Annotated in this window: 52 protein-coding genes and 1 pseudogene (1 of these 53 cut by a window edge); 27 read left to right on the forward strand and 26 right to left on the reverse strand. The window is 72.5% G+C overall.

Translation table 11 applies throughout. From position 1 onward, the window contains the following. Nucleotides 1-323: transposase (locus GA0070560_RS07495; RefSeq protein WP_139131454.1), on the forward strand; the 323-nt coding region annotated here is incomplete at its 5' end. Nucleotides 324-331: 8 nt separating this feature from the next. Here the strand turns inward: GA0070560_RS07495 and GA0070560_RS07500 are convergent. Together GA0070560_RS07500 and GA0070560_RS07505 are read right to left on the reverse strand one after the other, a co-directional pair. After that, complete coding sequence (locus tag GA0070560_RS07500) at nucleotides 332-547, reverse strand: hypothetical protein (protein WP_091293070.1); 216 nt, start codon at nucleotides 545-547, stop codon at nucleotides 332-334. A 59-nt stretch (nucleotides 548-606) separates the two neighbouring features. Continuing rightward, complete coding sequence (locus tag GA0070560_RS07505; protein ID WP_091293072.1) at nucleotides 607-1761, reverse strand: alkaline phosphatase PhoX; 1155 nt, start codon at nucleotides 1759-1761, stop codon at nucleotides 607-609. Between the two features lie 301 nt (nucleotides 1762-2062). Here GA0070560_RS07505 and GA0070560_RS07510 point away from each other — a divergent pair, with 301 nt between their 5' ends. From GA0070560_RS07510 to GA0070560_RS07520, 3 genes are all read left to right on the forward strand, one after another. Next, nucleotides 2063-3163: a 3-deoxy-7-phosphoheptulonate synthase gene (locus tag GA0070560_RS07510; RefSeq protein WP_091293074.1), complete on the forward strand. Its 1101-nt coding sequence runs from the start codon at nucleotides 2063-2065 to the stop codon at nucleotides 3161-3163. A 140-nt stretch (nucleotides 3164-3303) separates the two neighbouring features. Next, complete coding sequence (locus GA0070560_RS07515; protein WP_091293077.1) at nucleotides 3304-3555, forward strand: hypothetical protein; 252 nt, start codon at nucleotides 3304-3306, stop codon at nucleotides 3553-3555. Between the two features lie 32 nt (nucleotides 3556-3587). Beyond that, entirely contained in the window at nucleotides 3588-3791 is a 204-nt protein-coding gene (locus GA0070560_RS07520; protein ID WP_091293079.1) for a hypothetical protein, read from the forward strand. 60 nt (nucleotides 3792-3851) lie between these two features. On the opposite strand, the gene GA0070560_RS07525 is transcribed toward GA0070560_RS07520, so the two are convergent. From GA0070560_RS07525 to GA0070560_RS07535, 3 genes are read right to left on the reverse strand one after another with little or no spacing between them, the layout of a single operon-like run. Beyond that, nucleotides 3852-4394 (reverse strand): DUF1360 domain-containing protein, encoded by a 543-nt coding sequence (locus GA0070560_RS07525; RefSeq protein WP_091293081.1) that lies wholly within the window; start codon nucleotides 4392-4394, stop codon nucleotides 3852-3854. 30 nt (nucleotides 4395-4424) lie between these two features. Continuing rightward, complete coding sequence (locus GA0070560_RS07530; RefSeq protein WP_091293083.1) at nucleotides 4425-4751, reverse strand: SRPBCC family protein; 327 nt, start codon at nucleotides 4749-4751, stop codon at nucleotides 4425-4427. Further along, entirely contained in the window at nucleotides 4751-5062 is a 312-nt protein-coding gene (locus tag GA0070560_RS07535) for a DUF6158 family protein (RefSeq protein ID WP_091293085.1), read from the reverse strand. The genes GA0070560_RS07530 and GA0070560_RS07535 overlap by 1 nt, the downstream gene beginning before the upstream one ends. A gap of 118 nt (nucleotides 5063-5180) precedes the next feature. Between GA0070560_RS07535 and GA0070560_RS07540 the strand changes: the two genes are divergently transcribed. Both GA0070560_RS07540 and GA0070560_RS07545 read left to right on the forward strand, forming a co-directional pair. Further along, the gene (locus GA0070560_RS07540; RefSeq protein ID WP_211565786.1) at nucleotides 5181-5612 is read left to right on the forward strand and encodes a hypothetical protein; all 432 of its coding nucleotides are present in this window, start codon (nucleotides 5181-5183) and stop codon (nucleotides 5610-5612) included. Nucleotides 5613-5637: 25 nt separating this feature from the next. Continuing rightward, nucleotides 5638-5970, forward strand: a complete 333-nt coding sequence (locus tag GA0070560_RS07545; protein WP_091293088.1) for a DUF3817 domain-containing protein — start codon at nucleotides 5638-5640, stop codon at nucleotides 5968-5970. A 7-nt stretch (nucleotides 5971-5977) separates the two neighbouring features. Here GA0070560_RS07545 and GA0070560_RS07550 read toward each other — a convergent pair whose 3' ends face one another. Next, nucleotides 5978-6490, reverse strand: coding sequence for a DUF6232 family protein (locus tag GA0070560_RS07550; protein ID WP_091293093.1), 513 nt, complete (start codon nucleotides 6488-6490; stop codon nucleotides 5978-5980). A gap of 495 nt (nucleotides 6491-6985) precedes the next feature. Between GA0070560_RS07550 and GA0070560_RS07555 the strand changes: the two genes are divergently transcribed. Further along, nucleotides 6986-7963, forward strand: a complete 978-nt coding sequence (locus GA0070560_RS07555; protein WP_091293095.1) for a C40 family peptidase — start codon at nucleotides 6986-6988, stop codon at nucleotides 7961-7963. Nucleotides 7964-8036: 73 nt separating this feature from the next. Here the strand turns inward: GA0070560_RS07555 and GA0070560_RS07560 are convergent, their stop codons facing one another. The 3 genes from GA0070560_RS07560 to GA0070560_RS07570 all read right to left on the reverse strand — a co-directional run bounded on the left by GA0070560_RS07560 (nucleotide 8037) and on the right by GA0070560_RS07570 (nucleotide 11317). Next, a complete protein-coding gene (locus GA0070560_RS07560; protein WP_170839322.1) occupies nucleotides 8037-9026 on the reverse strand; it encodes a sigma-70 family RNA polymerase sigma factor in 990 nt (329 codons plus the stop codon). 432 nt (nucleotides 9027-9458) lie between these two features. Further along, complete coding sequence (murQ, locus tag GA0070560_RS07565) at nucleotides 9459-10406, reverse strand: N-acetylmuramic acid 6-phosphate etherase (protein WP_091293099.1); 948 nt, start codon at nucleotides 10404-10406, stop codon at nucleotides 9459-9461. Next, nucleotides 10403-11317: a MurR/RpiR family transcriptional regulator gene (locus GA0070560_RS07570; protein ID WP_091293101.1), complete on the reverse strand. Its 915-nt coding sequence runs from the start codon at nucleotides 11315-11317 to the stop codon at nucleotides 10403-10405. The genes murQ and GA0070560_RS07570 overlap by 4 nt, the downstream gene beginning before the upstream one ends. A gap of 157 nt (nucleotides 11318-11474) precedes the next feature. Between GA0070560_RS07570 and GA0070560_RS07575 the strand changes: the two genes are divergently transcribed. Continuing rightward, nucleotides 11475-12167: an SDR family NAD(P)-dependent oxidoreductase gene (locus GA0070560_RS07575; RefSeq protein ID WP_091293103.1), complete on the forward strand. Its 693-nt coding sequence runs from the start codon at nucleotides 11475-11477 to the stop codon at nucleotides 12165-12167. Here GA0070560_RS07575 and GA0070560_RS07580 read toward each other — a convergent pair. Next, complete coding sequence (locus tag GA0070560_RS07580) at nucleotides 12152-12883, reverse strand: dTMP kinase (RefSeq protein ID WP_091293105.1); 732 nt, start codon at nucleotides 12881-12883, stop codon at nucleotides 12152-12154. The genes GA0070560_RS07575 and GA0070560_RS07580 overlap by 16 nt on opposite strands. 115 nt (nucleotides 12884-12998) lie before the next feature. Here GA0070560_RS07580 and GA0070560_RS07585 point away from each other — a divergent pair, with 115 nt between their 5' ends. From GA0070560_RS07585 to GA0070560_RS07600, 5 genes and pseudogenes are all read left to right on the forward strand, one after another. Beyond that, entirely contained in the window at nucleotides 12999-13655 is a 657-nt protein-coding gene (locus tag GA0070560_RS07585) for a nucleotidyltransferase (protein ID WP_281183817.1), read from the forward strand. A gap of 53 nt (nucleotides 13656-13708) precedes the next feature. Then, complete coding sequence (locus GA0070560_RS07590; RefSeq protein ID WP_245675435.1) at nucleotides 13709-13918, forward strand: hypothetical protein; 210 nt, start codon at nucleotides 13709-13711, stop codon at nucleotides 13916-13918. A 13-nt stretch (nucleotides 13919-13931) separates the two neighbouring features. Then, nucleotides 13932-14706: pseudogene (locus tag GA0070560_RS07595) on the forward strand (metallophosphoesterase family protein). Further along, nucleotides 14697-14840 carry a GPGG-motif small membrane protein gene (locus tag GA0070560_RS28625; protein ID WP_167179460.1) on the forward strand — a complete coding sequence of 48 codons (144 nt, stop codon included), beginning with the start codon at nucleotides 14697-14699 and terminating at the stop codon, nucleotides 14838-14840. Before GA0070560_RS07595 ends, GA0070560_RS28625 begins: the two are co-directional and overlap by 10 nt. Before the next feature lie 142 nt (nucleotides 14841-14982). Beyond that, nucleotides 14983-15477, forward strand: a complete 495-nt coding sequence (locus GA0070560_RS07600) for a TspO/MBR family protein (protein WP_091293116.1) — start codon at nucleotides 14983-14985, stop codon at nucleotides 15475-15477. Nucleotides 15478-15523: 46 nt separating this feature from the next. On the opposite strand, the gene GA0070560_RS07605 is transcribed toward GA0070560_RS07600, so the two are convergent. After that, on the reverse strand, nucleotides 15524-16303 hold the full coding sequence (locus GA0070560_RS07605; protein ID WP_091293118.1) for a M23 family metallopeptidase: 780 nt from the start codon (nucleotides 16301-16303) through the stop codon (nucleotides 15524-15526). A gap of 280 nt (nucleotides 16304-16583) precedes the next feature. Here GA0070560_RS07605 and GA0070560_RS07610 point away from each other — a divergent pair, with 280 nt between their 5' ends. From GA0070560_RS07610 to GA0070560_RS07630, 5 genes are all read left to right on the forward strand, one after another. Further along, nucleotides 16584-17924, forward strand: a complete 1341-nt coding sequence (locus tag GA0070560_RS07610; protein ID WP_091293121.1) for an ABC transporter substrate-binding protein — start codon at nucleotides 16584-16586, stop codon at nucleotides 17922-17924. Nucleotides 17925-17994: 70 nt separating this feature from the next. Further along, the gene (locus GA0070560_RS07615; RefSeq protein ID WP_091293123.1) at nucleotides 17995-19044 is read left to right on the forward strand and encodes a carbohydrate ABC transporter permease; all 1050 of its coding nucleotides are present in this window, start codon (nucleotides 17995-17997) and stop codon (nucleotides 19042-19044) included. A gap of 1 nt (nucleotide 19045) precedes the next feature. Further along, nucleotides 19046-20008, forward strand: coding sequence for a carbohydrate ABC transporter permease (locus tag GA0070560_RS07620; protein WP_091293126.1), 963 nt, complete (start codon nucleotides 19046-19048; stop codon nucleotides 20006-20008). 63 nt (nucleotides 20009-20071) lie between these two features. Then, nucleotides 20072-21148: a LacI family DNA-binding transcriptional regulator gene (locus GA0070560_RS07625; protein WP_091293676.1), complete on the forward strand. Its 1077-nt coding sequence runs from the start codon at nucleotides 20072-20074 to the stop codon at nucleotides 21146-21148. A 41-nt stretch (nucleotides 21149-21189) separates the two neighbouring features. After that, nucleotides 21190-22860, forward strand: coding sequence for a glycoside hydrolase family 13 protein (locus GA0070560_RS07630; protein ID WP_091293128.1), 1671 nt, complete (start codon nucleotides 21190-21192; stop codon nucleotides 22858-22860). A gap of 183 nt (nucleotides 22861-23043) precedes the next feature. Here the strand turns inward: GA0070560_RS07630 and GA0070560_RS07635 are convergent, their stop codons facing one another. The 4 genes from GA0070560_RS07635 to xylA form a co-directional block, all read right to left on the reverse strand. Next, on the reverse strand, nucleotides 23044-24456 hold the full coding sequence (locus tag GA0070560_RS07635; protein ID WP_091293130.1) for an MFS transporter: 1413 nt from the start codon (nucleotides 24454-24456) through the stop codon (nucleotides 23044-23046). A 62-nt stretch (nucleotides 24457-24518) separates the two neighbouring features. Next, complete coding sequence (locus tag GA0070560_RS07640; RefSeq protein WP_091293132.1) at nucleotides 24519-25628, reverse strand: DUF5925 domain-containing protein; 1110 nt, start codon at nucleotides 25626-25628, stop codon at nucleotides 24519-24521. Between the two features lie 40 nt (nucleotides 25629-25668). Then, nucleotides 25669-27177: a xylulokinase gene (xylB, locus tag GA0070560_RS07645; protein ID WP_091293135.1), complete on the reverse strand. Its 1509-nt coding sequence runs from the start codon at nucleotides 27175-27177 to the stop codon at nucleotides 25669-25671. 11 nt (nucleotides 27178-27188) lie between these two features. Beyond that, the gene (xylA, locus tag GA0070560_RS07650; RefSeq protein WP_091293137.1) at nucleotides 27189-28376 is read right to left on the reverse strand and encodes a xylose isomerase; all 1188 of its coding nucleotides are present in this window, start codon (nucleotides 28374-28376) and stop codon (nucleotides 27189-27191) included. A 52-nt stretch (nucleotides 28377-28428) separates the two neighbouring features. On the opposite strand from xylA, the gene GA0070560_RS07655 reads away from it, so the two are divergent. Further along, nucleotides 28429-29688: an ROK family protein gene (locus tag GA0070560_RS07655; protein ID WP_091293140.1), complete on the forward strand. Its 1260-nt coding sequence runs from the start codon at nucleotides 28429-28431 to the stop codon at nucleotides 29686-29688. Nucleotides 29689-29816: 128 nt separating this feature from the next. Then, complete coding sequence (locus GA0070560_RS07660; RefSeq protein ID WP_170839323.1) at nucleotides 29817-31493, forward strand: PP2C family protein-serine/threonine phosphatase; 1677 nt, start codon at nucleotides 29817-29819, stop codon at nucleotides 31491-31493. A gap of 123 nt (nucleotides 31494-31616) precedes the next feature. Here GA0070560_RS07660 and GA0070560_RS07665 read toward each other — a convergent pair whose 3' ends face one another. Then, nucleotides 31617-32120 (reverse strand): MarR family winged helix-turn-helix transcriptional regulator, encoded by a 504-nt coding sequence (locus GA0070560_RS07665; protein ID WP_091293142.1) that lies wholly within the window; start codon nucleotides 32118-32120, stop codon nucleotides 31617-31619. A 97-nt stretch (nucleotides 32121-32217) separates the two neighbouring features. Here GA0070560_RS07665 and GA0070560_RS07670 point away from each other — a divergent pair, with 97 nt between their 5' ends. Continuing rightward, nucleotides 32218-33348, forward strand: a complete 1131-nt coding sequence (locus GA0070560_RS07670) for a PP2C family protein-serine/threonine phosphatase (RefSeq protein ID WP_091293144.1) — start codon at nucleotides 32218-32220, stop codon at nucleotides 33346-33348. A gap of 12 nt (nucleotides 33349-33360) precedes the next feature. On the opposite strand, the gene GA0070560_RS07675 is transcribed toward GA0070560_RS07670, so the two are convergent. The 8 genes from GA0070560_RS07675 to GA0070560_RS07710 all read right to left on the reverse strand — a co-directional run bounded on the left by GA0070560_RS07675 (nucleotide 33361) and on the right by GA0070560_RS07710 (nucleotide 43506). Then, on the reverse strand, nucleotides 33361-34845 hold the full coding sequence (locus tag GA0070560_RS07675) for a sugar transferase (protein WP_170839324.1): 1485 nt from the start codon (nucleotides 34843-34845) through the stop codon (nucleotides 33361-33363). Nucleotides 34846-35050: 205 nt separating this feature from the next. After that, nucleotides 35051-36790, reverse strand: a complete 1740-nt coding sequence (locus GA0070560_RS07680; RefSeq protein WP_091293146.1) for a substrate-binding domain-containing protein — start codon at nucleotides 36788-36790, stop codon at nucleotides 35051-35053. 165 nt (nucleotides 36791-36955) lie between these two features. Further along, nucleotides 36956-37987, reverse strand: coding sequence for a lactonase family protein (locus GA0070560_RS07685; RefSeq protein ID WP_091293148.1), 1032 nt, complete (start codon nucleotides 37985-37987; stop codon nucleotides 36956-36958). Between the two features lie 125 nt (nucleotides 37988-38112). Next, nucleotides 38113-38715, reverse strand: coding sequence for a GTP-binding protein (locus tag GA0070560_RS07690; RefSeq protein WP_091293150.1), 603 nt, complete (start codon nucleotides 38713-38715; stop codon nucleotides 38113-38115). After that, entirely contained in the window at nucleotides 38696-39082 is a 387-nt protein-coding gene (locus tag GA0070560_RS07695; protein WP_091293152.1) for a DUF742 domain-containing protein, read from the reverse strand. The genes GA0070560_RS07690 and GA0070560_RS07695 overlap by 20 nt, the downstream gene beginning before the upstream one ends. Beyond that, nucleotides 39072-39494 (reverse strand): roadblock/LC7 domain-containing protein, encoded by a 423-nt coding sequence (locus GA0070560_RS07700; RefSeq protein WP_091293154.1) that lies wholly within the window; start codon nucleotides 39492-39494, stop codon nucleotides 39072-39074. The genes GA0070560_RS07695 and GA0070560_RS07700 overlap by 11 nt, the downstream gene beginning before the upstream one ends. After that, a complete protein-coding gene (locus tag GA0070560_RS07705) occupies nucleotides 39494-41839 on the reverse strand; it encodes a sensor histidine kinase (RefSeq protein ID WP_091293156.1) in 2346 nt (781 codons plus the stop codon). The genes GA0070560_RS07700 and GA0070560_RS07705 overlap by 1 nt, the downstream gene beginning before the upstream one ends. A 179-nt stretch (nucleotides 41840-42018) precedes the next feature. Further along, complete coding sequence (locus tag GA0070560_RS07710; RefSeq protein WP_091293158.1) at nucleotides 42019-43506, reverse strand: catalase; 1488 nt, start codon at nucleotides 43504-43506, stop codon at nucleotides 42019-42021. A 239-nt stretch (nucleotides 43507-43745) separates the two neighbouring features. Here GA0070560_RS07710 and GA0070560_RS07715 point away from each other — a divergent pair, with 239 nt between their 5' ends. The 3 genes from GA0070560_RS07715 to GA0070560_RS07725 all read left to right on the forward strand — a co-directional run bounded on the left by GA0070560_RS07715 (nucleotide 43746) and on the right by GA0070560_RS07725 (nucleotide 45811). Further along, nucleotides 43746-44339, forward strand: a complete 594-nt coding sequence (locus tag GA0070560_RS07715; protein WP_091293160.1) for a hypothetical protein — start codon at nucleotides 43746-43748, stop codon at nucleotides 44337-44339. Between the two features lie 11 nt (nucleotides 44340-44350). Beyond that, a complete protein-coding gene (locus tag GA0070560_RS07720) occupies nucleotides 44351-45310 on the forward strand; it encodes a hypothetical protein (RefSeq protein WP_091293162.1) in 960 nt (319 codons plus the stop codon). A gap of 117 nt (nucleotides 45311-45427) precedes the next feature. Then, complete coding sequence (locus GA0070560_RS07725; protein WP_091293164.1) at nucleotides 45428-45811, forward strand: hypothetical protein; 384 nt, start codon at nucleotides 45428-45430, stop codon at nucleotides 45809-45811. 132 nt (nucleotides 45812-45943) lie between these two features. Here the strand turns inward: GA0070560_RS07725 and GA0070560_RS07730 are convergent, their stop codons facing one another. After that, entirely contained in the window at nucleotides 45944-47743 is a 1800-nt protein-coding gene (locus tag GA0070560_RS07730) for a glycoside hydrolase family 6 protein (protein ID WP_091293166.1), read from the reverse strand. A 552-nt stretch (nucleotides 47744-48295) separates the two neighbouring features. On the opposite strand from GA0070560_RS07730, the gene GA0070560_RS07735 reads away from it, so the two are divergent. Beyond that, nucleotides 48296-49285: a hypothetical protein gene (locus GA0070560_RS07735; RefSeq protein ID WP_091293682.1), complete on the forward strand. Its 990-nt coding sequence runs from the start codon at nucleotides 48296-48298 to the stop codon at nucleotides 49283-49285. Further along, entirely contained in the window at nucleotides 49272-49997 is a 726-nt protein-coding gene (locus GA0070560_RS07740) for a class F sortase (RefSeq protein ID WP_091293168.1), read from the forward strand. Before GA0070560_RS07735 ends, GA0070560_RS07740 begins: the two co-directional genes overlap by 14 nt. A gap of 66 nt (nucleotides 49998-50063) precedes the next feature. On the opposite strand, the gene GA0070560_RS07745 is transcribed toward GA0070560_RS07740, so the two are convergent. Then, entirely contained in the window at nucleotides 50064-55112 is a 5049-nt protein-coding gene (locus GA0070560_RS07745) for an NAD-glutamate dehydrogenase (RefSeq protein WP_091293169.1), read from the reverse strand. Nucleotides 55113-55404: 292 nt separating this feature from the next. On the opposite strand from GA0070560_RS07745, the gene GA0070560_RS07750 reads away from it, so the two are divergent. Then, nucleotides 55405-56251 carry the beginning of a penicillin-binding transpeptidase domain-containing protein gene (locus tag GA0070560_RS07750; RefSeq protein WP_091293171.1) on the forward strand. The gene runs 1112 nt beyond the window's last position, so the window shows 847 of its 1959 coding nt (coding positions 1-847); its start codon is at nucleotides 55405-55407; its stop codon lies off the right edge, out of view.

A 56251-nucleotide genomic window follows, 5' to 3' on the forward strand; every position in this document is an offset into this window, starting at 1 on the left:
GGCCCCGCACCCGACCCGATCGGGTCCTGGCTGACAAGGCGTACAGCTCGAAGGCCAACCGTGACCACGTGCGTCGGCGCGGTATCAAGGCCACCATCCCGATCAAGGCCGACCAGGCCGCCAACCGGCGCAAGAAGGGGTCGAAGGGCGGCCGACCACCCACGTTCGACCCCGTCGCCTACAAGCAGCGTCACGCCGTGGAATGCGGCATCAACCGGCTCAAACGCAACCGCGCCCTGGCGACCCGCTACGACAAACTCGCTGTCCGCTATGAAGCCACCGTGCACATCTCCATGATCAACGAGTGGCTACCCCGCTTATGAAACGCGGCCTAGTCGGGGGGTTCGACCGGGGTCGCGGTCTCGTCGGAGGTGCGGTGCTCCAGCACCGTGTCCGGGGCGGCGTTGCGGTCCTCCTCCCGGATGTCCGACTCGGTGAGGATCGCCTCGGCCTGGGACTGCGGGTCGTCGCTGCCGACCGCCGCCTCCTCGGGCAGCAGGTGGGCACGGGACTCGACCCGCTCCTGGTCGCTCTGCTCGTGGGTCATGCGGGTGTGTTACCCCGCCCGCCCCGCCGGCACTCCGCAAGATCCCGGCCGCCCACCGGTCAGCGGAACGGGCCGCGCACCTCGTAGGTGATCCCGCCGGACGACGAGCCGGAGGTGCCGCGCTGCGACGAGAAGTAGAACCGGCTGCCGTCCGGGGCGAACGCCGGGCCGCAGATCTCGGACGACGACTGGCCGTTGATCCGCAGGAACGGCGTCACGACCCCGTCCGGCGTGATCATGTTGATTTCCATGTTGCCGCCGTCCTCGGCGACGTACAGGTCACCCCGGGCCGAGCCGGTGATGTTGTCCACGCCGGTGAGCGGGGCGTTGCCGCCGGTCACCAGCGAATCGTCGTACGCCAGGTCGATGCGCTGGGTGACCGCGTCGTACGCCCACACCCGGTTGTCGCCCTTGGTGGTGAACCAGCAGGTGCCGTCGGCGTACCAGCAGCCCTCGCCGCCGTTGAACCTCTTCGCCCCGGAGACCTGCTGCCGGGTCAGGGTGGGGTAGCCGTCCGGGTCGGGGACCCGGGCCCAGGTCACCGGGCCGCTGGTCGCGGTGCCGGCGACCAGCACCTCCAGGGTGCCGCTGGACAGGTCGCCCCAGACGGTCGGCCGGAACCGGTAGAAGCAGCCGTTGCTCTCGTCCTCGGTCAGGTAGATCACCTTGCGGTCCGGGTCGGCCGCCGCCGCCTCGTGGTTGAAGCGTCCCATCGCCGGGCGACGCACGGCGGTCGTCCCGCCCTGCGGGTACGTCTCGTAGACGTAGCCCCGGCTCACCTCCTCGCAGGAGAGCCAGGTCCCCCACGGGGTGGCGCCGCCGGCACAGTTGCGGTTGGTGTTCGACAGGATCCGGTACGCCGAGGCGATCGTCCCGTCGGCGTGGAAGCGGACCGCCGAGGCCCCGCCGGTGCGGGAGATCTCCGAGTTGGAGACGTAGATCCAGCCGGTGCCGGCGGTGAAGCAGGCGCCCCCGTCGGGCGCGTCGTGCCAGGCGTACGAGGTGCCGGGCACGACCTGCCGGGAGCGGGCGATCACCCGGCTGGCGAAGCCGGCGGGAAGCTGGATCCCGTTGGCGTCGGCGGCGCCGAGCGGCCCGTACGGGCCGACCCCGGGCTGGGCCGGGGCGGCCGACGCCGCGCCGGACCAGAGGCTGCCGGCGAACGCGGCGGCACCACCGGCGACGGTGGCGCGCAGGACGGTACGACGGTCCATCGAGACCTCCCGGAATGCTGTAGGTGTCGAGGAGGTTACCGCCAGTGGCATCGATATGGGTGAACTTAAGGCGAGACTTGGCGGGCGACCCGGTGAGCCTTACCCGACCGGTCGGGTACGCTGTCGGCGTGACGCGCTCGTATCGATGGTTTAGGCAGCCGGCTCCGACGCCGGTGACCTCACCATGAGCTGACGTCACCTGAGTTCGAGCCGGCCGGGCAGGAGCTGAAGTTCCTGCCCTTTTGCGTACGAGCAGCCGGCTCGACCCGGGTACCGGCCCCGGGGCACGGTCGGCGGAAGGATGCCCACCGTGACGACCCCGGAGACCGAGACCGGCGCGGTCATCGACCAGCGGATCGACCGTGTCGTGCCGTTGACCACCCCCGCCCTGCTCCTGCACGAGCTGCCCCTGGGCGCCCCGCTCACCTCGGCCGTGCTGGCCGGCCGACGCGCGGTGGGCCGGGTGCTGGACCATGCCGACGACCGCCTGCTGGTGGTGGTCGGCCCCTGCTCGGTGCACGACCCGGCTGCCGCCCTGGACTACGCCCGCCGGCTGCGGGTGGCCGCCGACCGGCACGCCGAGGACCTGCTGGTGGTGATGCGGGTCTACTTCGAGAAGCCGCGCTCGACGGTGGGCTGGAAGGGCCTGATCAACGACCCGGCGCTGGACGGCTCCGGCGACGTCAACCGGGGGCTGCGCACCGCCCGGGCGCTTCTGCTCGACGTGCTGCGCCTCGGCCTGCCGGTCGGCTGCGAGTTCCTCGACCCGATCACCCCGCAGTACATCGCCGACACGGTGGCCTGGGGCGCGATCGGCGCCCGGACGGTGGAGAGCCAGGTGCACCGCCAGCTCGCCTCCGGCCTGTCGATGCCGATCGGCATGAAGAACCGCCCGGACGGGAGCATCTCGACGGCGGTGGACGCGATCCGGGCGGCCGGCGTGCCGCACGTCTTCCCGGGCATCGACGTCTCCGGCACCCCGGCGATCATGCACACCCGCGGCAACGCCGACGGTCACCTGGTGCTGCGCGGCGGCGGTGGTCGACCCAACTACGACGCCGAGTCGGTGTCCGGCGCGCTGGACCTGCTGCGCAAGGCCGGTCTGCCGGAGCGGGTGGTGGTGGACGCCAGCCACGCCAACAGCGGCAAGGACCACCGCAACCAGCCGAAGGTGGCCGCGGACGTGGCGGCGCAGCTCGCCGCCGGCCAGCGCGGCATCGTCGGCATCATGCTGGAGAGCTTCCTGCTCGACGGCCGCCAGGACCTGGACCCGACCCGCGAACTGACCTACGGCCGCTCGGTCACCGACGCCTGCATCGGCTGGGACACCACCGCCGAGGTCCTCGACCACCTGGCCTCCGCCGTGCGCACCCGCCGCGCCGCCCTCCCCACCCCCGCCTGACTTCCCCACCCTGTCGATCATGAGGTTGGTGGCAGCGACGGAGATCGACACCGCCGCCAACTTCATGATCGACGCGGGGAACAGCAGGGTGGGCGGGTGGGGTGGGTTTGGGGGGTTTGGGGGCGGGTAGGTGTGCCGGCGTGACCGACGACGTTCCCGTGACCGACGCGCCCACCACCGACGCGGCCGTCGACGAGCCCGACATCCGACGCCTCGACGACCTGTTGGAGGACCTCTACCACGGCCAGGAGCGGATCAGCCAGGTGGACATCTACCGCCGGGCCGTCGCGGCGGAACTGCCCGCGCAACTGCTCACCCGGATCGCCGCGCTGCCGCAGGGTGAGTACGCGGTGGACGAGGTGGCGGACCTGCTCGGCGGATCGGTCAGCTGATCCCCCGGCAGTCCCCGGCGAGAGGAGACCACATGTCCGACCACGAGGAGCGCCACGAGAAGAGGCCGGCGCTCGGCCAGCCGCCGGAGGGGACGGACACCCTTCCCGAGCCGGACTTCGCCAACGAGCACGACCGCACGGCGGTCGACCGCGACATCATCACCGGCGAGGACGAGCCGGAGCCGGAGACGTCGCGCGGCTGGGCCGGCGAGAACGGCGGCAGCATGCCGACCTGACGAGGAGCCACCGCGAGGGGGCCGGCAGCGCTGCCGGCCCCCTCGCTCGTCCCGTACGGGTCACTTCTGGTCGTGGTGCCCACCCTCGGCGGCCTGATGGGCGACCGCGTACCCCATCTGGAGGAAGTCGGACGCGGCCACCGCGGTCAGCGCGGTGGCGACCAGACGGGTGAGCCGGGGCGCCAGCACCAGGCCGGCGGTCATGCCGGTGGCGACCCAGACCGCGAGGCAGAACGGGCAGCTCAGCAGCTCGCCGATGGCGTGCCTGGTCGGGCTGCCGGAGTCGCGGACCTGCTCCATCACCTCGCCGCTGCCGATCGGGTGGTCGTAGCGGGTGAACGGCGCTCGTAGCGGGCTGGTCACCGCGTCCTTGGCGAGCAGCCGGCTCAGCTTGTGCGTGGCGATGCCGAGCAGCACCACGTCGGTGGGGGCGGGCCGCTCCGGCACCGGTCGACCGGTCACCTTCACCAGACCGGCCAGGGACGCGGCGACGGTCGCGTAGGTGCCCATCGCCTTGAGGTAGCCGTCCAGCGGTCGGTACTCGTTCGGCGCGTACGCGCGGCGCAGCCGCGCCACCCTCTGCTTCAAGCCAGTCCCGGTCAAGCCTGCCTCCTCGTGCTGGTCAGGGTCCGCTCATCCGGCGGTCAGGTTGTCGGCCACCTCGCGGGCGAGGTTGGCCAGGGTCTCGTCGGCCAGGCCGTCGGCCCCGTCCCCGGTCAGGTCGAGCCGGACCCGGGAACCGCCGGCGTCGGCGGGCTCCACCTGGATCTCGGCGGACCAGCCGGGCGCGGAGTCGCTGCTCCACCGGGCCCGGAGCTGCTCGGCGCTGGTCTGCGGGCGTTCCCCGCCGTCGGCCCGCAGCGGCTCCGGCAACCAGGCGGACACCCGGTCGGGGTCGGTCGCCGTGCTGAAGACCACCTCGGGTGGGGCGGACATGCCCCGCTCGGCGTGCGTGTCCATCAGGCGTCCCGCAACCGGCTCGGGTCGATCTCGCGGCCCGGGTTGCGGGCCAGGTACTCGGTCTCCAACTCGGCGGTGCGGCGCAGGTGGTTGGCGAGCGCGGAGTCCGAGGCGTGCCGCAGGGTGTCCAGCCGGGTGCGGTGCAGGCTCTGCAGCTCCCGGATCAGGTCCTCGTCGCCCAGCTCCGCCGGGTCCACCCCGAGCAGCTCGCCGTCGAGGTCACCGGCCGCGCCGGAGGCGACGTGGTCGCCTTCCCACTCGGTCATCCGCTGTTCCGGGCTGGCTCCGGTCTGGCGTACTGATTCGGTCATGTCGCCCCCCCTGGGCTCGTTTGGGCTGGCGACTAGACGGATGCCCACACCGGTTGTCACCAAACCCACCTACGACACCGCGTCGGAGACGGCGGGTCGTCCCGGTACGCTCGACGCCATGAAGCGGCTCTGGACACCGGCGTGGATCGTCCGCCACGTGGCCATGGTCGTGCTGGTCGTCGGGTTCCTGGCGCTGGGCTGGTGGCAGATCAGCCGCGCCGCCTCGGGAAACACGCTCAGCTGGGCGTACGCGGTCCAGTGGCCGATCTTCGCCGGCTTCGTGGTCTTCGTCTGGTGGCGTGAGCTCCGGCACACGCTGCGCGGCCGGTCCACCCTCGCGTCGGGGGCGGCCGCCGCGCCGGGCGAGCCGGTCACGCCCGGTGACGCCGCGTCGCCCAGGTCCACCCCGGCGGTACGCCGCCCGGTGCGGGTGACCCGGGTGCCGGCGACGGGTGGCGGGCCGGAGGACGCCGACCTGGCCGAGTACAACCGCTACCTGACATGGTTGAACGCCAACCCGGGCGCGAAGCCCGGTGACTATCCCGGCTGAGGCCGGTGCGGAAGGACGGACGACGGTGGGCGGAGCCCTTACCCGGTACCGCGTGATCGCCTGGATCGTGGGCGTGGCGCTGGTCGTGCTGGTGCTGATCGGCATGCCGTTGAAGTACGCGGCCGACGAGCCGATCGTGGTGGAGGTCGTCGGCACCGCGCACGGTTGGCTCTACATGCTCTACCTGGCCGCCACCTTCGACCTGGGCCGCCGGGTGAACTGGCCGCTGAAGCGGATGCTGCTGGTGATGCTCGCGGGCACGGTCCCGTTCGTGTCGTTCGTGGCCGAGCGCAAGGTCACCCGGGAGCTCGCGGCCCGGCTCGGCGAGCAGATCCCGGAGCCGGTCGCCGCCGGCTGAGCCCCGCTCAGCGCTCCGGCCGCCAGTGGCCCGTCGTGGGGGCCTGCTCGGCGTCGGCGTAGCGGTGTCCCGCGCGGGCCCTCCTCAGCGCCGCGACGACCTGGTCGAACTGCCCCTCGTCGTCGCTGCTGAACAGCAGCACCTCAACGCCCTGGCAGTGCCCCCACAGCTCGTACGCGGGCGGCCGCCAGCGGTCCCCGGCGAGCACCAGCAGCACCGGCAGCATCCAGACCAGCCCCAGGGTCAGGTACGCCCCGGCGGTGAGGCGCTGCAACCCGCCGGTGAAGCCGAGCAGGACGCCCACGGTGGTGATCAACGTGGTGGTGACCGCGACGGCGCGGACGGCGAGGCGGTCGTGCGGGCCCCGGCAGGTGCGCAGGTGGGTGAGGTCGGCGACCGCGAAGGTGTTCCGGCCGACGGTGAACCGCTCCGTGGTCACCACGATGCCGGGGCGGGCGTAGAGGAGTGTGGTCCGCCGCGACGAGCGGGGCGGGCGGGTGGCGGATCGGTGTGCCTGCACGGCGTCCTCCCACGGGCCGGCGGCGCCGGTGCTCCCACGCCACGCGCCTGCGTACGGCGGGATTCCCGGCCTCGAGGCTCCATTCTGTTGCCGCCCGGCAAGTGGCGCTCGGCGAAATCCACCCTGCCGGTCCGGTCCACGACCACAGCAGCGCCGGGATCTGCCGGCCATTTCGGTTTTGTCGGGTGGTTGGCACCGCGTCGAGGCACGTCATCCGCCCGGAAGGACGAATCACCGGCAACCCGCCTAAAGGTGTGAAAGCTCAGAAAACGCCAGGCCCGGTGGTCACAACGGCGTCACCTGATGTCACGCCCCACACTGCCTTTCCTGCCTCTTTGCCAACTTTCGCACCTGCTTCACCTGCGGGTGGCAACCGTCCCGGGTTAGGTTGAGCGGGCCGGCCCGGTCGGCCGCCATCCGTCCGGATGGCCCCAGGTCGGTGTCGCCGTCAGGCGTGGCACCCTGCGGTGACCGGTGGAGAGGAGCATTCCGCTCTTGTCGTCCTTACGGATGCTGGTGCGAACGCTCACGGTCGCCGGCTTCACGGCCGCGCTGATCGCCCCGTCGGCGGTGGCTCGGGCCGAGCCGTCCGTCGCCGAGCTGACCGCACGGATCGAGAGGTCCTCGACCGAGCTGGAACGGGTCGTCGAGTCGTACAACAGGCTCAACGAGGAGATCAAGGCCAACAAGGCGGCCGTGTCCCGGCTGCACGCCCGGATCGGCCCGCTGGAGGCGCAGACCGCGCAGAGCCGCTCCGAGGTCGGCGAGATGGCCGCGACCGCGTACAAGACCGGGGGCCTGCGTACCGCCCAGGCCCTGCTCGAGCCGGGCGGCTCCGGATCGCTGATGGACCGGCTGACCACGCTCGACCATCTCACCCGGCAGCGCCAGGAGCGGATCGCCGGCTTCACCGACAGCCAGCGCCGGCTGCTCGACCAGAAGGCCCGGCTGGACGCGACGCTGGCCCGGGAGGCCGCGCAGGCGAAGGCCATGGCGGGCACGAAGCGCACGATCGAGCGGGACCTGGCCAAGCTCTACGAGCTGCGCCGGCAGGCGTACGGCCGGGCCACCGAGGCGCCTGCGCCACGACCGGCCACCTCGGGCCGGGACGACGCGCCGGCCGTCTCCGGCAAGGCCGGCATCGCGGTGCGCTACGCGTACGGGGCGGTCGGCAAGCCGTACGTCTGGGGCGGCGACGGCCCCGACGGGTACGACTGCTCGGGCCTGACCTCCGCCGCCTGGCGGGCGGCGGGCAAGTCCCTGCCGCACAACACCCGGATGCAGTGGGGTGTGGTGGCGCACATCAGCCGCAGCGAACTTCGACCAGGTGACCTGGTCTTCTACAGCGGCCTCGGGCACATGGGCATGTACGTCGGCGGCGGGCAGATCATCGACGCGCCCAGCGCGGGTCGCAACGTGCTCAAGCGGGACATGGACATCATGCCCATCCAGGGCTACGGCCGCGTCCGGTAGCACCGACGAAAAACAGCGAACGGCCGGCGTCCCCCTATCGGACGCCGGCCGTTCGCCGTCAATTGTTACCAGGTCAGGCGGCCTGCAGCCCTTCCGCCCGGGCCAGCTCACGGAGCCGGCCGAGGGCCTGGATCTCCAGCTGGCGGATCCGCTCCCGGGAGAGCGAGAAGCGCGACGCGACCTCGGTCAGCGAATGCTCCCGCCCGTCCTCCAGGCCGTACCGGGCCCGCATGATGCCGGCGGACCGGTCGTCGAGGTGGTTGAGCAGGCCCTCGATGCGCTGCCGCTCCAGCCCGGTGAGGACGATCTCCTCCGGCGACGGGGCGTCACTGTCGGCGACCAGGTCACCGAGGTTGGTGTCGCCGTCGTCGCCCACCGGGGTGTCCAGCGACACGGTGTCCTGCGACCAGCGGACCAACTCCCTGACCCGCTCGACGGTGACGCCGAGGGCCGCCGCGATCTGCTCCGGCTCCGGGTCGCTGCCCAGCTCACGGGTGAGCTGCCGGGCCACGTTGCGCATCCGGTTGACGTCCTCGACCAGGTGCACGGGCAGGCGCACCGTACGCTCCTGCTGGGCGATCGCCCGGCTGATCGCCTGACGGATCCACCAGGTGGCGTAGGTGGAGAACTTGTAGCCGCGCTCGTAGTCGAACTTCTCGACCGCCCGGACCAGGCCGGTGTTGCCCTCCTGGATCAGGTCCAGCATGGGCATCCCGGACCGCACGTAGCGGCGGGCGATGGAGACGACCAGCCGCAGGTTGGCCCGGATGAAGAGGTCCTTGGCCCGCTCACCGTCGACGACGAGACGCTCCAGGTCCTCCCGGTCGACGCCGGCGGGAACGCGGTCCTCGCCGAGCAGGTGCTCGGCGTAGAGGCCGGCCTCGATGGCCTTGGAGAGATCGACCTCCCTGGCGGCGTCCAGCAGCGGCGTCCGGGAGATCTCGTGAAGGTAGACACCGACCAGGTCGCGCTCCTCGGCAACCTCGTCGGTACGCATGCCGATGTTCTTGTCCACGTTGCCCACGGTCCCCTCGCTCGCGCCGGTTGCCCGGTTCCTTGCCATCCCCACGTCCATCAGCCCTCCCCCGCAACCTCCGCCGTGCCCGTCGGTGCTGACACCTACACAACAGATGAGACGTGTCGGGGATTCCATGTCGTGAGTCGAAAGTGTCACGAATGCCTGAGTATCAGCTGAAAGCTCGGTCCACGTTTGCTGTCAGCGCCCGTTCGGGCTCACTGGCCCGCATCTCGAAAAGGTCGGCGGATCAGGAAAGATGGCCCTCCGCCAGCACACATCGCACCATTGCGACGCCTGATGACGCAGCGACCACCGTCACCGCCTGGCTGCGATCCTGGTCACTGCCAGATACGCGCCGGTGGACCGGTCGGTTCATCCACGAAAGATGGATTACCCCACGCCCTGGACAACAATCCGTCCGCTGGTGGACGTCCCGTCCACGGCGTGTTCCGCGTCACCCGCGGGTGCCGGGCCGGCTCAGGAGGCGAGCAGGGCGAGCGCGCCGCGTACCTGGTGCGCGCACCGGGCCAGCGCGGCCCGCGCGGCGGGCACCTCCGCACCGGAGACGAGCGAGACCAGGGCGGTCTTCAGGTCGCCGTCGGCCTCGTGCAGCGCCCGGCGGGAGATCTCCTCGGAGCAGCCGGTGGCCTCCATCAGGATCGAGATCATCCGACCCCGGAGCTTGGCGTTGGTGGCCACCATGTCGATCATCAAGTTGGAGTAGACCCGACCGAGGCGCACCATCACGGCCGTGGAGAAGGTGTTCAACACCAGCTTCTGCGCGGTGCCCGCCTTCATCCGGGTCGAACCGGTGACCACCTCCGGGCCGGTGTCCACCCCGATGAACACGTCGACCGCAGCGGCGGCGGACGCCTCCGGGTTGGCGCAGAGCAGCACGGTCGAGGCACCCTGCGCCCGGGCGGCGGCGAGCGCCCCGAGCACGTACGGGGTGCGTCCGCTGGCCGCCAGGCCGACCACCAGGTCACCGGCGCGTACGCACTCGGCCGCCTCGGCGGCCCCACCGTGGTCGTCGTCCTCGGCGTCCTCGACGGCGCGCCACATGGCGTCCGGGCCGCCGGCCAGGTGGGCACAGAACCAGCCCCGCGGGGAGTTGAACGTCGGGGCCAGCTCGGCGGCGTCGAGCACCCCGAGCCGGCCGGACGTGCCGGCGCCGAAGTAGTGCACCCGGTGCCCGCCGCGCAGTGCGGCCACCGCGAGATCGACCGTCGCGGCGATCTCGTCGAGCACCGCCGCGACCGCGTCCGGCACCCGACGGTCGGCCTCGTTGATGACGGTGAGCACGTCCCGGGTCGACATCAGGTCGAGGTCGACGCTGTGCGGGTTGCGCCGCTCGGTGGGGGCGCCCACCCGGACCACCGGCCGGGCCACCGCGACCTCGTCGGGCTCCACCCGACCGGCCGTCATGCCCGCCTCCGCCCGGAACCGACCCGATGCGACTGGACCGCTTCGGCGGTCGCCTCCAGGGCCTTGCGGGCCCGCGCCCGGTTGCGGGCGGCCACCCCGACGAAGAGGACGTCGACCACGGTCAGCTGGGCGAGGCGGCTGGCCATCGCACCCGAGCGGTAGGTCGTCTCGCGAGCCGCGGTGGTGAGTACGAAGTCGGCCACCTCGGTGATCGGCGAGCGGGGGGAATTGGTCAACGCCACCGTGGAGGCGCCCCGGGCCCGGGCCTGTTCGAGCACCTCGATGACGTCGGAGGTGGTGCCGGTGTGCGAGATGCCGACCGCGACGTCGCCCTTGCCGAGCAGGGCGGCGGAGGTCAGCGCGGTGTGCACGTCCGGGAAGTAGAAGGCGGTGCGGCCGATGCGGTGCAGCTTCTGCTGGAAGTCGGAGGCGACGAAGCCGCTGGCCCCGGCGCCGTAGACCTCGATGCGGCCGGCCGCGACGATGGCGTCCACCACCCGCTCGCAGACCGCCGGGTCGAGCTGCTCGGCGGTCTCCTCCACGGCCCGCGCGTCGTTGAACGCGATGGTGGCGATGATCTGCGCCAGGTCGGCCCCGGGCGGGATGTCGCCGCCGACCACCCGGGCGTCCGGCGGCTCGACCCGGCGGGCGGCCTCCGCGGCGAGCCGGATCCGCAACTGTGGGTAGCCGTCCATGCCCACCGACCGGCAGAACCGGATGACGGTGGCCTCGGAGGTCTCGGCTGCGGTGGCGAGATCGGTGATGGTCCGCCGTGCGGCGTCGGCCGGGTCGGACACGACCAGCCGGGCCACCCGCTGCTCGGCTGGGGACAGCGAGGGAAGCAGGCCACTGATGTGGACGATCAGGCCACCGGGCTCGTGACTCGCAGAAATCTTCGGACTCTTCGCCACGGATGAAACTTACTTTCACGAGCCGCGACCGTCAACCATCACCGCACGTATCCGACAGAAGTATCCCCCTCCGGGGCCGGGACCCGGCACCGACCGTCGTCGCAGCATGACGCGCCTCAGCCGCGGCGCTCTGATCGACCGGGTTACGGTGTGCCCCATGGCGGATCGCAGTGTGCTGGTCACCGGAGGAACGGGCGGGCTCGGCGGGGCGGTGACCGCCGCCTTCACCCAGGCGGGCTGGCGGGTGGTCGTACCGCAGCGGGAGAGCGGGCCGCCGGCGGCACCGGCGGGAAACGGCGTGGTCCGGCCGACCGCGGACCTGCTCGACCCGGTGGCGGTGGCCCGGGCGGTCGAGGTCGCCGCCGGCGACCCGGCCGCGCCGCTGCGCGCGGTGGTCAACCTGGTCGGCGGGTACGCCAGCGGCGGCCGGGTGCACGAGACCCCGGTCGAGGAGTTCGAGCGGATGCTGGCGATCAACCTGCGCCCCACCTACCTGGTCACCCAGGCGGCCCTGCCGCACCTGATGACGGCCGGCGGCGGCGCGATCGTCTGCGTCTCGGCCCGGGCCGCGCTCGCTCCCTTCCCCGGCGCTGCCGGGTACGCGACCGCCAAGGCGGCGGTGCTCGCCTTCGCCAACGCGGTCGCGGTCGAGTACAAGGGATCCGGGGTGCGCTGCAACACGGTGCTGCCGAGCGTGATCGACACCCCCGCCAACCGGGCCGCCCAGCCGGGCGCCGACCACCGCCGCTGGGTCAGCCCGGCCGAGATCGCCCCGGTGATCCGCTTCCTCGCCTCCGACGAGTCCGCCCCGACCAGCGGCGCGGCCGTCCCGGTCTACGGCCGGGCCTGAGCCACCACCGGCTCCCGGGGCGGCTCGACGGCCGGCGACGCCGGCCGCTCCGGCGGTGTCGGGGCGGGCGGCACGGCGGTGCCGGACGGCAGCCACTCGCAGAGGTGGGCCAGGATCCGCCGGGACACCTCGTCCGGCGCCCCCGAGGCGTCCACCACCACGAAGCCGGCGTACTCGGGCAGCGTCCGGTACGCCGTGTCGGCGGCGGCCAGCCACTCCATCGTCTCGTGGTCCGTGCCCCGGCGCTCGATCCGCCGGTACGCCTCCGCCGGGTCGACGGTCAGCAGGAAGGTGACCTGCGGGCGCGGGAAGATCCGGTAGCCGGCCCGGGCCAGTCGCTCCCAGCGCTGCCCGCCGTGCGCCCGGATGCTGGCGTACTGGCAGGCGGCGTAGCGGTCCATCACCGCCACCCGCCCGGTCACCAGACAACTCAGCAGCGCGGCCGCGATGGCCAGCCACCGCAGCACGGACTCCACGGCGAGCACGCCGTTGCGCCCGACCAGGCGCTGCGCGTCGGGGCGGCCCAGCCGGTTGGCGAGCCGGCCCAGCCAGCGCCGGCCGCCGGCGTTGCGGTGGTAGGTGGCCGGTCGACCGGCCTCGGTGAGGGCGTCGGCGAGCCGGTGCGCCTGGGTGGTCTTGCCCGAGCCGTCGATGCCGATCAGGGCGACCCGGCGTAGTCGGGCCCCGCCGCCGGTCGCCCGCAGTGATCTGGCCACCCTCCACAGACTATCCGACCCACGCTCACCTCCCGGCACATTGTCCCGGTTTGTCACAGACCACCCGCCCCATCGGCTCGCGGGATGTGTGGGCGGGCGGCCTGCCGGGTACGCGATGTCATTTCCGACCGCCTGTCCACCTTCACACGACCGACGGGAGCACCAGATGGCCGAGCGCGGGGACGAGAGCCTGTTGCACACCCTCAAGCGGGTCGCCGCCGTGCTCAAGCAGAACGAGATCCCCTTCGCGCTGGGCGGCAGCTTCGCCGTGTACGCGCACGGCGGACACTCCAGCGAGCACGACGTCGACTTCCTGATCCGGGAGGAGGACGTCGAACGGTCCCTGGAGGCGCTCACCGCCGAGGGCTTCACCGCCGAACGTCCGCCGGAGGACTGGCTCGTCAAGGTCTACGACGAGGGGCGGATGGTCGACCTGATCCACCGGCCGATCGAGACCCCGGTGACCGGGGAGACCTTCACCGACACGGTGGTCCGCCCGGTCGACGCCATCCACATGCCGGTGCTGTCGGCCACTCAGCTGATGGTGCACAAGCTGCTCAGCTTCTCCCAGCACTACTGCGACTTCGCCCGCGGCCTGCCGCTGGCCCGGTCGCTGCGGGAACAGATCGACTGGGAACGGGTACGGAAGGAGACCCAGCACTCGCCGTACGCCGAGGCGTTCCTGGTGCTGCTGGACCGGCTGGACGTGGTCCCGTACGCCGGCACCCCGGTGCCGTACGCCCGTACGCCCGAAGGGAAGGAGACATCGTGACCGAGCATGGCGCCGGCCCGCCGGACGAGTACGTCGAGGCGGAGATCCACCGGATGCTGGCCGAGGACCCGGACGTCGCCGAGCAGGGGATCACCGTGGTGCGCCGCGAGCGCGGACTGGTCCTCTACGGGGAGGTGGAGAGCCCGCACCGGCGGGAGGAGATCCTGCGCCGGGTGTCCGAGCGATTCCCGGACGTCCCGGTCACCAGCGACATCGGGGTGATCCGGACACAGGCGCCGACCCAGGTGGAGGAGTTGCCGTGAGGAGGGCCCGAGGATGATCCGGATCGCCGCCGTCGGCGACGTGCACCTGGACGAGGACGTGGTCGGCCGGTTCCGTCCCGCCCTGGAGGAACTGCCCGACAGCGCCGACGTGCTGCTGCTGGCCGGGGACCTCACCCGGCACGGCACGGAGGCCGAGGCGCGCTGCGTGGCGCAGGAGTTCGGTGGGCTCGGTCTGCCGGTGATCACCGTGCTCGGCAACCACGACCATCAGTGCGACCAGGTGCCGCAGGTGGTGAAGGTGCTCTCCGATGCCGGCATCACGGTGCTGGAGGGGACCGGGATCGTGCTGGAGTGCGCGGGGGGCCGGCTCGGGGTGGCCGGGGCGAAGGGGTTCGGCGGTGGTTTCGCCGGCCGCTGCGCCAGCGACTTCGGCGAGCCGGAGATGAAGGCGTTCGTCCGGACCACCAACGAGAGCGCCGACGCGCTCGGCCGGGCGCTGCGCGACCTGGACTGCGACCTGCTGGTCGCGCTCACCCACTACTCCCCCGTGCCCGACACGCTCGCCGGTGAGCCGCTGGAGATCTACCCGTTCCTCGGGTCGTACCAACTGGGCCAGGCGATCGACTCGGCACCGACCGCGCTGGCCCTGCACGGGCACGCGCACCACGGCACCGAGCGGGGCACCACCCCGGGCGGGGTACGCGTGCGCAACGTCGCCCACCCGGTCATCAAGCAGGCGTACAGCATCTTCCACCTGGGAGATCATCTGGTCGGGTGAGCAGGTTTCCGGGCTGGTGCCGACGGGTATTCAGCAGCCATGGAGCTGATTCTCTGGATTCTCGCAGTGGTACTCGTGGTCGCCGGCATCCTCGCGCTGTTCCGCCGGCAGATCCTGTGGGGCGTAGTCCTCATCGTGGTCGGCCTGTTGGTCGGCCCGGGTGGCGTCAGCATCTTCAGTTGACGCCGGTTCACACCACCGGACCCGCCGGGGTCGCCGGTTCCGCAGCTCCGTCCTCCCAGACCTGGAGATCCGGAACCGACGGCCCCGGCGCTGTGCTGTCCGGGGTGGTTTGTCGGGCCGCCCTGGCGGAAACATCTCGACCATGGAGATAACCCGGAGCACCTCGCGCACTCACGGCGCGCGCACCTGGTGGGCGCTGCTCGGCTTCGGCGCGGCCGTGACGGTCGCCGCCGCGATCGGCGGGCTGGGGGTGCAGGGCACCACCGACGAGTACGCCACCCTCCGGCAGCCGGACTGGGCGCCGCCCTCGTGGCTCTTCGGCCCGGTCTGGACCGTCCTGTACGCGCTGATCGCGATCGCCGGCTGGCTGGCCTGGCGGAAGGTCGGCTTCGGCCCGGCACTCTGGGCCTGGACCGCGCAGCTCGGGCTGAACGCGATCTGGACCCCGCTCTTCTTCGGCGCGGGGCAGTACGGCCTGGCGTTCGCCGAGATCGTGCTGATGTGGCTGGCCATCGCCGTGACGGTGGCGCTCTTCCGGCGGATCTCCCGCCCGGCCGCGGCGCTGATGCTGCCCTACTGGGCCTGGGTGACCTTCGCCGCCGCCCTGAACTTCTCCATCTGGCAGCTCAACACCTGACGGCGTCGGCGGTGTGGGCCGGGCCGGCCCACACCGCCGACGTGTGTCAGCAGCGCGGCACGTTCGGGATGAAGCCGTCGTACCCGGTGTAGACGTAGGCGTCGGCGATGTACCTGCCACTGCCGATCCGGTCCCAGATGTTGCTGGTGCCGTACGTCCCGGTGACGCTGGTGCCGGTGGTCTGGCAGTAGATGGTCACCCGGGCGCCGTCGGCCACCGAGCCGACCGCGGCGTAGCCGGTGCCCGGGCCGGAGCGGACGGTGAGGTTCGCGCCGGAGGTGTTGACGGTTCCGGAGCCGGTCGTCGAGCCGGAGCAGCCGTTGTTACTGGTGTACGTCTTCGAACCCCAGTAGAGCGCGAGCACGCCGTTGAACCGGATCTGGATGTCGTTGCCGTTGTACCGCTGCTCGTAGTGCAGGTGCGGTCCGGTGGAGCCGCCGGTGCTGCCCACCCAGCCGATCACCTTGCCGTAGCCGACGCTCTGGCCGACCGAGACGTTGAAGCCCCTGAGGTGGGCGTAGTAGGTGGTGTAACCACCGCCGTGGTTGATCCGGACGTACTTGCCGTAGCTGGTGCCGCCGAGGTCGGTCACCCGGTCGACGGTGCCGGGGGCGCTGGCCACCACCGGGTCACCAAGATCGTCGGTGCGGTTGAAGTCGATCGCGTACGCCGGGCTGTGGTTGGTCCGGGTCTGGCCGGTCCAGGACTGGTTGCAGGGGAAGGGGACCTTGAAGGTCGGGGCCGCCATCGCCGGGCTCGCCGGGACCACCAGGGCGCCCACCGAGAGCAGCGCTGCCGCCGCCAGGCTCCACCACCGTCTGCGCATCGCACACCACCTCATTGCGTAGAGATTCTTCGATACCTGAGATGAGGGTGACAGAAATCGCCATCGATGGGAAGGGATCCTCACCCCGCACCGCCCCCTAGCCTGCGCCGACCCGGTTGATGGGAGCGGGCCCATGGGCGGTGACGAGGTTTCGGCATTGTTACCGGGCCGTGTCCGAACAGGGGTGGACCAATCGAGATGCAAGCGCTTGCATGTGTGGACGACCATCGGACCGGCGCGGGTTCGATCCCTCCACGCGCCGGCAAGGAAGGAGAACGGCATGGCGTTTGCCAGATCACGCCAGGCTCTCGCGATCGCCGGCGTGCTGGGGCTGGCGCTCGGCGCCACCGCCTGCGGCACCGGCAACGACAAGAAGAGCAGCAACGCGGGCTCCGCGGAGTGCGCCGCATACGAGAAGTACGGCGACAACGACGGCAAGAAGGTCAGCATCTACTCGTCCATCCGGGACATCGAGGCCGACCGCCTCGCGCAGTCCTGGAAGCAGTTCGAGGACTGCACCGGCATCGAGATCGACCACGAGGGCTCCGGCGAGTTCGAGGCCCAGCTCGGTGTCCGCGTCGACGGCGGCAACGCCCCCGACCTGGCCTTCATCCCGCAGCCGGGCCTGCTGAAGCGGTTCGTCGACTCCGGCAAGCTCAAGCCGGCCGGCGCCCAGACGAAGGCCGAGGCCGAGGCGAACTACTCCCCCGACTGGCTGAAGTACAGCACCGTCAACGGCCAGTTCTACGGCGCGCCGCTGGGCTCGAACGTCAAGTCCTTCGTGTGGTACTCGCCGAAGACCTTCAAGGAGAAGGGCTGGAGCGTCCCGACCACCTGGGACGAGCTCGTCAAGCTCAGCGACACCATCGCGGCCAGCGGCACCAAGCCGTGGTGCGCCGGCATCGAGTCCGGTGAGGCCACCGGCTGGCCGGCCACCGACTGGATCGAGGACGTCATGCTGCGCACGGCGGGCCCCGAGGTCTACGACCAGTGGACCACCCACGGCATCCCGTTCAACGACCCGAAGGTCGCCGAGGCCGTCGACAAGGCCGGCACCATCCTCAAGAACGACAAGTACGTCAACGGCGGCTTCGGCGGCGTGAAGAGCGTCGCCACCACCTCCTTCCAGGAGGCCGGCGTGCCGATCACCACCGGCAAGTGCGCCCTGCACCGGCAGGCGTCCTTCTACGCCAACCAGTGGCCGCAGGGCACCAAGGTGGCCGAGGACGGCGACGTCTTCGCGTTCTACTTCCCGGCCATCGACCCGGCCAAGGGCAAGCCGGTGCTGGGCGGCGGCGAGTTCGTCGCGGCCTTCGCCGACCGCCCCGAGGTCCAGGCGGTGCAGACCTACCTGGCCTCCGGCGAGTACGCCAACAGCCGCGCCAAGATCGGCGACTGGGTGTCGGCGAACAAGAAGCTCGACATCGCCAACGTGCCGAACCCGGTCGACAAGCTCTCCGTCGGCATCCTCCAGGACCCGAAGACGGTCTTCCGCTTCGACGGCTCGGACCTGATGCCGGCCGCGGTCGGCGCGGGCACCTTCTGGAAGGGCATGACCGAGTGGGTCAACGGCAAGGACACCAAGACGGTGCTCGACGGCATCGAGGGCAGCTGGAAGTGATCTGAGCCGGTGGCCCGGCCCCTGTGGGGCCGGGCCACCGGTCCACGACCGAACCCTTGAAGGAGGGTCGATGGAGTTCGACTGGCTGGAGGAACAGCCCAAGTTCCTCATGCTCGGCTACGGGCTGCTCGCCTTCGTCGTGGTGGTGGGCGGTCTGCTCCTGCTCCTCGACGTGGTGCCGTCCTGGTTCGCCCGCCGCCGCGAGGCGCAACTGGTCACCGCCGCGGCGAGCGGCGCACCGCTGCCCCGCCGACCGAAGCAGCGAGAAGGGCTGTTCGCCCTGTTCTTCCTGCTGCCGACGCTGTTGCTGCTCACCATCGGGCTGGTGGCGCCGGCGATCCGCACCACGCTGCTCTCCTTCATGGACTCCGGCAGCGACGAGTGGGTGGGACTGCGCAACTACGGGTGGATGTTCTCCGAGGACTCGATCGTCCGGGTCCTGATCAACACCCTGACCTGGGTGCTGCTGGTCCCGCTGGTGGCCACCTCGTTCGGCCTGCTCTACGCCGTGATGGTGGACAAGGCCCGGTTCGAGGCGATCGCCAAGTCGCTGATCTTCCTGCCGATGGCGATCTCGTTCGTCGGCGCCAGCATCATCTGGAAGTTCGTCTACGCGTTCCGGGGCGACGGGCAGGAGCAGATCGGCCTGCTCAACCAGATCGTGGTCAGCCTCGGCGGTGAGCCGAAGCAGTGGCTGCTCGACTCACCGCTGAACACGTTCCTGCTCATCGTGATCATGGTGTGGATCCAGGCCGGTTTCGCGATGGTGGTGCTCTCCGCCGCCATCAAGGCCATTCCCGCCGACATCGTGGAAGCCGCCCGCCTGGACGGGGTCAGCCCCTGGCAGATGTTCTGGCAGATCACCATGCCGAGCATCCGGCCGGCGCTGATCGTCGTGGTGGTGACGCTGTCGATCGCCACCCTCAAGGTCTTCGACATCGTCCGCACGGCGACCAACGGCAACTACGACACCAGCGTGATCGCCAACGAGATGTACAACCAGGCGTTCCGCTACGGCGAGAACGGGCAGGGCTCCGCCCTGGCGGTCTTCCTGTTCATCCTGGTCATTCCGATCGTGATCTACCAGATCCGCAACCTGCGTCAGCAGCGGGAGGGCTGAGATGACCACCGCCACGCCCACCGTCGGAGCCGGCACCCAGGCCGTCGGGAAGACCACCACCGCGGGCCGGGTCCGCAAGCGGCTGAACACCCGTGCCGCCACCTTGATCTCGATCGTCATCGCGCTGCTCTGGACGATCCCGACCTTCGGTCTCTTCGTCTCGTCCTTCCGGCCGGAGAACCAGATCAAGAGCACCGGCTGGTGGACGTTCTTCAGCGACCCCCAGTTCACCCTGGAGAACTACCAGGAGGTGCTCTTCGGCAGCTCCTCCTCGTCGGGCCAGCTCGCCAGCTACTTCATCAACTCGCTGGCGATCACCATCCCGTCGGTGCTCTTCCCGCTCGCCTTCGCCTCGCTGGCCGCGTACGCGCTGGCCTGGATCAACTTCAGGGGGCGGGACTGGCTCTACATCGCGATCTTCGCGATGCAGATCGTGCCGTTGCAGATGGCCCTGGTGCCGCTGCTGAAGTTCTTCTCCACCGGGGTCACGGTCGGCGGCATCACCCTGATGCCGGCCTGGGACCTGGTGGACGAGCAGAAGTTCGCCCAGGTGTGGTTCGCACACACCTGCTTCGCGCTGCCCTTCGCGGTGTTCCTGCTGCACAACTTCATCTCGCAGCTGCCCAAGGACCTGATGGAGGCGGCCCGGGTCGACGGGGCCACCCACCCCAAGATCTTCCGCACCATCGTCCTGCCGCTGATCACCCCGGCCCTGGCGGCCTTCGGCATCTTCCAGTTCCTCTGGGTCTGGAACGACCTGCTGGTCGCGCTGATCTTCGCCGGGGGCGGCGACGAGACCGCCCCGCTCACCGTCCGGCTGGCCGAGATGGCCGGCACCCGGGGCAACGAGTGGCAGCGCCTCACCGCCGGTGCGTTCGTCTCGATCGTCGTACCGCTGATCGTGTTCCTGTCCCTGCAGCGTTACTTCGTGCGGGGTCTGCTCGCCGGCAGCGTCAAGGGCTGACGCCGGTCCGTCGCCGCCCGCGTGCCGGGCGGCGACGGCGCCGTCGTGGAGCGGGGGAACATCGTGACCAGGATTGATGACGTCGCCCGGCTCGCCGGGGTCTCGACCGCCACCGTCTCCCGCGCGCTGCGCGGGCTGCCGACGGTCTCGGCCGCGACCCGGCGCCGGGTGCTCGCCGCCGCCGAGCAACTGGAGTACGCGGTCTCGCCGAGCGCCTCCCGGCTGGCCGGCGGCCGGACCGGGACGGTGGCCGTGGTGGTCCCCCGGATCACCCGGTGGTTCTTCGGCACCGTCGTCGAGACGGTCGAGGACCACCTCCACCAGGCCGGGTACGACCTGCTGCTGTACAACCTCGGCGGGCGCGAGCAGATCCGGCAGCGGGTGCTGCGTACCGCCAACCTGCACAAGCGGGTGGACGCGATCATGCTGGTCGCCACCCCGCTGCGGCCGGCCGACCTGACCGCACTGGCCCGGCTGGAGCTGCCCGGGATCACCATCAGCTCCGGCAGCCACGTGCCGGGCTGGCCCTGCGTACGCATCGACGACGTGGCCGCCGCCCGAACGGCCACCCGGCACCTGCTCGACCTCGGCCACCGCCGGATCGCGCACATCTCCGGCGACCCGGACGACGAACTGGCCTTCACCACCCACCTGGACCGCCGCCGCGGCTATCAGGAGGCGCTGCGCGCCGCCGGCATCGACCCCGACCCGAGCCTGGACGTCGAGTCGCAGTTCACCATCGACGGGGGCACCCGGGCCACCGCCGAGCTGCTCGCCCGGGGTGAGCCGCCAACGGCGATCTTCGCGGCCTGCGACGAGATGGCGATGGGGGCGATCAGCGCGCTGCGCGACGCCGGGCTGCGGGTGCCGCAGGATGTCAGCGTGATCGGCGTCGACGACCACGACCTCGCCAGGGTGCTGGGGCTGAGCACCATCGCCCAGCCCGCTGCCGAGCAGGGGCGGCTCGCCGTCCGGCTGCTGCTCGACCCGCTGCGCACCCGGACCGCCGACCCGTACGCCGGTCAGGTGCCGGAGCAGCGCGGTCCCGACCACCCGGACGATCCGCCGGGGCAACAGCCGGTGATCCTGCCCACTCGACTGGTGGTGCGTGATTCGACCGCGCCACCGCGGGCACACTGAACGGATTCGACGCACCCTCGGCTCGACACAGGGAGAAGGCTCTGAACACCGACGCGACGCAGCAGGAACAGCCCGGTGGCCCGGCCGGCGGGTGGTGGACCGAGGCTGTCATCTACCAGATCTACCCGCGCTCCTTCGCCGACTCCGACGGCGACGGCATGGGTGACCTGCCGGGCATCACCGCGCGCCTCGGCCACCTCACCGAACTGGGTGTCGACGCGGTCTGGCTGTCCCCGTTCTACCCGTCCCCGCAGGCCGACGCCGGGTACGACGTGGCCGACTACCGGGACGTCGACCCGCTCTTCGGCAGGCTCTCGGACGCCGACGCGCTGATCGCCGAGGCCCGTGCCAGGGGGCTCAGGGTCATCGTCGACCTGGTGCCGAACCACACCTCCTCCGCGCACCGCTGGTTCCGGGCCGCGCTGCCCGCCGGCCCGGGCAGCCCGGAGCGCGCCCGGTACGTCTTCCGCGACGGCCTGGGCCCGGCGGGCGACCAGCCGCCGAACGACTGGCAGAGCGTCTTCGGCGGCCCGGCCTGGACCCGGGTGACCGAGCCGGACGGCCGGCCCGGCCAGTGGTACCTGCACCTCTTCGACACCGGGCAGCCCGACCTCAACTGGGACAACCCGGAGGTCCGCGAAGAGTTCCTGGACGTGCTGCGCTTCTGGCTGGACCGGGGCGTGGACGGCTTCCGGGTCGACGTCGCGCACGGCCTCGTCAAGCAGGCCGACCTCACGAACTGGCAGGAGCCGCAGGAGATCCTCTCCGGCAACGACGTGGCCAAGCCCCGGCCCCCGATGTGGGACCAGGACGGCGTGCACGAGGTCTACCGGGAGTGGCGCCGGCTGGTCGACTCGTACCCCGGGGAGCGGATCCTCGTGGCCGAGGCGTGGGTGGAGCCGGCCGAGCGACTGGCCCGCTACGTCCGCCCCGACGAGATGCACCAGGCGTTCAACTTCGAGCACCTGCTCGCGGCGTGGACCGCGCCCGCCCAGTACGCGGTCGTCACCCGGTCCCTGGAGGCCACCGACGCGGTCGGTGCGCCGACGACGTGGGTGCTGTCCAACCACGACGTGGTCCGGCACGCGTCCCGGCTGGGCCTCACCACCGCCGGCGGCCGGCTCAACGGCATCGGGATCGGCGACCCGCAGCCGGACGCCGCAGTGGGGCTGCGCCGGGCCCGGGCGGCCAGCCTGCTGATGCTGGCCCTGCCCGGCTCCGCCTACCTCTACCAGGGCGAGGAACTCGGGCTGCCCGAGCACACCACGCTGCCCGACGAGGCCCGGCAGGACCCGACGTGGGAGCGCAGCGGCCACACCCAGCGCGGCCGGGACGGCTGCCGGGTGCCGCTCCCGTGGGAGGCCGACGCCCCGTCGTACGGCTTCGGGCCGACCGACGCGAGCTGGCTGCCCCAGCCGCCGTCCTGGGCCGAGTACGCCCTGGACCGGCAGCGCGACGTGCCCGGTTCGACGTACGAGATGTACCGTGCCGCCCTGCGGCTGCGCCGTGAGCACGGACTCGCCCGGGGACCGCTGGCGTGGCTCTCCACCGGCGACGAGGTGCTGGCGTTCCGCAACGGCGGGCTGACCGTGCTGACCAACTTCGGCGCGGCGGCCGTCCCGGCCCCGACCGGTGAGCTGCTGTGCAGCAGCGCGCCGCTCGACGAGGACGGCCGCGTCCCGACCGACGTCACGGTCTGGGTCCGCGCCTGAGTCCGTCGCCCGCCGGTCCCACCTCGGGGGCCGGCGGGCCGACGCCGTGGTCCCGGGGCGACCGGCTCCATCTCCACGACACGGCGGCGGCCGGCTCCATGGCGGCGACATGGCGGCGTTCGAACCACCCCGATACCGCCATGTCGGGGACACGGAGTGGACTTGCCCGGCGGCGGACGCGGGTCAGAGCCGGTCGGCGCGGGCGTGCAGCAGGTCGCGCACGGACTCGATGTCGCCGGGCGAGGTACGCGAGGCGAGCCAGTACATGAACCCGGTGGGGATGAAGAAGAGCTGGAAGACGGCCAGCCCGACGGCGTAGTTCAGCGGCGGCGGGAACGCCGCGCGCAGGCCGTGGAACGCCACGCCGACCAGCCCGTTGCCGGCCGCCCGGCCCACCCCGTTGACCAGGTTGCCCAGGCTGTAGACGGTGCCCCGGTGCTCGGGCGGGTTGACGTCGGCGATCAGGGCGAACCAGTTCGGCGAGTTGGCCGAGGTCAACGCCAGCGCGACGACGGCGGTGAGCAGGCTCAGCCCGACCGTCGGCTCGGTCACCACGCTGGCCAGCACCGCCCGGACCACCGTCGGGCCGCCCGCACCATCGGGCACCACGATGCGCACCGGGACCAGGAACAGGACCAGGTAGAACGGCAGGGCCGCCAGGATGCCCACCGCCGCGACCAGGGCCCGCCCCCGCGGCGTACGCCGTTGCAGCGCGTCGCCGGCCAGCCCGCCCACGATGGAGAGCACCCCGCCGAGCTGGAACAGGGTGGCGAAGACGCTGCCCACCACGACCGCGGTGGCCGGCGAGTAGCCCTGGTCCTCGGCCCGCTCGGCGAAGAGCACCGGCAGCCAGACCAGCGAGCCGAACGCGGCCTGCGCGGTCAGCCCCTGCAGGATCAGCCAGCGGTTGGTCCGGCGGGCCAGGATGCGGGGCAGATCGGCGCGGGTGATCCGGTAGTCGTACTCGGCCCCGGCGTCGATCGCGCCGGCCAGCTCGGGCTCGCTCTGCCCGCGCCGGATGTCGTACGTGAAGAGGTAGGCGGCGGTGGCCGCCAGGCCGACCACGGTCAGCGCCAGGAACGGACGCCGCCAGTCGGTGCTGCCGAGCAGGCCACCGGTGAGCGTCCCGGCCAGCGTGCCGACGCCCTGGGACAGGCCCCAGAAGCTCATCACCAGGCCCCGGCGGCGGGGCGAGATCAGGTCGGTGACCACGGAGAAGCCGACGGAGCCGACCGCGCCCAGCCCGACCGCGGCGACGAGCTGGGCGGCCAGGAACGCCGGGTAGTTCTGGGCCAGCGCGCTGCCGCCGGTGCCGGCGGCCCAGATCAGCGTGCCGACCATGAGCAGCGGCTTGCGGTTCGTCCGGTCGCCCACGTACGCCCAGGCCACCGCGGCCACCGCGCTGACCAGGAAGCTCACCGCGGTGACCAGGCCGAGCAGCCGCTGCGACACGTCCAGCGCCCCGGAGATCGGCCCGTACAGCGGGGGCACCAGGCCGATCGCCACGTTGTCCAGGGAGGCGAGCACCACGAACACCACGACGCTGTAGAAGCGGTGCGCCGCGTTCCCGCGCCGGGAGATCCTGGTGCCACCCATGACCGGCAGCAAACCAGGTGCGGATCACGGTCCGGTGACCGGCCCTGCCCGGACCGACCGGTTCAGAGGTACCCGCCGATCTCGGTCGGCACGATGGTGGTCGGCACCGCCCCGGAGCGCAGCGCGTACAGCTCGGCGAGGGTCGCGCCCTGCGGGGGCACCCCGGCCGACGCGCCGAGCCACCCGGTCGCCTCCGCGTACGACAGCGGCCCCACCTCGACCCGGGCCAGGCACCGGCCGGGACGGACCACCGCCGGGTGCAACCGGGACAGGTCCTCGTTGGTGGTGATCGCGACCAGCACGTCCCGGCCCTGCCCGAGCAGCCCGTCGGTGAGGTTGAGCAGCCGGGACAACGCCTGCCCGGCCGCCTGCTTCGCCTCGCCCCGGATCAGCTCGTCGCAGTCCTCCAGGATCAGCAGCCGCCACTTGCGGGTCGTGCCGCTGTCGCCGTCGTCCTCCTCGCCGACCGCCACCTCCGACAGGTACGCGGTGTCGCCGAAGAGCACATCCGGGTCGAGGACGCAGTCGACCTGGCACCAGTCACGCCAGTGCCGGGTCAGCGCCCGCAGCGCGGTGGTCTTGCCGGTGCCGGGCGCGCCGTGCAGCAGGATCAGCCGGCCGGAGACGGTCTCCGGGGTGACCGCCATCAGCGCGTCCAGGGCGGTGCCGGCCGCCGCGCTGTAGTTGGGCCGGATGGTGGCCCACTCCGGGGCGACGATCGACCGCAGGTCGCGCTGGGCACCCCGGCGCGGGTTCTGGTGCCAGAAGCCGATCCGGGCGGTGTCCGGGGCCTCCGGCTCGGCGGCCCCGTCGACGATCCGGTCCAGGGCGGACTGGCCGACCTCGTCGTCGACCGCCGTCACGGTCACCTCGGCGCCGCGCCCCTTCCAGGTCACCACGCGCGCGGTCCAGCCGTCACCGGCGAGCAGCCGCGAGCGCTGCCGGTTCTCGATGGCGGTCCGTAGCAGCCGCCCGTCGGGAACCGTCAGCGACGCCTCGGGGCGGACCCGGGAGAGCCGGACGGTCCGCGACCACGGGTGGCGGCCGGTGACGAAGTCCGCCAGCATCAGGGCGTCCACCACGTCGCACGGGGTGTCCGCGTCGTCGTACTGCAGGGCCGAGGGCAGGTCGACGCCGGTCGGGGCGCCGGACGGTTCGGGGGTGCTGCGCATCGCCCGATCATCGCGAGCCGGGGCCGCCGCGTACAGCGCATTAGGGCGTGGCGTCGCTCCGGTCCATGATGAGGCCCCGGGCGGCGGCGTACCGCTCGCGGACGACGGGGACCGGCTCGGCCGCGTACTCCTCGGCGTCGGTGACCGCCCAGGCGGGCGGAGTCGCGCCGCCCAGGGCGACCCAGGCGGCCTGGCGGGCCGCGCCGTCGGCGACGTACTCCCCCGGCGGCGGTACGACCACCGGCCGGGCGAAGACCTGCGGGGCGATCCGGCGGACCGCTGCGGAGCGGGCCCCGCCCCCGACCAGGACGATCCGCTCGGCCCGCGCCCCCTGTGCGATCAGCGCGTCCAGGCCGTCGGCGAGCGCGCAGAGCATCCCCTCGACGGCGGCCCGGGCCAGGTGCGCCGGGGTCGCGGTGTGCAGGGTGAGCCCGTGCAGCGCCCCGGTGGCCCGCGGCCGGACCGGGGTCCGCTCCCCCTCCAGGTAGGGGACCAGCACCAGCCCGTCGGCCCCGGGCGGTGCGGCCAGCGCCAGGTCGGACAGTTCGTCGAGGCCGACCCCGAGCATCGCCGCCGCGGCGTCGAGCACCCGGGCCGCGTTGAGCGTGCAGACCAGCGGCAGGAACCGGCCGGTGGCGTCGGCGAACCCGGCCACCGCGCCGCCGGGGTCGGCGGCCGGGGCGTCGGAGACCGCGAAGACCGTGCCGGACGTGCCGATGGAGACGACCACGTCACCGGGGCCGGCCCCGACGCCGAGCGCGGCGGCGGCGTTGTCGCCGGCCCCCGGGCCGAGCAGCACCGCCCTGCCGGACGGTGCCGGCGTCGTACCTTCGCCGACCGCCGTGCCGGTCGAAGCCACCGGAGAGCCGCCCGGACCGGCCAGGACGGACGGGGCCAGGTGACCGGCGACCTCGGCCGGACCGAGGACCGCCGGCACCCCCAGGCGCCGGCCGAACGCCTGTTCCAGCAGGTCGAGGCGGTACTCGCCGGTGCGCGGTGTCCAGTAGCCGGTGCCTGAGGCGTCACTCCGGTCGGTGCTCAGCGCATCCAGGCCGGGCGCGCCGGCCAACCGCCACGTGAGCCAGTCGTGCGGCAGGCACACCGCCGCCACCCGGGCGGCGTGTTCCGGCTCGTGCCGGGCCAGCCAGCGCAGCTTGGTGACGGTGAAGCTGGCCACCGGCACGCTGCCGGCCGCCTCCGCCCAGGACCGACTGCCCGCCTCGCCACCACCGGCCTCGGCGATCAGGTCGGCGGCGGCGTCGGCGGAACGGGTGTCGTTCCAGAGCAGGGCGGGCCGGACCACCCGGCCCGTGGAGTCCAGGCAGACCATGCCGTGCTGCTGGCCGGCGACCGAGACGGCCGCGACGTCGGCCAGCCCGCCGGCAGCGTCGACCGCCGAGCGCAGCGCCTGCCACCAGGCCTCGGGGTCGACCTCGGTGCCGTCCGGGTGCGGCGCGCGGCCCTGCCGGAGCAGCGCGCCGGTCTCCGCGTCCCGGACGACGACCTTGCAGGACTGGGTGGACGAGTCGACCCCGGCGACGAGCGGCATGACGACCCGCCTCAGCGCGCGCCGAGCAGGTGCTCGACGGCGAGTTGGTTGAGCCGGACGAAGCCGAAGCCCTTCGCCCCGGCCGCGTCGACGTCGAACTCCTCGAACGCGGACCGGTCGGCGAGCAGGTCGGCGTAGCTCTCCCCCGGGTTCAGCGTCGGGGTGGACAGGTCGGCGACCCGGCTGGCCGCGAGCGCCTCGGCCACCTCCGGGTCGGCCCGGAACGCCGCGGCCCGCTCCTTGAGCAGCAGGTACGTGCGCATGTTCGCCTCGGCCGAGGCCCACACCCCGGCGACGTCCTCGGTGCGGGAGGGCTTGTAGTCGAAGTGCCGGGGCCCGTCGTACGCCGGGGCGCCCCCGGGGCCGCCGTGCTCCAGCAGGTCCACCAGGGCGAACGCGTTGAGCAGGTCACCGTGGCCGAAGACCAGGTCCTGGTCGTACTTGATGCCCCGCTGGCCGTTGAGGTCGATGTGGAACAGCTTGCCCTGCCAGAGCGCCTGGGCGATGCCGTGCGCGAAGTTCAGCCCGGCCATCTGCTCGTGCCCGACCTCCGGGTTGAGGCCGACCAGCTCGGGGTGGGCGAGGGTGGAGATGAAGCCCAGCGCGTGCCCGATGGTGGGCAGCAGGATGTCGCCGCGCGGCTCGTTCGGCTTCGGCTCGATGGCGAAGCGCAGGTCGTAGCCGGAGTCGACGACGTACTGGCAGAGCAGGTCGACCGCCTCGCGGTAGCGGTCCAGCGCCGCGCGGACGTCCTTGGCCAGGTCGTACTCGGCGCCCTCCCGGCCGCCCCACATCACGAAGGTGCGGGCGCCCAGTTCGGCGGCGAGGTCGACGTTGCGCAGCACCTTGCGCAGCGCGTACCGGCGCACGTCGCGGTCGTTGCTGGTGAAGCCGCCGTCCTTGAAGACCGGGTGGGTGAAGAGGTTGGTGGTGACCATGGGGACCACCAGGCCGGTCTCGTCGAGGGCCTTGCGGAACCGGGTCAGGTGGGCGTCGCGGGTGGCGGCGTCCGAGCCGAAGGGCACCAGGTCGTCGTCGTGGAAGGTGATCCCGTACGCGCCCCGCTCGGCGAGGCGGTGCACGGCCTCGACCGGGTCCAGCTCTCCCCGGGTGGCGTCGCCGAACGGGTCACGGGCCGGCCAGCCCACCGTCCAGAGCCCGAAGGAGAACTTGTCGGCGGGGGTGGGACGGGGTGCCATGGCAGACCTCCGGTGGTGGTGTCGTCCGCTATTTGTTCAGTGGTTGAATTAAATGGCCACGGTGTGGCACTGTCAAGCGGTGACCAGCGCCAGCACCGCCGGAGCGGTCCGCCAGGGCAGCCTGCGTGAGCTCAACCTCGCCGTGGTGCTCGGCCGGATCGCCACCGCCGACCGACCGCCCTCCCGGGCCGCGATCGCCTCCGACACCGGCCTGACCCGGGCCACCGTCTCCGCAGTCGTCGACGACCTGATCGCCGGCCGGCTCGTGGTCGAGGCCGAACCGGAACCGCGCGCCGGGGCCGGCCGGCCCGCCCGCGGACTGCGGCTCGCCGGCGACGGACCCGCCGGGCTCGGCCTGGAGGTCAACGTCGACTACCTCGCCGCCTGCGTGGTCGACCTGACCGGCCAGGTCCGCCACCACGAGATGCACCGGGCCGACCTGCGCCCCCTCTCCCCCGGCGACGCCCTCGCCCGCCTGGTCGAGCTGGCCGGGCGGGCCCGGACCGCCGCCGACCGGCAGGGGTTGACCCTGGCCGGCGCGACGCTGGCGGTGCCCGGCCTGGTCGACGCCCACGGGCTGGTCCGGCTCGCGCCCAACCTCGGCTGGCGCGAGGTGGACGTGCCCGCCCTGCTCGCCGGGCACCCGGCGCTGACCGGGACGGTCGCGGACGGCCCGGCGCTGACCGTCGACAACGAGGCCAACCTGGCCGCCCTCGGCGAACTGCACGCCACCCCCGGGACGGCGAGCTTCCTGCACGTCTCCGGCGAGATCGGCATCGGCGCGGGGATCGTGCTCGACGGCGCGCTCTTCCGGGGCGCCCGGGGTTGGAGCGGGGAGCTGGGCCACGTACCGGTCGACCCGGCCGGACCGCGCTGCCGGTGCGGTGCACGGGGCTGCCTGGAGACGTACGCCGGTCAGGAGGCCATCCTCGCGGCGGCCGGACTCGCCGGCGCGGACCTCCCGGCGGACACCGCCGCCCGGCGGTTGGCCGACCTCGCCGGGGCGGGTGACCGGGCGACCCTCGACGCGCTGCGCGCGGCCGGCACCGCCCTCGGGGTGGCCGTCTCCGGTGTGGTCAACCTGCTCGACCTGGACACCGTGGTGCTCGGCGGTGGATACGCGACACTCGCCCCCTGGCTCCGCCCGCCGGTCGCCGCCGAACTGGCCGACCGGGTGCTCACCGCCGCCTGGTCCCCGGTCACGGTCCGCGCGGCGGCCCTCGGGCCGGAGTCCGCCGCCGTCGGCGGAGCCGGCTCGGTGGTCCGGCGGATCATCACCCGACCGTCCGGTTGGCTCGGCCGCCGGGAGTGACCCGGTTTCCTCGATGGGCGATCCCGCCCCCACCTCGGTACGCTTTCCCTCAGGCAACGATTCCCATCCGAGGAGTGCACGACCAGCATGCGCACAGGTCGACAGGCCGAGGCGCCCGGCGACCGGCGGTGACGACCACCCGCCGGGGCGGACACGACGGACCGGTCAGCGGCGGCGGACAGGTGTCCCGGCCGCGTACCGGGCCGTCGCCGGAAGCACCGCTGCCCGCCGATCCCCGGCTCGCCCGCGAACTGCTGGACGGTCTCGCCGAGGCCGTGGTCACCACCGACCACGCCGGGGTGGTCACCCTGGTCAACGTGATGGCCGGCGAACTGCTCCCCGACCTGACCCCCGGCACCGATCTCGCGCTCTGCGCCGTGCCGGCGCTGGCCGCCGCCGTCGCGCAGGGGGCCGAGACCTTCGACACCGAACACCGTGGCCGCCGGCTGCGCGGCGTCTGCCGCCGGCTCGCCGCCGGCCGGTGCGCCTGGTACGTCCGGGACGTCACCGAGGAGCAGGCGCGCACCGACGCGCTGCTCGCCGAGCGCTCCCGCACCGCCTTTCTCGCCCAGGCCGGCAGCCGCCTCGGTCTTTCCCTGCACCGCGACCAGACACTGCGGGCCGCCACCACCCTCCCGGTGCCCTACCTGGCCGACGCCGCGCTGGTCGTCCACCACCCGCCCCCGCCCGCCGAGAACCTGCCGCACTGGATCCGGCACGCCGAGGACGAGCCCGCGCCGGTGACCGGGACCGCGCCCTGGGCGTTCACCGGCTCGGTCCCCGGCCTCGCGGACGCCCTCCACGGCCGCCCCACCGACCCCAGCCCGTGGCTCGACGCCGAACTGGCCGACCTGGCCGACGTGCTGCCGGCGACCTTCGGCCGCCCCGGCACCCTGCTGATCAGCCCGATGCCCGGCGCCGGCGGCCCGGCCGGGGCCCTGATCCTGATCCGCCGGGCCGGGCGCCCCGGATTCGACCAGCGCGACATCGAACTGGCCCGCGAGTTCGCCGCCCGGGCCGGCGCCGCGATCGCCACCGCCGAGCTCCACGGCGAGCAGGCCCACCTGGCGCGGGTGCTCCAGAACAGCCTCCTGCCGCCGAAACTGCCGCCACTGCCCGGGCTCACCCTGGCCGGCGGCTACCGGGCCGCCGGGGACAGCCTGCGCATCGGCGGCGACTTCTACGAGGTGTTCCCCACCGCCTCCGGCGGGATGTTCGCCCTCGGCGACGTCTGCGGCAAGGGCGTCGGCGCGGCCGTGCTCACCGGGCGGGTCCGTCAGTCGTTGCAGACCCTCCGCCTGGTCGAGCAGCGTCCGCTGGAGCTGTTGGAGCTGCTCAACCGGGCACTGTTCGACGCACCGGACGCCACCCGCCGCGCCCAGTTCACCACCCTGCTGCTCGGCACCGCCGACCCCGAGCCCGACGGTGGGGCCCGGGTCCGGATCGCCGGCGGCGGGCACCCGTCGCCGCTGGTCGTACGCACCGACGGCAGCGTCACCCGGGTGCCGGTCGGCGGGATGCCGATCGGCGCGCTCGCCGACGCGACGTTCCGCGAGGCCAGGGTCCGGCTGGCCCCGGGTGAACTACTGCTGGCACACACCGACGGGGTGACCGAGGCGCGCGGGGGCCCGGCGGCGGTGGAGATGTTCGGTGAGCGGCGGCTGTTCCAGGCGCTCGCCTCGGCGGCCGGGCTGCCACCGGCCGCGGTGGTCGACCGGCTGCTGCAACTGGTCGACGAATGGCTGGACGGGCAGGCCCACGACGACATCGCCATGCTCGCCGTCCGCGCCTCGGGGCCCGCGTGAGCGCGGACGACCGGAGCCCACCGGCGGGTGACGCCGGCCGACGTCGCGGCGTACCTCGACGGGCCGGGCTTCGGCACGGACGGCCGGGCCCCGACCGGCCCCGGCTGACCTGGGGCCGGTCGCTCAGGCCGAGCGGGCCACCGAGTCGTCGACGGCCTCGCGGGCCGGCGGTGGCGCGAGCACCGACCGCTCGGCCGGCGGCGCCGCCGTGCCCTCCCGCTCCCGGGCCACCCGGTCGAACTCCCGGATGCCGCGCAGCAAGGCCTCGCGCCCCTCGCCGCTCATGCCGGAGAGCACGTCGGCCAACCGCCGGCGGCGGTCCCGGCGCAGCTCGGCGAGGAGCCGGCGGGCCTCCGGGGTCAGGTGCAGGGAGATCTCCCGGCGGTCGAGGCGGCCCGGCTCACGTTCCAGCATGCCGGCGGCGACCAGCCGGTCACAGAGCCGGCTGGCCGACGAGAGCAGCATGTCCAGCAGCGTGGCGAGTCGGCGGAGGTTGATCCCGTCGTGCCGCTCCACCACCATGACGGCGCGAAGCTGAGGGCCGGAGAGACGGCTCGTCGTCCGCTCACGCGCCGCTTCCCACACGGACAGGAGGGCACCGGCCGCGGCGTCCAGCTCGGCGGCCATACTCACGTCTGGTCCGCGAGGACCGCTTTCTTCGGCCATGGTGGGCACGAGACTACCCCGGGGACCGGGTGGTCGGCCCCTGTCAACAGGAGTGACGATGAGCGGACCGGCGGACCGGGCCCGGCGGGTGTTGATCGAGGCGCCGGCCGACCTGCTGCTCGACCGGCTGGGCGACGAGTTGGCGGCTGACTTCGGCATCGCCGAGATCGAGCTGTACCAGGTCGACTACCGGCTCTCGGTGCTGTTGCCGCTGGGCGACGGGGAGCCCCTCACCGGGCCGGGCCACCCGGCGTGGCGCTGCTTCGACCACCAGGAGCCGATCGTCGTGGGCGACACCGGTTGGTTCCCGGTGGGGATGCGCGGCGAGCGGCGCGGGGTGCTCCGGCTCGCCCCGGTGCCGCCGGGCCGGGACGCCGTCGACCAGCTCGCCGCCGCCGCCACCGCGCTCGGGCACGAACTGGCCGCCGTGTCCGCGGGCACCGACGTGTACCGGGCCGCCCGCCGGGCCCGCCGGCTGACCCTCGCCGCGGAGATGCAGTGGGAGCTACTGCCCGGACGCAGCCGGGTCCGCCCCTCGTTCAGCCTGGCCGGGCAGCTGGAGCCGGCGTACGCGGTGCGCGGCGACAGTTTCGACTGGTCCGACGACGGGCACCGGCTCTGGCTCTCCACCATCAACGGCTCCGGCGAGGGGGTGGCCGCCTCGATGCTCACCTCGCTGGCCACCCACGCGCTGCGCAACGCCCGGCGGGGCGCGCTGGCCCTGGCCGACCAGGCCGCCCTCGCCGACCAGGCGATCTACGCCCTGCACGGGGGTGAGCGGCACCTCTCCGCCCTGCTGATGGAGCTGGACCTGGCCTCCGGCCGGCTGACGGTGGTCGACGCCGGCTCGCCCCGGCTGCTGCGACTACGCGACGGCGAGGTCACCGAGCAGGTGCTGGAGAAGCAGTTCCCGCTCGGGATGTTCGAGGGGACGGACTACCAGGAGCAGCACTTCGACCTGTGCCGCGGCGACCGGCTCTTCGTGGTCAGCGACGGGGTGATCGACGCGACCGGCGGCGACGTCCGGTACGGGGAGACCGCGCTGGACCGCTTCCTGCGCCGGACCGGCCCGATGGCGCCGTTGGACGCCGTACGGTCGTTGATCGGCGACCTGCGGGCGTTCGTGGCCGGCGACCTGATCGACGACGCGGTGGTGGTCTGCCTGGACTGGACCGGGCCGCAGCCCTGACGCCCGCCGCGCTCAGTACGCTCCGCGCCCCCGGACCACCGCGCCGAAGGTCTTCCAGAGGATGGTCAGGTCGGCGGCGAGTGACCAGTTCTCGACGTAGTACAGGTCGAGCCGGATGCCGTCCTCCCAGCTCAGGTCGGAGCGGCCGCTGACCTGCCAGAGCCCGGTCATGCCCGGCTTGACCAGCAGGCGGCGGGCCACGTCGCCGTCGTAGCGGGCCACCTCGGACGGCAGCGGCGGCCGGGGGCCGACCAGGCTCATCTGGCCGAGCAGCACGTTGACCAGCTGGGGAAGCTCGTCCAGTGAGTACTTGCGCAGCAGCCGGCCCACCCGGGTCACCCGGGGGTCGTCACGCATCTTGAACATCAGGCCGTCGGTCTCGTTGCGGGTGGCCAGCTCGGCCAGGAGCGCGTCGGCGTTGACCACCATGGTGCGGAACTTCAACACGTCGAACTCGCGGCCGCCCTGCCCGACCCGGGTCTGCCGGAACAGCACCGGCCCCCGGCTGTCCAGCCGGATGGCCAGCGCGAGCACCGCCAGCACCGGCAGGGCCAGCAGCAGCGCCAGCGCGGCGGCCGTCCGGTCGACGAGTTCCTTGACCAGCTTGCGCGCACCACGGAACTCCGGCGCCTCGACGTGGATGAGCGGCAGGCCGGCGACCGGACGGGTGTGGATGCGCGGGCCGGCGACGTCGGTCAACGCCGGGGCCACGACCAGGTCGATCCCGGTCCCCTCCAGCTGCCAGCCCAGCCGGCGAAGCCGGGCCGCGGTCAGCTCGCCGGAGGCGGTGACCGCCACGGTGTCCGCGCCGATGGCGCTCGCCGCCTCGGGCACGCCCCGCAGCGAGCCGACCACCGGCACGTCGCTGAGCCGCTGCGGCACCGGGGCGAGCAGCGCGTCCGGGATGCAGGCGCCGACCACCTGGTAGCCGGCGTACGGCTCGCGGCGCAGCGTGTGCACGAGTTCCAGCACGTGGGCGGTGTCGCCGACCACCAGCACCCGGCGGGACCAGCCGTCGCCCCGGTAGCGGGCGAGGTGCAGCCGCTTGCGGGCGGCAAACCGGGTCACCACCAGCGCCAGCGTGCCGAGGGCGAAGGAGATGCCGAGGAAGCCCCGGGAGACGCCGACGTCGGCGATGTAGCCGGCGATCGCGATGCCGCCGGCCAGGCGCAGGCTCGCGGTGCCCACCCGCCGGTACTCGTCGGCACCGTAGCCGAGCACCCGGTCGTCGTAGCAGCGCAGGGCCTTGAGGGAGACCAGCCAGGTGAGGAGCAGCCCGGGGGCCACCAGGACGTAGGGGATCTCCGAGCCGATCGGCGCCCGGTCACCGAACCGGGCGGCGTATCCGGCGAGGACGGCGACGGACAGCACGGCGGTGTCGAGCACCACCAGGAGCCGCACGTACGCCCGTTGGTCGGCGCGGGCGACCGGCCCGGTCGGACGGCCGCTCGGCGCCGGCGGGACCCGGAGCGGCGTGGACAGCGTCGCCGAGCTCACCCAGCCTCCCCAGATCGTGCGTGTCGGCTCCGACCGGCCACCGCCCCCGGGCGGGGAAGCGATACCGGAGCACACCCGACATCCTGCCCGACCATGATGGTCACCGATTACTTCGGACGTGTTGCCGTCAGTTTTCCAGAGGCGGGAATGCGAACCGCCGCACCGGATTCACCGGTGCGGCGGTTCACCGTCACTGTGCCGTGGCTCAGCGCGGCGCGTTCGGGCGCAGCGCGATCGCCTTCAGGAAGATGTCACCGATCTTGGTCGGGTCCTCGGTGACGAAGGTGCCGCCACCGGTGACGTCGGTGATCGACTGCAACTCGGCCTTGGAGACGTCGTTGCCGATACCGATGATGACGACCTGCACCGGACGCTCCGCGTCGGCCAGTGCCTTCAGCTCGGCCAGCAGCTTGGCCTGGGAGATACCGGCGTCGTCCTCGTTCTTGCCGTCGGTGAAGAGCACGATCGAGTTGACCCGGCCCGGCTGCCAGTTCTCCTGCACCGTCTTGTACGCCTCGAGCGTGGTGTCGTACAGGCCGGTGTTGCCGTTGGACGGGCGGATCCCGGCGAGGCCCTGCTCCAGCCTGCCCCGGTTGTTGGACAGGGGGTTTATCGGCACGAGTTCCCGCCAGTCCCGGGACCCCTCGAGCTTGGTGGAGAAGGTCCAGAGGCCGATCGACCAGGAGTCGTCGAAGAGGCTCAGACCCCGACTCGCCGCCGCCACGGTCACCTGCTCACGGCTGGCGTTGTTGGCGGAGGGGACCTGGGTCTTCATGGAGCCGGAGACGTCGATGACGCAGAGCATCCGGCCGGACTGGGTCGCGATGGACCAGCCGGAGACCGCACGTTCTATCGCGTTGGGGTCCAGGCCACCCGCGGCGCCCACGCCGGCCGGCGGGACGGCCGCCTGTCCACTGGCCGGGCTCGGCGCCCCCTGCGGCGCCTTGAACCCGTCACCCCAGTTGCCGTCCGGGGCCCGCAGCGACTGGGCGGCCAGCCGGTTCTTGAAGCTCTGTGTGGTCAGCAGCTCGTAGAGCACCTTCGCGGCGGACGCCTTGGCCGGCTCGACGCCGGGCAGCACCGCGTACGGGTAGTCCAGCGGCATCGGCGACGGCTCCAGGTAGAGCGCGGCCAACGGGATCGGCGGCTTGGTGTTGTTGTACGCGATGACGTCTTCCTCGGAGAGCGCGGCTGCGCCGAGCGCGCTGGCGATGGACGTCGGGTCGTTGGAGCGCGGGAAGCGGGCGAGCAGATCCTGCCGCAGCGCCGACCGGCCGGTGGCCAGGGCCCGCAGCGCGCCGGTGGTGGCCTTCTGCGTGTCGCCGCCGGAGGCGCTCGCGGCGGCGGTGAGGGAGAGCAGCCCGGAGAGGCCGGCGGCGTCCTGCGTCGGCTCGACGATCCCGGCACGCAGCGGCTTGTCGCTGCTGACGGCGCGGAGCAGGTCGGTCCAGCTGAGCTTCTTGTCCGGCCAGCCCAGCCGGGAGGCGACCGGCTCCGGCATGGCGACCACGACCGGGCTGCGGGCGATCGACGCGCCGTTGCCCGGGGCGAATGCGGTCGCGCCGTTGTTCTTCAGCCGCAGCAGCCAGGTCGAGGAGTCCGGGATCCAGACGTCCGGGGTGACCACGGTGCCGCTGGCCTGGCCCACGCCGGCGACCACGGCGCCGTGCTTGCTGGCGACGGCGGCGGCCACGTCGACCGGCTCGGAGGAGGAGACGTTCACCGCGATGCAGGTGCCGCCGACGGCCGCGCCGTCGGCGACCCACTGCGCGGCGGCGTCCTGCACCGCGGGCGCCAGCTCGGGTGCGGCGGCCACGGCCAGTTCGATCCCACCCGAGCAGGACGGGCCGGCCAGCTGCTGGTAACCGAACCAGGATCCGGCGACCACGACGACGAGCGCGGTGGCCGCTGCGGCGGCTCCTGCTCCACGGATACTTGAACGCATGCGATGGCGGCCAGACACGCTGACCATCTTGCGTAGCTCGTTCGGTTACCGCCACAACCGTTCGGACGAAAGTTACTCAGGAGAAACCGTTGATCACTATTTGGCTACACTGAGCAATCAGCCAGTCTCGACCTGTTGCTCGAATCCACCCTGAACGCCTGTGCCTCAGGGCAGGACGCAGGTGGGACTCGGCACCTCGACCGGCTCGCCGACCGGCTCCGGCACGCCCGAGCCGGGGTCGACCCGGAACACCCGGACCATGTCGGCCCGTTCGTCCGCGACGTAGAGGTGCTCCCCGACCGGCACGAAGTGCCGCGGCCACTCGCCGCCCGTCTCCACCTCGGCGACCAGCCGGGGCAGCTCGGCGTCGAGCGCGAAGACCGCGACCGTGCCCACCCCCCGGTTGCCGACGTAGAGGAAACGGCCATCGGACCCGACGGTGATCTCCGACGGCTGGACGTGACCCGCCCGCCCGCTGGCGTCGACCCGGCCCCGCTGGTGCAGGGCCCCCTCCGCGGTCAGCTCGTACGCCGTGACCGTGGCGTCCAGTTCCCCGGCCACCCAGCAGCGCCGCCCGTCCGGGTGCCGGGCCAGGTGACGGGGGCCGGCGCCGGCAGCGGTACGCACCCGTGGCGCCCGGGGCACCAGCCGGCCCGACGCGGCGTCCAGGTCGTACCGGTAGATCGAGTCGGTGCCGAGGTCGACGGCGAGCAACGGGCCGGCCCCGGGGTCCGGGGAGACCATGTGGCAGTGCGCCTTCTCCTGGCGCTCCGGATCCGGGCCGTGGCCCTCGTGCCCGACGAGGTCGCTGCGCTCACCCGGCACGCCGCGCCCGTCGAGCGGGAGGACCGCCACGCTGCCGCCGCCGTAGTTGGCCACGAAGAGGTGCCCGCCGTCGGGCGCGACCGCCAGGTGGCAGGGCTCAGCGCCACCTGTCGACCGGACGGCGAGCGGGGTGAGCTCGCCCCGCTCCCCCACCCCGAAGGCGCTGACCTGCCCCTCGGCCAGCTCGTTGACCGCGTAGAGCACCGGCAGGGCGGGGTGTCGGACGAGGAAGGACGGCGAGTCGGTGACCGCGACCGTGCCGAACGGGGTCAGCGCTCCGGAGGCCGGGTCCCGACGGGCGGCCACGATCCCGTCACCCCGTCCACCGCCGGCCGCCGTGTATCCGCCGATGTGGACGATCTCGCTCGTCACCGGTCCACCTCTCCGCCGATCCTGTCGTCGATCCAACCAGAGGCTTCCCGGTGGACCCGGGCGTTAGCCCTGTTTTCGCCGGTTTTCCGGGTCGACCCGGCCACGCCGACGACCGGGGCGGCCCGTCAGGCCACCGGGACCGGCTCGCCCCGCTGCCGGGCGACGTGCTCGACCAGCGAGATCAGCACCAGCTTGGCGGACTGGCGGTCCCGGGCGTCGCAGAGCACCATCGGGACCTCCGGATCGAGGTCCAGCGCCTGGCGCACCGCCTCGATGCCGAACCGGCGGGAACCGTCGAAGCAGTTCACCCCGACCACGAACGGGATACCCCGCTGCTCGAAGTAGTCGATCGACGGGAAACAGTCGGCGAGCCGGCGGGTGTCGGCGAGCACCACCGCGCCGAGCGCGCCGAAGGCCAGTTCGTCCCAGAGGAACCAGAATCGGTCCTGGCCCGGCGTGCCGAACAGGTAGACCTGGAGATCCTCGTTGATGGTGATCCGGCCGAAGTCCATCGCCACCGTGGTGGTCGTCTTCGCCTCCACCCCGGAGAGGTCGTCGGTGCCGATGCTGACGCTGGTCAACACCTCCTCGGTCTGCAGCGGGCGGACCTCACTCAGGGCGCTGACCAGCGTCGTCTTGCCCGCGCCGAAACCACCGGCGATGAGGATCTTGAGAGCCAGCGGCAACCGGGGTCCGGAGGAGCCCCGGTCAGAGCGCACGTAGTCCACTGACCACCGCCTTGAGGATGTCGTTGTCGGGAAGTCCGGCGGTCGGCGGCTCGTGCACCAGGACCAACCCCCGGGCGAGAAGGTCGCCGAGGAGGACCCGGACCACGCCCACGGCGAGGTCCAGGGCCGCGGCGAGGTCGGCCACCGCGACCGGGCGGCGGGCCAACTCGACCAGGCGGCGGTGCTCCGGCTGGAGCCCGCGCTGACCGGACGGGGCCACGCCCGGGCCCGCCAGCACGAACGCGACCAGGTCGAAACCGTCGACGGCCGGGCGCACCCGGCCGCCGGTGAGGGTGTACGGGCGGACCACCGGACCGGCCGCGCCGTCCAGCCACTCGTGCTGGGGGCCCGGCGGCTCAGCCCGCATCGGCGGCTCCCACCGTCACACGGGCGGGGGCGGTCAGGTTCTCGCCGACCCGGACGACCAGCATCGCCATCTCGTACGCCACGAGACCGATGTCCGCGTCGGCCTCGCAGACCACCGCCAGGCAGGCGCCCTGCCCGGCCGCAGTGACGAAGAGGTACGCGGACTCCATCTCCACCACGGTCTGCCGGACCCCGCCGCCGGAGAGATGCCGGCTGGTGCCCTTCGCCAGGCTGGAGAAGCCGGAGGCCAGGGCGGAGAGGTGCTCGGCGGCGGCCTGGTCCAGTGCGGCGGAGGCGCCCAGCAGCAGTCCGTCGGCGGAGAGCACCACCGCCTCCCGGGCGGCCGGCACCCGCTCCACCAGTTCGTCGAGCAACCAGCCGAGATCGGCGCTCTGCCTCGTCGTGTGCACCACTAGGCGTCCCTCTCAGTCACGGTCGGGGATTCGGGGGTCGTCGCCGGCTCGCGTGGCGACGGGGACGGCTCGGGGCGGTCGACCCGCTGTCCGGCACGGCCGTCCGCGGGCGCGTCGGGCCGGCCCGGCGGCAACGGATGGAGGGTGGCGCCTTCGCGTCGGCCCCGGGCGGTGCCCGCCTGGAGCGCGGACATCTGCCGGCGTACCTCCTCCGGGGAGCGTGGGGCGGCCGGGTCCGCGACCTGCGGCCGGGACCGGGTGCCCGGCCCTCGGCGGCGGACCCGGCGGGGCAGGCCGTCGCCGTCGGGCGCGGCCTCCACCGAGGAGGTGCGCGCCGGCGCGAACGGCAGCACGGTCTGCTCGGGCCGTTCCCGGGTGATCCGGCCGGACCGGCCCCGGGGCAGGGCGTCCAGCCGGGTGACCGAGGCGGCCGGATGCCGCGCCGGGATCGGCGGGGCCGGCGGTTCGTCGGTGACCAGATCCGCCGGTACGAGCACCACGGCGGTCATCCCGCCCGGCGGCTGGGGGCGCAGGGTGACCTTGACGCCGTGCCGGACGGCGAGACGGGCCACCACGAAGAGGCCGAGCCGGGCGCTGTCGGCCGGGTCGAACTCCGGCGGATCGGCGAGTCGGCGGTTGGCCTCCTCCACGGCGCGCGGGGACATCCCCAGGCCGTGGTCGGTGACCTCGACGACGTACCCCTTGGGCACCTGCTGGCCGGAGACCTCGACCCGGGTCTCCGGCGGGGAGAAGACGGTGGCGTTCTCGATCAGCTCGGCGAGCAGGTGGATGACGTCGGCGACGGCCCGGCCCACCACCCCGGCGGGCTGCACGTCGCCGATGTCCACCCGGTCGTACGCCTCGACCTCGGAGACCGCGCCGCGGACCACGTCCAGCGCGGCGACCGGCTGCCGCCAGCCCCGTCCGGGGGCCGACCCGGCGAGGATGACCAGGTCCTCGGCGTGCCGGCGGAGGCGGGTGGCCAGGTGGTCGACCCGGAACAGGTCGGCCAGTTCGTCCGGGTCCTCGGTGCGCCGCTCCATCCGGTCGAGCAGGGCGAGCTGGCGGTGTACCAGGCCCTGGCTGCGGCGGGCGAGGTTCAGGAAGACCTCGTTGAGGCCGCGGCGCAGGGTGACCTCGTCGACGGCGGCGCGGACGGCGGTGCGCCGGACCTCGTTGAAGGCGTGCCCGACCTCGCCGATCTCGTCGGCGCCGTACTCCAGCGGCGGCGCCTCCCGTGCCACGTCGACCTGTTCGCCCCGGCGCAGCCGGGCCACCACGTCGGGAAGCCGCTGTTCGGCCATCTCCAGGGCGGCGGTCCGCACGCCGGTCAGCTGGCGGGCCAGGGTCCGCCCGACCCGGACCGCGACCAGGACCGACACGACGATCGCCGCGAGCCCGAGCACGCCGGCGGCACCGAGCCGGACCAGGATGCCGACCGCCACCGGCATCGAGCGTTCGGCCAGCGCGTCGGCCTGGGTCAGTTCGAAGTCGAGCAGCTGCCGCTGGACGGTCTCGTGACTGGTCTCCCAGGTGCGGGCGTCCACCGGTGGGCGACCGGACGGGTCGGCGCGCAGCAGCGCCTCCTGCATGGCGCGCAACCGGATGAAGTCCTCCCCCGCCACCAGTCGCTGGTAGGCGGCCCGGTCCTCGGCCAGCAGCTCGACCACGGCCGAGTCGGTGAGGAGACGCTCGTTGCCGATCGTGCCCACCAGGCGGATGTGCTCACCGTCGACGAACCGCCCGGTGACGAGCGCGCCGGCCAGCAGCGCGTCGGTCTGGCCGAGCAGCTCGCGGGCCCGGCCCAGCGTGTTGAGCGCCAGCCCCTGCCGGTTGAGCTCCGCGTCGGGTCCGGCGGCCATCGCGGAGAACGTCTGGAAGATGGAGGAGATGACACCGGTGTAGAGCCCGCTCGCCCCGGCCCGGTCGACCTGGCGGCGGTCGATGAAGACACGTCCGGCCGGCAGGGTGTCCAGGGCGGCGGCCAGCTTGTCCAGGCGATTGTCGAGCAGGTCGTCGGCGGCGTCGCGCAGCCGCTCCCCGCCGATCCGCCGGCGCAGCTCGGCCACCGCGGAGTCGGTGCGCTGCCGCTGCGCGGCCAGGACCGGCCGCACGTCCCCGCCGGCCAGCGCCACCACCGACAGCCGGCGCTCGCGTTGCAGCTCGGCGACGACCACGCCGCCGGGCCGGCCGAGGTCGTCGATGTAGGTACGCGCGACGAGCAGGTCGAGCGCGGGGCCGAGGGTGAGCGTGGTGGTGAAGATCCAGAGCGCCATCAGGGCAGCGACCGGGGTCACGACCAGGGCGGTCAGCTTGGCGCGGATCGACCAGTCGCGGGTGTCCATGAGTCCTCGCCCGAAGGGGTGGCAGCGGTGGTGCCGGCACCGGCACGGGCGCCTTGGGCAGGATACGTAATGGCGGCCCCGAGCACTACCGTGCGTCCCCCACCGGACTCCGTTGTGGACTTCCAGGTACGACGACGCCCCGCCGGCAGCACCGGCGGGGCGTGACGGGAAACGCCGGATCAGGCGTTGACGGAGATACCGAGGCCCTCGGCGACCCGGCGGCCGTAGTCCTCGTCGCACTGGCTGAAGTGCCAGACCATCTTCTCCTGGATGTGCTTGTCGCACCGGGCCAGGTTGGTCACCAGGTTGAGGATCAGGTCGTCCCGCTCCCAGTCGGCCATCTCGCGGTAGCGCCGCCCGGCCTGGGAGTAGTTGTTCTGTCGCTCGATCGGGGCCTTCATGATCTGCCCCGAGACGAACGGACGGTACTCCCGGTAGGACTCGTCGGCCTCCCGCAGTCCGGCCACCGAGGACGGCTCGAAGTTGATGTGCAGGTTCGCGCCCCGGTTGTCCACCGCGTACGACATGGCGCCGCCGGTCTGGTTGGTGCTGACCACCACGTCCGGACGCGGCGCGTTGACCGGCAACTGGAGGTAGTTCGGGCCGACCCGGTAGCGCTGGGTGTCCGAATAGGAGAAAGTTCGACCGACCAGCATCTTGTCGTCGGAGAAGTCGATGCCGTCGACCAGCACGCCGGTGCCGAAGGCGATCTGCTCGTTCTCGTTGTGGTGGTCGGTGATGTTGCGGTTGAGCGTCATCATGCCGACCGGCAGGTAGGGGAAGTCCTCCTCGGGCCAGATCTTGGTGTCGTCGAGCGGGTCGAAGTCCAACTCCGGGTGCTCGTCGTCGCTCATGATCTGCACGTTGAGTTCCCACCGCGGGAACTCGCCGCGCTCGATGGCCTCGTAGAGGTCCTTGGAGGCGTGGCCGAGGTCCCTGGCCTGGATCTCCGCGGCCTGCGCCTCGGTCAGGTTGTGCTCGCCCTGCTGCGACAGCCAGTGGAACTTGACCAGCACGCCCTCGCCGTCGGCGTTCACGAGGCGGTAGGTGTTGACCCCGGAGCCGCGCATCGTCCGGTAGTTCTTCGGGATGCCGTACGGGCTGAACAGCCAGGTCAGCATGTGCATCGACTCGGGCGTGTTCGACATGAAGTCGAAGATCCGGTTCGGTTCCTGGCGGAAGGTCACCGGGTCCGGCTTCAGCGAGTGGATCACGTCGGGGAACTTGATCGCGTCCCGGATGAAGAAGACCTGGAGGTTGTTGCCCACCATGTCCCAGTTGCCGTCGTCGGTACGGAACTTCACGGCGAAGCCGCGCGGGTCCCGGGCCGCCTCGGAGGAGTCCCGGCCGCCGATGACGGTGGAGAACCGGATGGTCACCGGGGTCTTCCGGCCCCTGGTCCGGAAGAGCTTGGCCCGGGTGTACTTCGACGCCGGCTCGTCACCGATCGTCCCGTACGCCTCGAACTCGCCGTGCGCGACGAACCCGCGGGCGTGCACCACCCGCTCCGGGATCCGCTCCCGGTCGAAGTGGCTGATCTTCTCCAGGAAGTGGTAGTTCTCCAGCGTCGCCGGGCCACGCGAACCGACCGTCCGCTGCTGCTGGTTGTTGTGCACGGGGTGGCCCTGACGGGTCGTGAGGATCGGCTTGTCGGCCTGCTCGCTCATCGATCTCCTCCTGATCGGGTCCAACAGTCGGGGAAGCGCCGGCGTGCGATGTGGGGACTCGACCGGCATCACCCCACCCAAGCCCGCTTTCTGGAATGAGTCAAGTTTTAGCGGTGGCCCTTCCTGTGGGCCTCGCCATGCCGGCGTCCGGTTTCGGGCACGGATCCGCCAGGAAAGTCCGCGGGATCGGGATTGGCGATCACCGGACGGAGGGAATACCGGGTGGCGAAGGAGGAGCCATGTCGCCCACGCAGATAGTCGTTGTGGTTCTCGTCGTGCTGGTGGTCGCGGCGCTGGTCGCCGTGGCCGTGGTGGCCGGCCGTCGCCGCGCGCTCAAGCGCCGCTTCGGCCCCGAGTACGACCGGGCCGTCGCGGAACAGGACAGCCGCACCGCCGCCGAACGGGAGCTGCGCGACCGGGAACGCCGGCACGCGGAGCTCGAACTCACCCCGCTGGCCCCGGACGCCCGCGCCCGGTACGCCGCCGCGTGGGAGGAGCTCCAGGTCCGCTTCGTCGACTCCCCCGCCGAGACGGTCGGTGACGCTGACGAACTGGTCAGCCGGCTCATCGCCGACCGGGGTTACCCCGGCGGGGACTTCTCGGACCAGATCGCCCACCTCTCCGTCGAGCACGCCCGCACCCTCGCCCACTACCGGGACGCGCACGAGATCCGGCTGCGCAACGAGCGGGGCGAGGCCAGCACCGAGGAACTCCGTCAGGCCGTCGTGCACTACCGCGCCCTCTTCGCCGACCTGCTCGGCGAGGAGCCGGTCGGGCACCGGCCGCCGCAGCAGCGCCACCCGGACAGCCCGCACGACGCCACCACCCGCTGAGGAGAGCCGCCATGCGCAGGGAAGAGCAGCAGGTCAGCCAGGACCACCCGGAGGCGGTGCGCTCCGCGCCGGTACCCGTGCCCCCGCCGGGCATCGCACCCGCGAACGGGACACCCCGGCCCGGCCGGGACGACCGGGCCGACATCCCCGAGGACCGCATCGAGGACCGGGGCACCTTCGACGACCCGAGGATGGCGGGCGGGCGGCCGGCCGACGACCTCGACGACACCCGCCCGTACGACGTGCGCGAGCTCGACGGCGCGGACACCGCCGGCCGGCCCGACTTCCACGAGCCGGCCCCGCTGCCGACCGCCTTCGGGGCGGCCACCGTGGGCGACGCGGTCGCCGCGTCCGCGCTGGCCAGCGGGCGTCCCGAGGACGAGCGGGACGCCCGGCGGGAGGACACCGCGATGCCCGGCGACGGCGCGCCGGGGCGGACCGAGCCGTTCGACGACGAACGGGCCGACCCGACGGCGGCTGACCGGATCCACGACCCGCACCGGTGGGACGCGGCGCACGAGGGCGCCTCGGGGCGACGTGACGGCGACGCGCCGGCCGCCGGTGCCGCCGGGTACGGCAGTGCCGGGCCGACCATGGTCGACCCGGACACCGAGGCGCCGGAGGGCGGGCCGACGTCGGCCGGTGCCGGTGCGGCCGGGGCAGCCGGCGCGACGAGCCCGGCCGGGGCCAACGTCCCGACCCACGCGGCGACGCTGTTCGAGGCGGAGGCGGCACAGGGCTTCCGGGACCGCTGGCGCGAGGTCCAGCTCCGCTTCGTCGACGACCCGCGCGCGGCCGTCGGCGAGGCCCAGTCGCTGGTCGAGGAGGCCATCCAGGCGCTCTCGGCCGCGCTCACGGCGCAGAAGCGGCAGCTCGGGAGCTGGCAGGACGCCGGCTCGGCCGACACCGAGCAGCTCCGGGTGGCGGTCCGGCAGTACCGGGACTTCCTGGACCGGGTCCTCGGCCGCTGATCCACCACGTACGCCCCGGTCCCGGATCGACCGGGGCGTACGCAGGTCTGGCCTCGACGGCATGGGCCCGTCCCAGCGGGGTACGCGAGATCGGAGCGTCTGGGACAGGAGGGCACCATGACGGATCGTGACCCCAACCGCGGGCGGCCGCTGGAGGAAAGCCCGGAGGTGGCCGCCGCGGTGGACGACGAGACCACCGTGCCGCAGCTCGCCACCGGTGGCGGTGCAGACCGGGACAACCCGTTCGTCGCCGAGCCGGGACGCGGGGCGACGGGCGACACCGAGGAACTGCTGGGCGACCCGTACGCCGCGGGCACCGGCGCGACCGGCACCGGCACCGGCGCGGCCGGGGACAACATCCGTACCGGGGCGGAGCAGCCCTGGGAGCCGGAGGACCTCGTGATGGCCCGGGGGCAGGACGTCACCCCGGAGAACCTCGAGCGGGCCCGCCGCGACCTGGCCGAGCTGGGGCAGGCGGCGATCGAGAAGACCGTGCCCTGACGGGTCGCCGTCCACCCGCCCGGCACGGCGGGGGCCCCTGGCCCGACCGGGTGACCGGTCGGACCAGGGGCCCTGGGGAACCTGCCGCGACAGTGCCTCACTCCTGCCGCGGCGGGTTGGCCGTCCGCCTGTTCAGGAGAGCGGCGGGTAGGCGTTCTGCATCAGCTGGGCGAACTGCGCCGGGAACCAGGCGCCCGAGATCGGGGCGTCCGGCAGGGCGCCGCTCATGCTGTTGCCGTTGCGGGCGTTACCGGTGTAGGTCGGGTCGCACATCCGGTCGAAGCCCTTGCCCTCGTTGTTCGGGATCTCCTTGCTGGAGCCGTCCGACTCACCCGGGGGCTTCACCCAGACGTACGCGTCGATGCCGGGCTCCGGCGCGGCCGTCGGCCGCTCGCCCAGACCCGCCCCGGCCTGGTTGCACCAGTTGCCGAGGTGGATCCGCCGGTCGACACGGCCACCGTCGACGTAGGCGTCGACGCTGGTCATCGGGCCGGGGCCGGCGGGCCGGGCGGTGCCGCCCCAACCGTTGCGGGAGGTGTCGATCAGCATGCCGATCTTCGGGTCGAAGCCCTTGGAGACCAGCTCGTTGCGGAACGCCTGGGCGAACGACAGCTCGTCCACGTAGAAGTTCCAGTCGACCCACTTGGACTGCCGCACCGAGGTGCCGTTGACCGAGTCGGTCACCTTGAAGTTCGGCTCCTTGAGGGCCGAGTAGTTCGCGGTGTTGACGATGAAGCCGTGCACGTTGTTCACCGTGCTGCCGGAGGCCACCGCGGCGTCCTTCAGGATCTGGGCGGTCGGGCTGAAGTTGCTGTCCCAGCCGATCCAGCCGTGGTGCGCGGCGTCGATGTAGTTGTAGACGTTGCCGATCGCGCCCAGCTTGTTCAGGGCGTAGCCGACACCGTTGACGTACGCGCCGTTGGCCTTGACCGTGTCGCACATGGCCGTACCACCCGGCTGGCCGGAGGTGTTGGTCACCAGGTTCGGCAGCGAGTCGATCTCGATGATGTTGATGATCCGCAGGCTGGCGTACTTCGGGTCGCCCTGGATCGCGGCGATCGGGTCGATGTACTCGGCCTTGTAGCGGGGCAGCTCGTCCGGGCCCAGCTCACCGTTGGAGGCCAGCGCCGCGCAGTCGCGGCCGGGCAGGTTGTAGATGACGAACTGGATGTAGTTCGCCCCCTGCTCGAGCGCCTCGTCCAGGTGGTCACGCACGCCCATCGCGCCATTGGAGCTGCTGTCCGGGGTGCCGTTGATGGCGGCGATCCGGTCGATCCACACGGCGGTCGGGTTGTTGGACACCCGGTTGCCGCCCGCGACGGACTCGGCCTTGGCCTTCCACTCCGGGTTCACGTACCCCTGGGCGTTCAGGTAGGGGTTGTCCACCTTCTGCCCCGGCGGGGTCGTCGTCGGCGGCGGGGTGGTGGGCGGAGGCGTGGTGGGCGGCGGGGTCGACGGCGGCGTCGTCGTCGGCGGGGTGGTCGTCGGCGGGGTGGTGGGGGTGCCGCCGTTGCAGACCACGCCGTTCAGGGTGAACGAGGTCGGCTTCGGGTTGCTGCCGCTCCACGCGCCGTTGAACCCGATGCTGGTGCTGGCGCCGGAGGCGAGCGCGCCGTTGTACGACTCGTTCGTCGCGGTGACGTTCTGGCCGCTCTGCGACCACTTCGCCGACCAGCCCTGCTGCACCTTCTGGCTGCTGTTCGGGAAGGTGAAGCCGAGGTTCCAGGAGCTGACCGGGTCACCGAGGTTCCTGATGACGACGGTGGCGGTGAAGCCGCCGGGCCAGTCGCTGGTGGTGTAGTCGACGCTGCACTGGGTCGCGGCCTGCGCCGCGGTGACCGGAATGGTCACCAGCCCGCCGGCTACCAGGGCGCTCGCACCGGCGAGTGCGACCGCCCGGCGCCTGCCGGACAGGTTTCTCCACAGATTCATGCCACTGAACTCCTTGGGCGAGACCGGATCCGTGTCACGGCCCGGCAAGTGGCCCGGCGGACGCCCTGTACAGGACGGCCCTCGGCGCCAACGGGATCTTCGGGGGGTGCGCCCGACCCGGACGGGCGTGGTGGTGGGGGGTGACCGGTCCGCCGGACCGGTCGGTGGCCACGTCGTCCGGCTCTCACCGGTGCCCTCGACGCCTGCCTTCGCGGTGTAGCTCCCCGTACCGCGTGCAGCGATTCTTGCATGGGAGCGCTTCCATGGCAATGCCTCGATGCCGGGCGGAACCTTCCAGCAAGAGCCGGACGGCCGGACGAGCCCGGACATTCGACCTCACCAGCCGTTTCCACCCCCGATGACCCTCGGGGTTCGCGCAGCCACCACAACACCCTGAAACAAGACAGAAGCCGCCTAGCACCTGCAAAGCCCTGTTCTTCCACAAACTCTAAAACACGAATCTTTCCCCGGATAAGTCGTGAAACGGTCTAACGTCGGTCATAGCTCGACTGACGTCGAGCTCAGGACAACAGGGATGGAGTGACGCAGGTCATGGCTAACAAGATGCTCGGGAAGGTCGTCGCGGGTGCCGCGCTCGGCGGCGCGTCCCTCCTGGTGTTCACGCCGGGGATCGCGTTCGCGGACGGTGCCCAGCCCGGCGGGGACAGTGAGGGCAAGGTCATCGCCAAGCCGCACGCCGTCAAGCCCGGCGAGACGGTCAAGCTCCTGGAGATCTGCCCGACGCCGCAGGAGCACGCCTACGTCTGGTCGAAGGTCACCGGCAAGGTGAAGCTCAAGCCGGTCGACGCGGACCGCGGCAAGGACAAGGGCGGCTCCTGGGGAGGCGACCGGGGCGGCTCCTGGGAAGGCGACCGGGGCGGCTCCTGGGGAGAGGACAAGGGCGGCTCCTGGGGAGGCGACCGGGGCGGCAAGGGCGAGAACGGCAAGGGGTCGCAGCCGGTGCCGCCGGCCGGCGACGCCCGGCCCCCGGCGGGCGGCTGGGGCGGCGGCTTCGCCGCCGACGTCGCGCCGGGGCAGGACGGGAAGGCCCACGAGGAGGAGCAGGCCGAGTCGGGCCGTGAGCACGGCAAGCAGCACTGGAAGGGCCACGAGTACGGCCAGGAGGCCGGCGCCGAGGGCGAGCGCTCGTGGAAGGGCGGCGAGCGCGGCTCGTACGGCCAGGACGCCGAGGCCGGTGCCGAGGCCTGGCAGGGCCACGGCGCCGAGTACGCCGAGGACGCCACGGCCGACGCCGCGGCCGCCGAGGCGGAGCGTGGCTGGGAGCACAAGAAGGACTTCGTCTACTACGGCGAGGCCCAGGTCGCCCCGGACGCCGCCCCGGGCACGTACGAGCTCAAGGGCTCGTGCGGCGAGGGCGAACTGGTGGTCCTCCCCCGTGGCCCCGTCGATGGCGGTGACGGTGGCATGACCACCACCAGCACCGACCGCGGCATGGCGCTGGGCGGGGCGAGCATGATCGGCGCGGCGGCCCTGGGCGGCATCGTGCTGATGCGTCGGCGTCGGGCCGATGGCCTCGTCTGACCAGACGGCGACACGGGCCGGCGGCCGTCACGGGAGACCGTGGCGTGCCGCCGGCGCGGCCGTCGTCGTCCTGCTGGCCGTCGCGGGCGCCGGCATGATCGGCGCTTCGCTGCGAACCGAGCCCCCGCCCCGCCCGCCGCAGCCGATCGCCCAGGCCGCCCCGGCGGCCCCGGACGGACGGACCGACCCGGACGTCGGTGCCGTCACGTCGGACGGGCAACCCGAGGTCGACGAGGCGCCGGCCCCCGCCGCCCTGCCCCGCTCGGCCCCCGTCACCGTCTCGATCCCACGCATCGGCGTCGACGCCGAGGTCATGTCGCTGGGCACCAACCCGGACGGCACCGTCCAGGTCCCCCCGCTGGACCAGGCGCAACGCGCCGGCTGGTACGCCCCGGGCGCCAGCCCGGGCGAGGACGGCAACGCGGTGATCGTCGGACACGTCGACTCGGCGAAGCTCGGCCCGGCCGTCTTCTTCGAACTGGGCTCCCTGCACCGGGGCGACACCATCACGGTCACCCGGGCCGACGGGACGAAGGCCACCTTCACCGTCGGCGCCGTGCGGTCGTACCCGAAGGCGGAGTTCCCCCACGAGCTGGTCTTCGGCCCGAACGAGCGGCCCGCCCTGCGGGTGGTGACCTGCGGCGGGGTGTTCGACCAGACCGCCGGCAGCTACACCGACAACGTCATCGTCTTCGCCACGATGACGTCCTGAGGGCCGGGCCTGGACGCGCCTCCGGCGGGACCGTCGGGTCCCGCCGGAGGCGCGTCGGCGTACGGGTCAGGCCGCGGCGGAGGTCCGCACCAGCGTGCGGATCTGGCGCAGCAGCACCGACAGGGCGGCCAGGTCGGCCCGCGACTCGTCGAACTCTCCCATCGCCCGGCGGGCCCGGTGGATGGAGGTGGCGTTCGACTGCTCCCACTCCTGCACCCGCTCCTGGGCGGAGAGGCTGTCCGCAGTGGAGTCGAGCACCTCCGCGGTGAGCGCGGCGAGCGCGGCGTACAGGTCGTAGCGCAGCGCCATCCGGGCCAGCGTCTGCCAGCGGTCCTCCCGTGGCAGCAGGGAGATCTTCGACAGCAGGGAGTCCACCCGGAACAGGTCCGACAGGACGAAGTAGACCGAGGCCACCTCGTCGACGTCCCGCCCGCTCGTGGCCGCCGTCTCCACCACGTCCAGCAGACCGAAGCTGTACATCAGCCGGGTGGCCTGCTCGGCCAGCTCACGCGGCAGCCCACGCTCGGCCATGGTGTCGATGTGCGCGGCCAGTGACTCACGCTCGCTGCCGTGGAAGCGGGTCTCCAGGTTGGGCAGGAGCCGGACCACCCCGGCCCGCAGCCGGGCGATCTCCGCCGGCACGTCGATCGGCGAGCGCCGGTTGGTGACCAGCCAGCGCACGGCCCGGTCGAGCAGCCGCCGGGTGTCCAGGTAGACGGTGGTCTGCAGCTCCGGCGAGACCTTGTTGTCCAGCGCCTCGACAGCGGCCCACAGCTCACGCAGGCCGAAGACCTCACGCACCACCACGTACGCCCGGATCACGTCCGCCGCCGAGGCGGCCGTCTCCTCGACCACCCGGAAGACGAACGAGATGCCGCCCCGGTTGATCGCCTCGTTGACCAGCACCGTGGTCACGATGTCGCGGCGCAGCCGGTGCTGGGCCATCCGGTCGGCGAAGCGCTCGCGCATCGGCGTCGGGAAGTAGTTGACCAGGACGTCGGTCGTCCACTCCTCGTCCGCGAGCCCTTCCGCCAGGATCTCCCGCTCCAGGACGATCTTGATGTACGCGAGCAGCACCGCGAACTCCGGCGTGGTCAGCCCGGACTCGCTGCGCACCGCCAGTTCCTCGTCCGGCGGCAGCGCCTCCAGGGCCCGGTCGATCTGGCCCGCCCGCTCCAGCTCGTTGATCATCCGGCGGTGCACCGGGAGCAGGCTGGCCGCCTGGGCCTGGGCGTTGTTGATCGCCCGCGCCTGGTCGTAGTTGTCGCGCAGCACCAGCTCGGCGACCTCGTCGGTCATCTGGGCGAGCAGCTCGTCCCGCTCGGCGATGTCCAGCGCCCCGTCGGCGACCGCGGTGTTGAGCAGGATCTTGATGTTCACCTCGTGGTCGGAGCAGTCCACCCCGGCCGCGTTGTCGATGAAGTCGGTGTAGATCCGGCCACCCGTCAGGGCGTACTCGATCCGGCCGAGCTGGGTGCAGCCCAGGTTGCCGCCCTCGCCGACCACCCGGCACCGCAGGTTCTTGCCGTCCACCCGGATCGCGTCGTTGGACTTGTCGCCCACCTCCGCGTTGGTCTGGCTGCTGGCCTTCACGTACGTGCCGATGCCGCCGTTCCAGAACAGGTCGACCGGCGCGGTCAGGATCGCCCTCATCAGCTCCTGCGGGCTGAGCTGCGTGACGTCGTCGTCCAGGCCGAGCACCGCGCGGACCTGAGGCGAGATCGGCACCGACTTGGCGGTACGCGGGTAGACGCCGCCGCCTTCGCTGATCAGGCTCCGGTCGTAGTCCTCCCAGGAGGACCGGGGCAGGTCGAACAGCCGCTTGCGTTCGTCCCACGAGGTGGCCGCGTCCGGCTCCGGGTCGAGGAAGATGTGCCGGTGGTCGAAGGCGGCCACCAGCCGGATGTGCTTCGACAGCAGCATCCCGTTGCCGAACACGTCGCCGGACATGTCGCCGACGCCGACCACGGTGAAGTCCTGGGTCTGGGTGTCGTGCCCCATCTCCCGGAAGTGCCGCTTGACCGACTCCCAGGCGCCCCGGGCGGTGATGCCCATCTTCTTGTGGTCGTAGCCGGCCGAGCCGCCGGAGGCGAACGCGTCGCCCAGCCAGAAGTGGTGCGCCGTGGAGATCTCGTTGGCGATGTCGGAGAAGGTGGCCGTCCCCTTGTCCGCCGCGACCACCATGTACGGGTCGTCGCCATCGTGCCGGACCACGTCCTCCGGCGGCACGATCTCACCGCTGACGATGTTGTCCGTGACGTCGAGCAGGGCGGAGATGAACTCCTTGTAGCAGACCACCGCCTCGTCCCGGTCGCCCGGCTTCTGCTTGAGCACGAAGCCGCCCTTGGCGCCCACCGGCACGATCACGGCGTTCTTCACCATCTGCGCCTTGACCAGGCCGAGCACCTCGGTACGGAAGTCCTCCCGCCGGTCGGACCAGCGCAACCCGCCCCGGGCCACCGGCCCGAACCGCAGGTGCACGCCCTCGAACCGGGGCGAGTAGACGAAGACCTCGAACTTCGGCCGCGGGGCCGGCAGGTCCGGGATGGCCTGCGGGTTCAGCTTGAACGCCACGTACGACTTCGGTCGCCCACCGGCGCGCTTCTGGTAGAAGCTGGTCCGCAGGGTGGCCTGGATCAACGTCAGGTACGACCGCAGGATCCGGTCCTGGTCGAGGCTGGCCACGTCGTCCAGCGCCTCGCCGATCGCGGTGACCAGCTCGCCGCTGCGCTGCCGGCGCGCCTGCGCGGTCAGCCCGCCGGGGGCGAACCGCACCTCGAAGAGCTCCACCAGCAGCGACGCGATCCGCGGGTAGGCGATGAAGGTGTGCTCCATGTACTCCTGGGAGAAGACCGTGCCGGCCTGCCGCAGGTACTTCGCGTACGCCCGCAGGACCACCACCTGCCGCCAGGTGAGGCCGCCGCGCAGCACCAGCTCGTTGAAGCCGTCCACCTCGGCCTCGCCCCGCCAGGCGGCGGCGAAGGCGTTCTCCACGTGCGGACGCACCTCGGCCAGATCCTGGTGCCCCTCGGGCAGGCACAGGCCGAAGTCGTACAGGAAGACCCGGCCGTCGATCCGGTCCACCTCGTACGGGTGCTCGTCGACCACCCGGACGCCCAGCGAGTGCAGCACCGGCAGCACGGCGGAGAGCATCATCGGCTCGCCGTACCGGTAGACCTTGAACCGGACGTCCATCGTGTCGTCGCCCGCGCCGTCGCCGCCCGCCCGCGGGGCGAGCTGCTTGCGGAACAGGTGCATCTCGAGCTGACCGGGCTCCTCCAGCAGTTCCAGCTTGGCCAGGTCCTTCATCGCCTCGTACGGCGTGTGCCCGTCCTTGTAGCCCTCCGGGAAGGCGTCGGCGTACCGGGCGAACAGGTGCTTGGCCTGCTCGTCGCCGAGCTTGCGCTCCAGCACCAGGCGGTAGTCGTCGTCCCAGAGCCGGGTGGCGTCGGCCAGTTCCTCGGCGAGCAGGTCGGCGTCGATGTCACCGGGCGGGTTGGTCGGGTCGGTCCGGACGATGAAGTGCACCCGGGCGAGCATCGACTCGGTGACCCGGGTGGTGTAGTCCACCCCGACGCCGTTCAGCTCCCGCAGCAGGATGTCCTGCATGCGCAGCCGGTTCTGGGTGGTGAACCGGTCCCGGGGCAGGTAGATCAGGCAGGAGATGAACCGCCCGTAGGCGTCCCGGCGCAGGAAGACCCGCAACTGGCGACGACCAGCCATGCGCAGCACACCGGTCACCGCGTGGTACAGGTCGTCGGTCTTGATCTGGAACAGCTCGTCGCGCGGGTAGGTCTCCAGGATCTGCAGCAGGTCCTTGCCGGAGTGGCTGCGCAGGCTCAGGCCCGAGCGGTCCAGCACCTCGGCGACCTTGCGCCGGACCACCGGCAGCTCCTGCACGCTGGTCCGGTACGCGGCGGTGGAGAACAGGCCCAGGAAGCGCCGCTCGCCGACCACCGCACCGGCCTCGTCGAAGATCTTGAAGCCGATGTAGTCGAGGTACGCCGAGCGGTGCACCGTGGCCCGCGAGTTCGCCTTGGTGATGATCAGCAGCCGCTTCTCCATCACCTTCTCGTGCGCCTCGGGGGTCATCGACGACAACGACCGGGCTTCCGGCGAGTCCGACCGCAGGATCCCCAGGCCGGTGCCGAGCACCGCCTCCAGGGCCGGGCCCTTCCCGTCGCCGTCGACCAGCCGGTACTCCCGGTAGCCGAGGAAGGTGAAGTGGTCGTGGGCCAGCCAGCGCAGCAGTTCCACCGAGTCGGTGATGTCCTTCTCCGGCACCGGCGGGCGGTTGTCGGAGGTCCGGGCGGCGGCCAGCTCGCCGGCGAGCGCCAACGCCCGCTGGCGCATCTTCGGCCAGTCCTCCACGGCCTCACGCACGTCGGTGAGCACCCGCTGCAACTCGCGGCGCAGCTTCTCCCGCTCGTCCGGGTCGCGGACCGGGTCGATCTCGATCCGCATCCAGCTCTCGACCAGGTCACCGGCGATCGCGTCGTCCGGCTCCACGTCGGCGGAGACCTCGGTCAGCCGGCCGAGCGGCTCCCGCCGCACCACGACCAGCGGGTGCACCAGCAGGTGCACGTCCAGGTGGTGGGAGTTCAGCAGCGCGGTCACCGAGTCGACCAGGAACGGCATGTCGTCCGTGACGATCTCGACGACCGTGTGGTGCTGCTCGGCGTCGGGCTCGTGGATCCGCAGCTTCAACTCGCCCGGCACCCGTTGCTGGGCGAGATCCCGGTGCGCCCGGGCCGCATCCAGCATCTCCTCCGCGGTGAACCCGATCAGCTCCTCGTCCGGCGCGAACCGCCAGAACCGGCCCACCAGGGTCGCCGCGTCGTGGTCGTCGCCGGCCAGCGCCATTGCCTGGGCCACCAGGCGTTCCGCGTTGGGCACCGGCTCGTCGAGTTCGGTGTCCTCCGTGTCGTCGCCGAGCGCCTCCATCGGAAGCCCCAGATCGTAGAGGGTGTCGATACTCGAACCGGTCATCCCGGTCACTCCTGTGTCGAGTCGGCCGAAGCCGTCCCCGTCGGTCGCCGAATCGAAGCTGTCGTCCCGGCCGGTGTCAGCCTGCCGGAGGTCGGGTCCCGGTTTGATCGCCGGACGCCGGTCCATCGGTGCCACTCCCCTCGACCCACCGCGTTGTGGGTCACTCTGCCGCCCAGCCTAGGCCCTGCCGCTCTGTCCGTTCGTCGGCGGACCACCGGCCGGACGTCCGGTTCGGGACTTTGTCCTTTCGCCCGTTGCAGACGTGTGGTCGGCCGGTCGCGGAGTACCCCGACTCGCGATGTTCATCACACTGCTGCCGGAGCCTCTTCACGCAGCGTGCGGCCCTGCGGGGCAGTGCGGGAGACGAGTCCGTACTAGCGTGCGAAGCGGCATCGTGACCGCGGAGGTGTAAGGCTTCATGACCCTGTCGTACCCGTACCGCCGTTTGCGCACGCGTCCCCGTCCGATGCTCTCGGCGCTGACCGCCACCGCGCTGCTCGCCGGCGTGCTCGTCGGGTGCTCCGACGCGGACGGGCCGGAGCGGACCGTGGACGCCTTCCTCGACGGCTGGCGCTCGGGGGACCTGAACGCGGTCGGCTTCATCGACCCGACCGGGGCGCGGCTGCCCGCCGCCGACGTCACGAAGGAGATCAAGGAACTCTCCGGCGAACTGGCCGTCACCCCGCCCACCCTGCGCCGCACCGGCGAGCCCGAGATCACCAGGGACATCGCGACCGCGAAGATCCGGGTGGAGTGGAAGCTGCCCGGCGACACCACCTGGGCGTACGACCGGCCGGTGCGGCTGCGGCAGGGCCGCGACGACCAGTGGCAGCTGATCTGGGAGCCGCAGCTCGTCCAGGAGCAGTTGGAGAAGGGCGACCGGCTGACCGTGCGCCGGGAGCGGCCCACCCGGGCGGCGGTGCTGGACGCCGCCGGGCAGCCGATCGTCGCGCCCCGCCCGGTGGTCCGGGTCGGCGTGCAACCCTCCCAGGTCCCCGACCCGGCCGCCCTGGCCCGCCGGCTCGACGCGGCGTTCAAGGCGGTCCGGCCGGCGATCACTCCCCCGGTGGACGTGTCCGACCTGCCCCGACGCCTCGCCGAAGCCGACCCGGACGCGTTCGTCGAGGTGGTCACCCTGCGGGACGAGGCGTACCGGCAGATCAAGTCACGCATCCACGACCTGCCCGGCACCCTGTTCCCCACCGAGCAGCGCGACCTCGCGCCGACCCGGGAGTTCGCCCGGGCCCTGCTCGGCTCGGTCGACG

Source organism: Micromonospora halophytica, assembly GCF_900090245.1.
GTDB classification, from domain to species: domain Bacteria; phylum Actinomycetota; class Actinomycetes; order Mycobacteriales; family Micromonosporaceae; genus Micromonospora; species Micromonospora halophytica.

Coding starts and splice junctions, on each gene's coding strand:
- GA0070560_RS07500 (WP_091293070.1), bottom strand. CDS start 547: ATGACCCACGAGCAGAGCGACCAGGAGCGGGTCGAGTCCCGTGCCCAC.
- GA0070560_RS07505 (WP_091293072.1), bottom strand. CDS start 1,761: ATGGACCGTCGTACCGTCCTGCGCGCCACCGTCGCCGGTGGTGCCGCC.
- GA0070560_RS07510 (WP_091293074.1), top strand. CDS start 2,063: ATGCCCACCGTGACGACCCCGGAGACCGAGACCGGCGCGGTCATCGAC.
- GA0070560_RS07520 (WP_091293079.1), top strand. CDS start 3,588: ATGTCCGACCACGAGGAGCGCCACGAGAAGAGGCCGGCGCTCGGCCAG.
- GA0070560_RS07530 (WP_091293083.1), bottom strand. CDS start 4,751: ATGGACACGCACGCCGAGCGGGGCATGTCCGCCCCACCCGAGGTGGTC.
- GA0070560_RS07535 (WP_091293085.1), bottom strand. CDS start 5,062: ATGACCGAATCAGTACGCCAGACCGGAGCCAGCCCGGAACAGCGGATG.
- GA0070560_RS07540 (WP_211565786.1), top strand. CDS start 5,181: ATGAAGCGGCTCTGGACACCGGCGTGGATCGTCCGCCACGTGGCCATG.
- GA0070560_RS07560 (WP_170839322.1), bottom strand. CDS start 9,026: ATGGCAAGGAACCGGGCAACCGGCGCGAGCGAGGGGACCGTGGGCAAC.
- murQ (WP_091293099.1), bottom strand. CDS start 10,406: ATGACGGCCGGTCGGGTGGAGCCCGACGAGGTCGCGGTGGCCCGGCCG.
- GA0070560_RS07575 (WP_091293103.1), top strand. CDS start 11,475: ATGGCGGATCGCAGTGTGCTGGTCACCGGAGGAACGGGCGGGCTCGGC.
- GA0070560_RS07585 (WP_281183817.1), top strand. CDS start 12,999: ATGTCATTTCCGACCGCCTGTCCACCTTCACACGACCGACGGGAGCAC.
- GA0070560_RS07590 (WP_245675435.1), top strand. CDS start 13,709: ATGCTGGCCGAGGACCCGGACGTCGCCGAGCAGGGGATCACCGTGGTG.
- GA0070560_RS28625 (WP_167179460.1), top strand. CDS start 14,697: ATGGAGCTGATTCTCTGGATTCTCGCAGTGGTACTCGTGGTCGCCGGC.
- GA0070560_RS07600 (WP_091293116.1), top strand. CDS start 14,983: ATGGAGATAACCCGGAGCACCTCGCGCACTCACGGCGCGCGCACCTGG.
- GA0070560_RS07605 (WP_091293118.1), bottom strand. CDS start 16,303: ATGCGCAGACGGTGGTGGAGCCTGGCGGCGGCAGCGCTGCTCTCGGTG.
- GA0070560_RS07610 (WP_091293121.1), top strand. CDS start 16,584: ATGGCGTTTGCCAGATCACGCCAGGCTCTCGCGATCGCCGGCGTGCTG.
- GA0070560_RS07615 (WP_091293123.1), top strand. CDS start 17,995: ATGGAGTTCGACTGGCTGGAGGAACAGCCCAAGTTCCTCATGCTCGGC.
- GA0070560_RS07620 (WP_091293126.1), top strand. CDS start 19,046: ATGACCACCGCCACGCCCACCGTCGGAGCCGGCACCCAGGCCGTCGGG.
- GA0070560_RS07635 (WP_091293130.1), bottom strand. CDS start 24,456: ATGGGTGGCACCAGGATCTCCCGGCGCGGGAACGCGGCGCACCGCTTC.
- GA0070560_RS07640 (WP_091293132.1), bottom strand. CDS start 25,628: ATGCGCAGCACCCCCGAACCGTCCGGCGCCCCGACCGGCGTCGACCTG.
- xylB (WP_091293135.1), bottom strand. CDS start 27,177: ATGCCGCTCGTCGCCGGGGTCGACTCGTCCACCCAGTCCTGCAAGGTC.
- xylA (WP_091293137.1), bottom strand. CDS start 28,376: ATGGCACCCCGTCCCACCCCCGCCGACAAGTTCTCCTTCGGGCTCTGG.
- GA0070560_RS07655 (WP_091293140.1), top strand. CDS start 28,429: ATGGCCACGGTGTGGCACTGTCAAGCGGTGACCAGCGCCAGCACCGCC.
- GA0070560_RS07665 (WP_091293142.1), bottom strand. CDS start 32,120: ATGGCCGCCGAGCTGGACGCCGCGGCCGGTGCCCTCCTGTCCGTGTGG.
- GA0070560_RS07670 (WP_091293144.1), top strand. CDS start 32,218: ATGAGCGGACCGGCGGACCGGGCCCGGCGGGTGTTGATCGAGGCGCCG.
- GA0070560_RS07680 (WP_091293146.1), bottom strand. CDS start 36,790: ATGCGTTCAAGTATCCGTGGAGCAGGAGCCGCCGCAGCGGCCACCGCG.
- GA0070560_RS07695 (WP_091293152.1), bottom strand. CDS start 39,082: ATGCGGGCTGAGCCGCCGGGCCCCCAGCACGAGTGGCTGGACGGCGCG.
- GA0070560_RS07705 (WP_091293156.1), bottom strand. CDS start 41,839: ATGGACACCCGCGACTGGTCGATCCGCGCCAAGCTGACCGCCCTGGTC.
- GA0070560_RS07710 (WP_091293158.1), bottom strand. CDS start 43,506: ATGAGCGAGCAGGCCGACAAGCCGATCCTCACGACCCGTCAGGGCCAC.
- GA0070560_RS07715 (WP_091293160.1), top strand. CDS start 43,746: ATGTCGCCCACGCAGATAGTCGTTGTGGTTCTCGTCGTGCTGGTGGTC.
- GA0070560_RS07720 (WP_091293162.1), top strand. CDS start 44,351: ATGCGCAGGGAAGAGCAGCAGGTCAGCCAGGACCACCCGGAGGCGGTG.
- GA0070560_RS07725 (WP_091293164.1), top strand. CDS start 45,428: ATGACGGATCGTGACCCCAACCGCGGGCGGCCGCTGGAGGAAAGCCCG.
- GA0070560_RS07730 (WP_091293166.1), bottom strand. CDS start 47,743: ATGAATCTGTGGAGAAACCTGTCCGGCAGGCGCCGGGCGGTCGCACTC.
- GA0070560_RS07735 (WP_091293682.1), top strand. CDS start 48,296: ATGGCTAACAAGATGCTCGGGAAGGTCGTCGCGGGTGCCGCGCTCGGC.
- GA0070560_RS07740 (WP_091293168.1), top strand. CDS start 49,272: ATGGCCTCGTCTGACCAGACGGCGACACGGGCCGGCGGCCGTCACGGG.
- GA0070560_RS07745 (WP_091293169.1), bottom strand. CDS start 55,112: ATGGACCGGCGTCCGGCGATCAAACCGGGACCCGACCTCCGGCAGGCT.